The organism is Synechococcus sp. Minos11 (assembly GCF_014279855.1).
GTDB lineage: Bacteria > Cyanobacteriota > Cyanobacteriia > PCC-6307 > Cyanobiaceae > RCC307.
This window is the reverse complement of record NZ_CP047953.1, coordinates 1885583-1941451: the sequence shown is the minus strand read 5'-3', so window position 1 is coordinate 1941451 and position 55869 is coordinate 1885583. Positions and strand designations below refer to the sequence as shown.

Below are 55869 nucleotides of genomic sequence, written 5' to 3'. Positions count from 1 at the left end.
GTTGCTTGATAGTGGTGATCAGCTGTGCCATGCGCCTTGGTGTGACTTGGCTTTCAGCATTGACTGGCCAGAGATAGGCCTCCTCCAGGCCGTAATCGTGGGCCAAATAGGAGAACGCCCCTTCGCAACTGATCAGCAGCCGTTGCTGTGGAGGCAGCTCGGCGAGGCCGCTTCGCAGCTCTTGATCCAGTTGCTGCAGCTGTTGTTTGTAGTTTTCCCCGTTGCGGCGGAACTCCGGCGCGCCCTCAGGATCGAGCTGGCTGAAACCCGCCACCAAGCCATCGACATAGCCCATCGCCCGTTGAGGTGACATCCAGGCATGGGGGTTGGGCTTGCCGGCGTAGGCATCGCCTTCAATCAACAGGGGCTTCATCCCCTGGCTGAGAGTGAGACGGGGCACATCCCCTGCTGCTCGCAGAAAGCGGTCGGCCCACAGCTCCAGTCCGAGGCCGTTCTCCACCACCAGATCAGCACCGGCGGCCTGCTCCAGATCACTAGGGGTGGGCTCATAGCCATGGATTTCGGCGCCAGGTTTCACGATCGAGCGCACTTGAAGGCGATCTCCAGCCACTTGGCGGGCCATGTCGGCCAGCACGGTGAAGGTGGTGAGCACCACCGGCTTGTTGTTGCCTTGCTTGGTTTTTTCAAGCTCTGGGCTTGCAGTGCAGCCCGCCATCAGAGCTGAGCTCAGCAGCGCAATCAACAGCTGTTTGCCGCGTGCCAAGAGCTGCCTATGAGCCGTCAATCAAGTTAATTCGCCGCCTGAGCGATTGAAGTTGTATTCCAGCAGAGCTGCAGCAAAAAGAGATTTGAGCTTGATCAAGCCTTCTTGCTCGCTCGGGTCTGGCCCGCCGGGCCAGCGCTCGAGATAGAAGCTCACCGACTTCAGCATCAGCCCAATGGCTTCCTCATTCAATTCAAATTGAAGCGTCGGGTCCTCCTCTGGCATGGATTCTGTCGGCTCCTCTGGGTCTAGTTAAACGTGGCGTGAGGGCCTGCATCCGCACAACAAAAAGCCCCCTCCGAGGAGGGGGCTTTCCGATTCAGTTGATCTGAATCGTTTGTTGATTCCAGATCAACCGATGGCAGGAGCCTGGAGAGCCACAGGGGCGCTCTCGGCAGCAGCCAGGTCGAGGGGGAAGTTGTGAGCGTTGCGCTCGTGCATCACTTCCATGCCGAGGCCGGCACGGTTGAGGATGTCAGCCCAAGTGTTCAGCACACGACCCTGGGAATCCAGGATGGACTGGTTGAAGTTGAAGCCGTTCAGGTTGAAGGCCATCGTGCTCACGCCAAGGGCGGTGAACCAGATGCCAACCACAGGCCAGGCAGCCAGGAAGAAGTGAAGGCTGCGGCTGTTGTTGAACGAGGCGTATTGGAAGATCAGGCGACCGAAGTAACCGTGGGCAGCCACGATGTTGTAGGTCTCTTCCTCTTGGCCGAACTTGTAGCCGTAGTTCTGGGACTCGCTCTCGGTGGTTTCACGCACCAGGGAGGAGGTCACCAGGGAGCCGTGCATCGCGGAGAACAAGCTGCCGCCGAAGACGCCTGCCACACCCAGCATGTGGAAGGGGTGCATCAGGATGTTGTGCTCGGCCTGGAACACCAGCATGTAGTTGAAGGTGCCAGAGATGCCCAGGGGCATCGCGTCAGAGAAAGAACCCTGACCGAAGGGGTAAACCAGGAACACTGCAGAAGCAGCAGCCACAGGGGCGCTGTAAGCAATGCAGATCCAAGGGCGCATGCCCAAGCGGTAGGAGAGTTCCCACTCACGGCCCATGTAGGCGTAGATGCCGATGAGGAAGTGGAAGATCACCAGCTGGAAAGGACCGCCGTTGTACAGCCACTCATCGAGGGAAGCGGCTTCCCAGATGGGATAGAAGTGCAGGCCAATGGCGTTGCTGGAAGGAACAACAGCACCGGAGATGATGTTGTTGCCGTAAAGCAGGGAGCCGGCGACAGGCTCGCGGATGCCGTCGATATCAACCGGGGGAGCGGCGATGAAGGCAACGATGAAGCAGGTGGTGGCAGCCAGCAGAGTCGGGATCATCAGAACACCGAACCAACCCACATAGAGGCGGTTGTCGGTGCTGGTGACCCACTCGCAGAACTGCTGCCACGCAGAGGCGCCGGAGCGCTGCTGAATGGTGGTTTGCATGAGTGCGTTTGGGGTGTGCCCGGAGGCGGTATGGATTCCCGGAGCAATTTCCGGTCTCCGAATTGTAAAGCAACATTGCGGGATGTAAACCAACTTTTTCAGACTCCGGAGTGGCAATGGCCTTGTTAGGGTCCGATTCCTTGTGCTGGAGCGGTGTCTGAGAGTCCAACACCGACTTCGGCTGAGCGCGTCCTGTTGGTACGCCTTCCTTGCAACCCCATCTTTCCGATCGGCCCGATCTATTTGGCCGATCACCTTCACAAGCAATTCCCCCAGTTGCAGCAGCGGCTGCTTGATCTAGCGGCCGTCCCCCTGCTGGATGTTGACCGGGTGCTTCGGGCCACGGTTGATGCTTTCCGGCCCACCTTGCTGGTGTTCTCTTGGCGAGACATCCAGATCTATGCGCCCGTTGATGGGCGCGGCGGCAATCCGCTGCAGCACTCGTTTGAAGTCTTTTACGCCCGCAATCCACTGAGGCGCCTGCGTGGTGCCTTGGGCGGGGTGAAGTTAATGGGCTCGTTCTATGGCGAGCTTTGGCGCAACTTGCGTCTGATCCGGCGTGGCCTCAAGCGTGCCCGCCACCATTGCCCCCAGGCTCAAGCCGTTTTGGGTGGCGGTGCCACCAGTGTTTTTTACGAGCAATTGGCGCCGTTGTTGCCCAAAGGCACGGTGGTCTCTGTCGGCGAAGGCGAGCCGCTGCTTGAAAAGTTGCTGCGCGGGGAATCTCTCGCTGGTGAACGCTGTTTCCGCGCCGGGGAAGCGCCTCGCCCTGGCCTAATCCACGAGCAGCCCTCGGGTTTGATCAAAACCGCCTGCGATTACGACTACATCGAATCGATTTGGCCGCAGCTGAACTGGTATCTCGAAGCTGGCGACTTCTATGTCGGCGTTCAGACCAAACGAGGGTGTCCCCATAACTGCTGTTACTGCGTTTACACCGTTGTTGAAGGCAAGGCGGTGCGGGTCAACCCCGTGGATGAAGTCATCGCCGAGATGCGTCAGCTTTATGAGCGCGGGGTGCGCGGTTTTTGGTTCACCGATGCCCAGTTCATTCCAGCGCGGCGTTACATCGAAGACGCCAAGGAGCTCCTGAGAGCAGTGCAGCAGCAGGGCTGGAATGACATCCGTTGGGCGGCTTACATCCGCGCCGACAACCTTGATGCCGAACTGGCTGAGCTGATGGTGGCCACAGGGATGGAGTACTTCGAGATCGGCATTACCTCCGGGTCTCAGGAGCTCGTTCGCAAGATGCGCATGGGCTACAACCTGCGCACTGTGCTGGAGAACTGCCGCTTGCTGGCGCGAGCTGGCTTCCGCCATCACGTCTCAGTCAATTACTCGTTCAACGTGATCGACGAGCGCCCCGAGACGATCCGTCAAACCGTTGCCTATCACCGCGCACTCGAGGCGGCCTTTGGCGCCGACAAGGTTGAGCCCGCCATCTTCTTCATTGGGTTGCAGCCCCACACCCACCTGGAGCAGTACGGCTTCGATCAGGGCTTGATCAAGCCCGGTTACAACCCGATGAGCATGCTGCCTTGGACGGCTCGCCAATTGCTGTGGAACCCCGAGCCCATGGGCCAAACCTTTGGCCGTGTCTGTTTGGAAGCCTTTGAGCGCAATCCTGCAGATTTCGGCCGCATGGTGATGGATCTGCTGGAGCGCGATTACGGCTGTGCTCCCCTGGAAGAAGCACTGCATGCTCCAGTCGAAGGCCGTAAGGCCATGGCCACTGCAACCGCCTGACGCTATTTAGGAGCGTCTCAAGGCCAGCAGCAGAACCACCAAAGCGATCCAGCCCGCCACGCCGCCGATCGGGTTGTCCGGGCTTAAGAGCCAGGCTGGACCAGCGCTTTGCAAATCCAAAACTCCCTGGCTGAGCAGGAACCAGCCGCCAACGGCTCCTCCATGCAGGCCAATGGCACCCCACAGCACGCCTTGATCGCCATCGCGTTGTTCAGCGAGCAGAACCCCGAAGAGAGCGAGACCGCCGAGCAGCAGCAGCAGTTCCAGCCCAGGGAGGTGAAACCGGGTGTGCACAAGGCTGAAAATCGCGGCCTGCAGCCAGAGGGCGCGCTGGTGGCCCAGCAGCAGGCTGAGCTCACCGAACAACCAGCCGCGGAACAGCAACTCTTCGGCAAAGCCCACCCCTAGGCCCAACACCACGCCATTGAGCAGCAAGGCCGGCGTCAGACGCAGCTCGCTTTGAGCGCCACCCAGCAGCAAGGCCACCACGATGAACAGCAGCAGTGCCGCGGCCAGCAACACCCCACGGCCCAGTGTCTGTATGAGTTCTCCCCAGCGGCAGCGCACACCAAGGCGTTTCCAGGCCTGGGGTTCACCCCAGGCCCGCTGCAATCGCCAAGGCAGCGAGATCAGTAAGGCCGCAACGCTGGGAAGCGCTGCCAGGGAAGCCTGCTGAGCAACGGGAACACCCATCAACCCCAGTAGGCCTTGCAAACCCAGAAACAACGCCACCAAGGAGGCGGGGTAGAGGAGCGTGCCGCGCCAGTGGGGCCTCACTCCTCCGGCTCGATGGTGCTGGTGAGACCTTTGGCCTTGAGGCTCTCGCAATAGAACTCAGCCGGCTCGATATCGCAGACGATCACCAAGCCCACACCGCTGTTGTGGGCTTCCAACATCACGGCCATCGCATCCTGCTCGCTCAACGACGGCACCACCTCCCGCAGGGAGGTGACGACGTATTCCATGGAGTTGACCGGATCGTTGTGGAGCAGCACCCGGTAACGGGGCGATGGTTTTCGCACCGTTTCGGGCTGCCGCTCCATCACGGCGGCTCCCCCACCAGGGGAGCGCACCGGAGTTTCACTGGCGTGCGTCATGGCGGGGGCAGATCGCAGAACCGACGGCAATCTAAAGAGCGCGGATGCGGCGCATGGCTTCATCCACGTTGCTGCGGCTGTTGAAGGCCGAGAGGCGGAAGTAGCCCTCGCCCGCGGCACCAAAGCCACTGCCTGGTGTTCCAACCACATTGGCCTTGTTGAGCAGATGATCAAAGAAGCCCCAGGAATCCATGCCTTCGGGGGTTTTGATCCACACGTAGGGGGCATGCTCGCCGCCATAGATCGTGAGCCCAGCGGCGGAAAGCTCCCTGCGAATGATCGCGGCGTTCTCCATGTAGAAGCTGATGAGCGCCTTGACCTCGGCCTGGCCTTGCTCGGAGTACACCGCTTCAGCCCCACGCTGAACGATGTAGCTGACGCCATTGAACTTGGTGCTTTGGCGGCGGTTCCAGAGGCCCCAGAGCTCCACCTGCTCACCCGTGGCGCTGGTGCCCATCAGGCCTTTGGGGACCACGGTGAGTGCGCAGCGGGTGCCTGTGAAGCCGGCGTTCTTGGAGAAGGAGCGGAATTCGATCGCGCATTGGCGCGCCCCCTCAATTTCAAAGATCGAGTGGGGGATGGCCGGATCTTGGATGAAGGCCTCATAGGCCGCATCGAACAGGATCAGAGCCTTGTGCTCGAGGGCGTAATCCACCCAGTTCTTGAGTTGCTCGCGGCTGGCGACAGCTCCGGTGGGGTTGTTGGGGAAACAGAGATAGATCAGATCAACCGGGGTGCTGGGTAGCGGTGCGGTGAAATCGTTGGCAGCGGTGATGGGCAGGTAGCTCAGGCCGCCGTATTGCCCGCCCTCATTGGCATCACCGGTGCGGCCAGCCATCACGTTGCTGTCGACATACACCGGATAGACCGGATCGGTTACGGCGATGCGATTGCCCTCGCCAAGGATGTCGAGGATGTTGCTGCTATCGCATTTGGAGCCGTCGGAGACAAAGATCTCCTCGGCGCTGATGTCACAGCCGCGGCTTTGGAAATCGTGTTTGGCAATCGCTTCGCGCAGCCAGGCGTAGCCCTGCTCCGGCCCATAGCCATGGAAGCCTTCGCGAGTTCCCATCTCATCGATGGCGTTTTTCATGGCGTCCCGGCAAGCCTGCGGCAGGGGCTCGGTGACATCACCAATGCCCAGGCGGATCAGGGCGGCGTCGGGGTTGGCTTCGCTGAAGGCCTTCACCCGGCGGCCAATTTCAGGAAACAGGTAACCCGCTTTGAGCTTGAGGTAATTGCCGTTGACGAGGGCCATAAGGGAGTAGCGCGATGGCGGGATTGTCCTATGCGGAGCTCCATACTCAAGGCAGTGATGCCGCGCCGATGACCGCTTTCGCTGAGCTGGTCAATGCCGGAATCTCCCGCCCCGGCCGTTACCTCGGCAATGAACTGGGGGTGGAGCCAAGGGATTGGCAGGCGGCCTCGATCCGCTGGGCCCTCACCTACCCCGAGGTTTACGAGGTTGGCGCCAGCAATCTCGGCCACATCATTCTCTATTCGATCCTCAACGCCCAGCCGCGGCAGTTGTGCGATCGCGCTTACTTGCCGGCCACCGATCTCGCCGAGCGGCTGCGCAGCACGGGCTCGCCATTGTTTGCCGTTGAGAGCCGCCGGCCCCTCAACAGCTTCGACATCCTTGGCTTCAGCCTCAGCTACGAGCTCAGCGCTACCAACGTGCTGGAAATGCTCGATCTCATCGGGCTACCGATCTATGCCCGTGATCGCGGGGATGCGCCGCTTGGTTCCCCAGATGCACGGCCGTTGATCTTTGCCGGCGGGCAGACGGCCACCAGCAATCCGGAGCCCTATGCATCATTTTTCGATTTCATTGCCCTAGGCGATGGCGAAGAGCTATTGCCAGAGATTGGCTTGGTGTTGGAGGAGGCCAAGACCGCTGGCCTGCCGCGCTCAGAGCTACTGCGCGACCTGGCGGCGGTGCCCGGCGTCTACGTGCCGGCGTTGGGCCATCGCCGCGTTGTGCGCCGGGTGGCCACGCCCATGCCGCACTACGCCATGGGCTTGGTGCCCCATGTGGAGACGGTGCATGACCGGCTCACCGTGGAGATTCGTCGGGGCTGCACCCGCGGCTGCCGGTTCTGTCAGCCCGGCATGTTGACCCGCCCGGCTCGCGACGTGGATCCCGAAGAGGTGGTGGAAGCCGTTGAGACCGGCATGGTGCGCACCGGTTACAGCGACTTTTCATTGCTGTCGCTGAGTTGCAGCGACTACCTCGCGTTGCCCGCGGTTGGAGTGGAACTTCGCAACCGCCTGCAAGACCACAACGTCAGCCTCTCGCTGCCGAGTCAACGCATCGATCGCTTTGACAACAACATCGCCCACATCCTGGGTGGCACGCGCCAGGGCGGCCTCACGTTTGCGCCGGAAGCGGGCACCCAGCGCATGCGCGACATCGTCAACAAAGGGTTGACGGATCAGGAGCTCAGCGCGGGCATCGAGACGGCGATGCGCAATGGCTGGCGCAAGGTGAAGCTCTATTTCATGATCGGCCTGCCCGGTGAAACCGATGCCGATGTGCATGGCATCGCCGACACCGTTGAGCGGTTGCGCTTTGAAATGCGCGATATCGGCCGGCTGGAGCTGAATCTGACGATCAGCAACTTCACCCCCAAGCCCCACACGCCGTTTCAGTGGCACAGCGTCTCCACTGCAGAGTTCAAGCGGCGCCAGGGGATCTTGCGCCAGCGCTTTGCGGGCATGCGTTTTTTGAAGGTCAACTACACCGATGTGCGCCTCTCGGCGATGGAGGACTTCATTGGGCGTGGGGATCAGCGTCTCGCCCCGGTGATCGAAGCCGCTTGGCGCTCTGGCGCCGGCATGGATGCCTGGTTCGACAACATCGAGCGCACCCATGGCGCCTGGTGTGAGGCGATTGACGCAGCGGGCTTGGGCGGGCGTTATCGCGAGCTGGAACTCGGCAGTTGGGCTGAGCTGCAGGCCCTCACGCCTGAGCAACGCCGGCAGCGCTGCTCCGAACCCCTGCCCTGGGATCACATCGATTCCGGGGTGAGCAAGCAGTGGTTGCAGGAAGACCTTGAACGGGCCCTTGAGGCGGTGGTGGTTCCTGATTGCTCGTTCGATGGCTGCAGTCATTGCGGCGTGTGCGGAGACGGTCTGGGGCACAACGTGGTGGTGCCGCCGCCGCCGATCCCCGCCATTGATCCGCCGCGCAAGCCCCCCAGTGAGCAGGTGGGGCGTTTACGGGTTCGCTTTGCCAAAACCGGTGAGATGGCGCTGCTCAGCCATCTCGATTTGGTGCGGATGCTGGAGCGGGCGCTGCGCCGCAGTCAGCTGCCGGTGTCGTTCACCGGGGGGTTCCATCCGCTGCCCCGGCTGCAAGTGGCTCTGGCTTTGCCCCTGGGAGCTGAAGCCGATTCCGATTGGCTGGATTTGAGCTTCACCGAAGCGGTGCAGCCTGCGCAGTTGATGGATCGGTTGGCGCCCCTGCTGCCTGAGGGGTTTTCGCTGCTCGAGGCCCATGGGGTGCCGATGAAGTCGCCAGCCCTTTCGCAAATGCTGCATTCAGCCCATTGGCGCTTCTGTTTGCAGCCCAGTGGTGCTGATCCGTTGCCTGCTGAACGTCGCTGCCAAGAGGCGCTGGGCGAGTTGCTGGGTGCGGAGGCTCTTCTCTTGGAGGAGTTGGATCGTCAGGGTCGTCGCCGCCGCCGTGATTTGCGGCCGCTGCTGCTGGATTTGCATTGGCACCACTGGAGTCCCCAGCAGCTGGAGCTGGGATTGGAAACCCTGGTGCAGGCCAATGGCCGCAGTTTGAAACCCGATCAGTTGCGTCAGCTGCTTGGTCAACGCCTCGGCTGTGAGCTGCAGCAAACGCAGCTGCGGCGCGTGGCCTTGAAACTTGCGTGCTAATTTCAAAGCAAGGCGGTGGATCCGCCCGCGGGACGCGAGTCGTCCAAGGGCTTTGAACACTGTCCTTCCCCTGCGCCTGCAGCAGACCCAAGGGCTCTACAGCATGGTTTCCCCAGGGTGTGGCTTTCCACTGGAAGGCCAATGTCGTGATATCCCCGGGTGCATTCGTTGAAACGCCGCCTCAGCCCCCAACAGCTGATAGCTGCACAGCATTTTTGTTCCTTTCCCTGTCCTCTTCGGTGACCCCGTCAGGGGTGGCCTCAGCCCATGCCACAGCAGATCGTCATCGCTGAGCAGCTGCGCATTGCCGCAGTTCTCAACGACGAACGGGTTGATGAATTAATCGTTGCGCAAGGTCGTCACCAGATCGGTGATGTCTATCTGGGCACCGTTGAAAACGTCCTCCCAGGCATCGATGCCGCTTTCGTCAACATCGGCGAGAGCGAAAAAAACGGTTTCATTCACATCACCGACCTCGGTCCGTTGCGCCTGAAGAAAGGTGGCGCTGGGATCACCGAGCTGCTGGAACCGCGCCAGAAGGTGCTGGTTCAGGTGATGAAGGAGCCCACGGGCACCAAGGGCCCGCGGCTCACCGGCAACCTTTCGCTGCCAGGTCGTTTCCTGGTGCTGCAACCCCATGGCCAAGGGGTGAATGTGTCGCGGCGCATCGGTGCTGAAACCGAGCGCAACCGGCTGCGTGCTTTGGCCGTGTTGATCAAGCCCCCAGGCACGGGCCTACTGGTTCGCACCGAGGCCGATGGCGTCAGCGAAGAGCAGATCATTGATGATCTCGAATCCCTGCTGCGCCAGTGGGAAGCCATCCAACAGGCGGCTGAAACAGCCCATCCGCCGGTTCTGCTGAACCGCGACGAAGACTTCATCCATCGGGTCCTGCGTGACCTCTACAGCACTGATGTGCTGCGGGTTGTGGTGGATTCCGAGGACGCGGTGGCGCGCGTCAATCGCTTCCTGGGCCCCGATCAAGCCAACTTGATCGTTGAGCACCACGAGGATGCCAGCGAAATCCTTGAGCACTACAAGGTCAACGCGGCCATCCGCGATGCCCTCAAGCCTCGGGTGGATCTGCCCTCCGGCGGCTACGTGATCATCGAACCCACCGAGGCCCTCACGGTGGTGGATGTGAACTCCGGTTCCTTCACTCGCTCGGCTAATGCCCGCGAGACGGTGCTGTGGACCAATTGTGAAGCAGCCACCGAGATTGCCCGTCAGCTGAAGCTGCGCAACATCGGCGGCGTGGTGATAATCGACTTCATCGATATGGAGTCGCGCCGCGACCAGCTGATGTTGCTGGAGCATTTCACCCAGGCCATGCGGGATGACCAGGCCCGGCCACAGATCGCCCAGATCACTGAATTGGGCTTGGTGGAGCTCACCCGCAAGCGTCAGGGGCAAAACATCTATGAGCTGTTTGGGCGCGCCTGCCCCAGCTGCGGAGGCTTGGGTCATGTGGTGACCCTGCCTGGGAAAGACACCCTGCAGCCTTTGGCGTCCTTGCCCGGTTTGGTGCGTTCTGCCGCGTCAGCGCGAGCTGAGGTCTCCAGCCCCAGCAATGGCGACGGTGGCGGTGGCCGCCGCCGCCGCCGCGGGGGTGGACGGGCTGCCACCGAGCCGGTGGATCATGTGGATTCCGATCAGGACCTCAGTGGATCGGCCGCTCAGGCAGGCGCTGAACCGCGCCGCCAAGACCCCCAGGTGGTGGCTGTGCCGATGGATTCAAGCCAAGAGCTGGTCTTCGGTTGGCTCGGCCTTAATCCAGCGCTGCTGGCTGATCCCGCCCCAGACGATCTCGACAACGTCGTCTCCCGAGTTGTGCGTCCTGGCGATGACGCCGATGCGGTGCTGGAAGCCGCTAAGCAAGAGCTGGCCTCGAGTGGTGGACGCCGCCGCCGCCGTGGTGGCCGCGGCAATGGCAATGGCCAAGCGGCCGCTGCCGGAGAGACGAGTGAATCCATCCCCGTGGAGATCACACCGCTGCTAGATCCTGAACCCACCGCTTCTGAGCCGGCGTTGGTGGAGATTGCGCCGCTCGTCGTCAGCACCCCGCAGAGCGAGCCTGCCGAGGCTGCTGTCACCACGGACCCTGAGCCCACCGCTACTGAGCCCGCCGCGGCTGAGCCTGAGGCCGAATCAGAGGGAGAGGGCCGCCGCCGCCGCCGTCGCCGTTCGGCGGGGTGATTGTTGCTGGCGTCGATGAGGTGGGGCGGGGCTGCTTGTTTGGCCCTGTCTGGGCTGCTGCGGTGATTTTGAAAGCCGAGGCCTTTGACCGTTTACCGGCCCTCGGTGTCACCGACAGCAAGGCCCTCAGCGCCAAGCGACGGCAGGCGTTGTTGCCTGAGATTCACTCCCACTGCCTGAGTTATGGGCTGGGACAGGCCTCGGCGGCTTGCATTGATGCCGTGGGGATTCGTGCCGCCACCGAGCTGGCCATGTGCCGGGCCCTGCAGCGCCTGTGCCCCTCACCGGATCACGTGCTGGTGGATGGCTCGCTGCCCCTGCGGCCTTGGCCTGGTTCCCAGGAGACGGTGGTGGCCGGCGATAGCCATTGCTTAGCGATTGCCTGCGCCAGCATCCTGGCCAAAGAGGGCCGTGATGCGCTCCTGCAGCGACTCGATCAGCGCTGGCCTGGCTACGGGCTGGCCTCGCATAAGGGCTATGGCACCAAAGCGCACCGCACGGCGCTGCTGCAGTGGGGGCCCACCCCCTTGCACCGGCTTAGTTTTCTGGCGCCAGAACTGAAGGGCGGCTCACCTGCTGGCGCCAGCTCTGGAAATCTTGAATGAGCTGCTGGCCAACGCGGCCTTTGATGGTGAGCAGGATCCCGTTGAGCAGCGATTCCCCCGTGCTTTCCAGGAGGCGGGTTGGAATCAGGCGCAGCACGGCTGGCTGGGTCACTTGAACCCCCAATTTGGCCTCGCCCACCAGTCCATTGGCTGTGGCCTCTAGCCAGGAACTCAGCGAGAGCTTGAAATCGTCGTCAAGCCCGGGCACCCCATCGAGATTGCATTGCAGAGAGCGCATCTCCAGGCGGCTGGCCTGTTGCTCCACCTGAATTTCCACGGTGGGCATGATGCGCAACTGAAAGAGTTGCAAGGGGCTGACGCTGTAGCGGTAGCGCCCTTCTCCCAGCGGTTCCAGCTGTTCGGGGCTCAGCAATGCGCCCACCACACGCTGTTGTTCTTGCAAGTAAGCCGGCAGGTCGTCAGCGCCTTGCCGGACCGCCAGATTCAGGCTTTGCGTTGCACGGAAGGCCAGAACCATTCCCACTGACCTGGACGCGGTGGGATCCTATCGGTGTGTCCTGGTCCCGTCCCGCGATGTTGACTTCTATGGCCTTTTTAGGGCCGGCGGGTACCTACGGCGAACAGGCTTGCCGTCGCTTAGCAGCGCTGTGTGGTTCTCCAGAGGCTGAGCGCTGCCCGCAGGCCACGATTCGTGCGGTGGTGATGGCCCTGTTGGAGCAGCAGGTCGATGCCGCAGTGGTTCCGGTGGAGAACTCAGTTGAAGGCGGTGTGACGAGCTGTTCGGACTTGCTGTGGCAATCCGGCCAGCAGGGCCATGGTGCTCTGGTCATCGAGCATGCCTTGATCCTGCCGATTCGCCATGCCCTGCTGGCTGACGGCAGCCTCGAGCAGATCACCGAGGTGCTTTCCCATCCCCAAGCTTTGGCGCAGTGCAGCAGTTGGTTACAGCAGAACCTGCCCCAAGCCCTGCAGCTCCCCACCAGTTCCACCGCTGAAGCCGCCCGCTTGGTGCGGGGCTCGCGCTTCCGTGCTGCCGTGGCATCGCGGCAGGCGGGGCAAGAGCAGGGGGTCGCTGAATTGGCCTATCCCATCAACGATCAGCCGGGCAATTGCACCCGGTTTTTGCTGCTGCGGCGCGGCCCGCAGCCCAAGCCAGCCCAAGCCAGCCGCACCAGCCTGGCCTTTTCACTGCATGCCAACGCCCCTGGCGCGTTGTTGCAGGCCTTGGAGATATTTGCGGCCCGCGGTTTGAACATGAGCCGGATCGAATCACGCCCCTCCAAACGCGAGCTGGGCGAGTACGTGTTCTTTGTGGATCTCGAAGCAGCTGGTCCGCCTGTGGATGAAGTGTGCGCTGCGCTGCAACCATTGTGTGAACGGCTGAGCAGTTTTGGCTCCTATCCGATTACGGACGACACCGTTTCGCTCTAAAGAGGCCGAACTGCATCAGTCCGCAGCTGAAGGCCCATTGCATCAGCAGCAGGGTGGGCACTTCCCTGAGCCCTTTGAGCACAGCGCCCGGTCCAAGGCTGACCACCGCCATCGGACGGCGAATGCCCTCTTCGATGGAGGCCCACCAGGAGGGCAGGGTTTGGCGACTCCAATCCCCTGTTTGCAACTGCTCAAGGGGGACGCCGCTTTGTTCCAGATTGCGGCGGAAGGAGTTGATGCTGGAGAAGGCGGGGTGGGCCCATTGCACCCGTAGCTGCTCGAGAACCCAGTTTTCACCTTGGTTAAAGGGCCGCCCAACGTGATCGCGCTGGTTCCAATCAGCGGCGACCAGCTGCCCGCCAGGCTTGAGCACCCGCAGCAGTTCATTGGCAAAGCCCTGTTTGTCCGCGATGTGGGGAGCGCACTCCACGGTCCACACCACATCCATGCAGGCATCGGGTAAATCGAGCTTGAGGGCATCCATCACCGCAAAGCGGCAGGACAGATTGGGGTCTGTGAGCTGCCGGGCCCGCTCCACTTGTCCAGGGCTGATGCTGACGCCCAGCACATCAAAGCCATAGCGGCTGGCCAAGCGACGGCTGCTGCCGCCGATGCCGCAGCCCACATCCACCACTTTTGTGCCTGCGGGTAAACCTTCAAGGCCGCCCCATTGGGCCAGGGCATCCACGAAATCTTGCTTGGCAGCGCGAAAATCGCGCCCTTGCGGAGGATCTCCGTAGTAGCCGAGGTGGATATGCTCTCCCCAGAGGCGTTCCAGCAATTGATCTTGGGTCCAGTTGTCGTAGGCAGATGCCACGCTTTCGCTGCCGCGAAAGCGCCGAGGCAGCACATACCAAACCCCTAGTCCCACGCCCAGCAGGCCGGTGAGGAGCACCAGCCCTGTGAAAAGCAGGCTCATCCCTCCAGATCCTTGAAGGTGTCTTTGAGCACCGTGCGGGCAGCGAGTTGGCGGCGGGTGTGGTCCAACAGTTCAAATTCCAACTGCAGCCTCTCGCCAGTCGAGGTGAGTTCCAGCAGCTGCTGTTGATGGTCGGCGACAGCACCACCGAGATGGCCACCAACCCAGAAGGACAACTCCCTGGGTAGGTCGGGGAGGTCATCGGGGAGCACGGTCTTGTGACCCAGCAACTTGGCGGAAAGATCCACCACATCCTTTAAAGCCACTTGCACATCAGAGGCGAGCGGTTGGATGTCATCCACCGGAGGTTCGTCCTCCATCCAGCTCACCAACCCCACCATGAACGGGGCCTCTCTCACGATTTCCAATACGCGGAAGCGCTGCTGGCCCATGGTGACGATGTTGCTGCGGTCGTCGTCACTGGTTTCACATTTGAGCACCTCGGCGCAGCATCCGATCTGCGCCATTTGCTTGGATTCGGGATCCCAACGCACCACCCCAAAACGGCGGTCACTATCAAGCACCGTGCGCAACATCATGCGGTAACGGTGCTCAAAAATATGCAGTGGCAGCACTTCCTGGGGGAAGAGCACCACGTCTGGCAATGGGAAAAGAGGCAGCTCCCGTACGGCCAGCTCAGTCATGGCGTGGGGAGAACGGAAGCCATCCTAAGAAGCATTCAGGGCCATCGGGCCGGCTGAATCAGAGCTTCACTTCGATATCAACACCACTGGGAAGATCCAGCTTCATCAGGGCGTCGATGGTTTTCGACGAGGGGTTGAAGATGTCGATCAAGCGACGGTGGGTGCGGGTTTCGAAGTGCTCACGGGAATCCTTGTCGACGTGGGGCGAGCGCAGCACGCAATAGATCTTGCGCTTGGTGGGCAGAGGGATGGGGCCGATTGCAGTTGCAGCGGTGTGGTCGGCCGTTTCAATGATTTTGTCGCAGGACAGATCCAGCATGCGGCGGTCAAACGCCTTCAGGCGAATGCGGATCTTCTGCTGAGCAATAGCCGTGGACATGGTTCAGGAGCGTCGAAACGCTGAGGGGGATGGGTTGTCGAGGTGCAGCCGCTCTGGTGGCGGCAATGAAACAGGGGTTGAGCCCCCAGCCTGGAGAGGCTGAGGACCCAACCCAGTTTGATCACTCGATGATCTTGGTCACAACGCCGGCACCGATGGTGCGGCCGCCTTCGCGGATAGCGAAGCGCATGCCTTGCTCGATGGCGACGGGGCAGATCAGCTCACCGGTCATCTTGATGTTGTCACCAGGCATCACCATTTCCACGTTGCCGCCGTCGCGGTCGGTGAAAGCGGTGATTTGGCCGGTCACATCAGTTGTACGGATGTAGAACTGCGGGCGATAACCAGCGAAGAAGGGGGTGTGGCGGCCGCCTTCTTCCTTCTTGAGCACATACACCTCACCCTCGAACTTGGTGTGAGGAGTGATGGAGCCGGGCTTCACCAGCACCATGCCCCGCTCGATGTCTTCCTTCTGGATGCCGCGCAGCAGCAGACCAACGTTGTCGCCAGCCATGCCCTCATCGAGCAGCTTGCGGAACATTTCCACGCCGGTGACGGTGGACTTGCGGGTGTCCCTGATGCCGACGATCTCGATTTCTTCGCCGACTTTGACCATGCCGCGCTCAATACGGCCGGTGGCCACGGTGCCGCGGCCGGTGATGGAGAACACGTCCTCCACAGCCATCAGGAAGGGCTTGTCAACCTCGCGCTCGGGCTCGGGGATGTTGGCGTCAACCGCCGCCATCAGCTCATCGATCTTGGCTTCCCACTCGGCTTCGCCTTCGATGGCCTTGAGGCCAGAGACTTGGACAACAGGGATGTCATCACCGGGGAAGTCGTAGCTCGAGAGCAGCTCGCGGATTTCCATTTCCACCAGCTCGATGAGCTCTTCGTCGTCGACCATGTCGCACTTGTTGAGGGCCACCACCAGGGCGGGCACGCCCACCTGCTTGGCCAGCAGGATGTGTTCCTTGGTTTGGGCCATGGGGCCGTCAGTGGCGGCGCAAACCAGGATGGCGCCGTCCATCTGGGCAGCACCGGTGATCATGTTTTTTACGTAGTCCGCGTGGCCGGGGCAGTCCACGTGGGCGTAGTGACGAGTGTCGGTCTCGTACTCAACGTGAGCGGTGTTGATGGTGATGCCGCGCTCACGCTCCTCTGGAGCGCCGTCGATATCGGCATAGTTCTGAACTTGTGCCTGACCCTTCTTGGCCAGAACGTTGGTGATCGCGGCGGTCAGGGTTGTTTTGCCGTGGTCAACGTGGCCGATGGTGCCGATGTTGACGTGAGGTTTGTTCCTCTCAAACTTCTCGCGGGCCATTGTTAAGGAAGAATCGGGGGGTAAATGAAGAGGGGGGAAGGATCAGGAATTTCCCTGATTCTTGGAAATAATGGCTTCGGCCACGTTGCGAGGAACCTCCTCGTAACGGCTGAATTCCATTGAAAATATACCCCTCCCCTGGGTCATGGAGCGGAGCTGCGTGGCGTAGCCGAACATCTCGGCCAGAGGCACTTTTGCAGAGACCTTTGAGATGCCATCGTCGATGGACTGACCCTCGACTTGGCCTCTCCGGGAGGAGAGATCGCCGATGATGGAACCGAGGAAATCCTCGGGCACCTCGACTTCCACCTTCATCATCGGCTCAAGCAGTACGGGATTGCACTTCTTGACGCCGTCTTTGAAGGCCATGGAGCCGGCGATCTTGAACGCCATCTCCGAAGAGTCGACGTCGTGATAAGAACCGTCGACCATCGTGCATTTCACGTCGATCAACGGGAAACCGGCAATCACGCCGGATTCGCAGGTCTCCTTCATGCCCATTTCAGCGGGCTTGATGAATTCCTTGGGAACGGCGCCACCAACGATTTTGTTGATGAATTCGAAGCCGGTGCCTGGCTCACCAGGCTCCATTTCGATCACCACGTGGCCGTATTGGCCCTTACCACCGGTTTGGCGAGCGAACTTGCCTTCCCCTTTTGAGGAGGAGCGGATGGTTTCCCGATACGACACCTGCGGGGCGCCGATGTTGGCTTCCACCTTGAACTCCCGCAGCATGCGGTCCACCAGGATTTCCAGGTGAAGCTCGCCCATGCCGGCGATCACGGTCTGGCCGGTTTCCTCATCTGTGGAGACGCGGAAGGTGGGGTCTTCCTCGGATAGGGACGTCAGCGCTTTGGAGAGCTTCTCCATGTCGCCCTTGGTCTTGGGCTCCACCGCCACGGAGATCACCGGTTCGGGGATGAACAGGGTCTCTAGAACGATGCTGTTGTCGGGATCGCAGAGGGTGTCGCCGGTGGTGGTGTTCTTCAGGCCCAACACAGCGCCCAGGTCACCAGCACGTAGTTGGTCCACCTCTTCACGGTCATCAGCCTTGAGCACCACCAGACGGGAGATGCGCTCTTTGACGTCTTTGGTGGAGTTCATCACGTAGCTGCCCTTGGAGAGCACACCGGAATACATCCGCACGAAGGTGAGCTTTCCGTAGGGGTCAGCCATGACCTTGAAGGCCAAGGCGCTGAACGGTGCGTTGTCGTCGGAAGGACGAACGGCTTCGCTGCCATCGGCCAACACACCCTGGATCGGGGGCACATCGATGGGAGCGGGCAGGTAATCGACCACAGCGTCGAGCACCAGCTGCACACCTTTGTTCTTGAAAGCAGAACCGCAGAGCATTGGAACAAGGCCGTGCTTCAACACGCCGTCACGAATGCCTTTTTTGAGTTCAGCTTCTGTAAGTTCACCGGTTTCGAGGAACTTTTCAATCAGTTCTTCGTCGTTTTCGGCAACACTCTCCATGAGCTTTGCTCGCCATTCAGCTGCTTCGTCTGCCATGTCAGCAGGAATCTCAGCTTCTTCGATATCTGTGCCCAGATCGTTCTTATAGATGTAGGCCTTGTTGCCCACCAAATCGATAATTCCGCTCAGGTCACCTTCAGCACCAATCGGAAGCTGAATGGGGGCAGCTTTGGCTTTCAGGCGATCAACGATTTGTCCATAGACCTTGAGGAAGTCAGCCCCGGTTCGATCCATCTTGTTGACGAACACCATGCGGGGAACGCTGTAACGATCCGCCTGACGCCAAACAGTTTCCGACTGAGGTTGAACACCGCCCACGGCGCAGAAGACGGCAATCACGCCATCGAGCACACGCATGGAACGCTCCACCTCAATGGTGAAGTCCACGTGACCGGGGGTATCAATGATGTTGATGCGGTGGTCATTCCACGCAGTGGATATAGCCGCAGCAGTAATGGTGATGCCGCGCTCGCGCTCCTGGGCCATCCAGTCAGTCACGGCGGCGCCATCGTGCACCTCGCCAATCTTGTGCACCACGCCTGAATAAAACAGGATGCGTTCCGTGGTCGTGGTTTTGCCAGCGTCGATATGAGCGGCAATGCCGATATTCCTGACGCGATCGAGGGGGAAGTCGCGAGGCACGTGATGCTCCTAAGGGGAATGTTGCTAAAAAGCGGGCGCAACTCTACAGGCTGACCTCAGGCAGCCGTTGACCCGCAAAAGGGAGGTTTGGATTAGTAGCGGTAGTGGGCGAAAGCCTTGTTGGCTTCAGCCATCTTGTGGGTTTCTTCGCGCTTACGAACAGCGCTGCCTGCCTCGTTGGCAGCATCCATCAGTTCGCCAGCCAGTTTCTGGGCCATGCTGCGGCCGCCGCGGGAACGGGAGAAGTTCACCAGCCAGCGCAGGGCCATGGCGGTGCCTCGCTCCTGGCGCACTTCCATGGGCACCTGATAGGTGGCGCCACCCACCCGGCGGGCACGCACTTCCACCAGCGGGGTGGAATTGCGAACAGCGGTTTCAAACACTTCCAGGGGGTCAGCGCCGGTGCGCTCGCCAATCAGACCGAAGGCGTCAGACAAGATCCGCTGTGCCGTGGATTTTTTGCCGTGCTTCATCAGCCGGGCCACCATCATCGATGCCAGACGACTGTTGAACTGGGGGTCGGGCAGGATCGGACGCTTTACGGCGGCGTTACGGCGTGACATGGAGAGTGGGGATCAGCGGATGGGAGTAATGGAACGGAGTGGAGATCACTCTTTCGGCGCTTTGGCGCCGTACTTCGAGCGGCTCTGACGGCGGTCTTTCACGCCAGCTGTGTCGAGCGTGCCGCGAATGATGTGGTAGCGGACACCGGGCAGGTCCTTAACGCGACCACCGCGGATCAGCACCACGGAGTGCTCCTGCAGGTTGTGGCCAATGCCTGGGATGTAGGCGGTGACCTCGAAGCCAGAGGTGAGGCGCACACGAGCCACTTTCCGCAGAGCCGAGTTCGGCTTTTTGGGGGTGGAGGTGTACACGCGAGTGCAGACCCCTCGGCGCTCCGGGCAGGACCGCAGAGCAGGCGACTTGGTCTTGCGGGAGAGGGTCTGCCGCTCGGTACGGATCAGTTGCTGGATGGTGGGCATCTAAGACCGGGGGCGGGCCGCTGGGCCAACCGGATTCGACAATCGACCAGAGTACCTGAGCACTCGTCAGCTCTCCAAACGGCTGAACGCACTGCCGCAGGCGCAACTGCGGATCTCATCGCCGCCTCGCAGCAGGAACCCGCCGCCGCTGAGATCCCCCTGGTAGTCGAGCTGCATGTCTTTCAGCAGCGCCAGCTGCTCGCGCCGTCCATAGAGAGTGATGCCATCGGCTCGCGCCAGCGCCACACCAGAGCCCGTGCCACCGCGTAATTGCAGCGCCCAGGTTTCACAGCTGCCTTCCACCAAGTTGAGATAGGCCAAACCAGGCTGGCCAGCCCGCAGCGAAAGGCGGCAGAGCTCAGCTGCAGCGCGGGGAGTGATCAAAAAGCCGGCCTTGGGCTCCATGGGACTTAGCGATTGGGGCTGAGCACGATGCCCAAACCATTGTGAATGGCAGCGCCAAAGCCGCGTCCACTGGATTGCCCTCTATTTCTGACCATCAGGCGTGTTGAGCTGCCGCCATCGAGGTTGAGCGCTTGCTTGAGGCCAAGCTTTTGCATCAGTTCAGCGGTTTCACGCAGGGTGGGGCCGGCATTGCCTTGGCCTTCCACGGCGAGCAGCCAAATCAGCTCGCCATCACTGCCCACCACGCTGCGTGGTGCTTTTTGGCGCATAAAAGCAGAACTGAATCGTTCGGCTTTGCCATTGAGAACCACCTTCCCTTGGTTGAGCAGCAAGGGCCCCCCTTGGATCAAGTTGGGTAGCTCAGCAAAGGCTTTGGGCACCATCGACCGCTCCAGGCTGACGCCATCGCCTGCCTGGAGCGGCAAGGGGGCTTCGCCCCTTGCCACGACGAGGGTTTCGCCGCGCCGCAAACCAACTCCGCGGCTGAGTTCTGCGTGGTTAAAGCGGCGCGCCACTTGTTGGCCCTGCACCAACACCGCCTCTTCTCTCCCCGTAATCGCTTTGTAGCGGGGCCCCCAAAGACTGTTGTATTGGGCCACGCCCTTGCTGACCCAGCCGCTATTGATGGCGTTGAGCTCAATGCGCTTGCCGGCATCGCTTATCAAGGTTTCGTTGAGCCGAACCCGGCTGAAGCGGGGTAGTTCCTGCGGTGCCCAAGCGATGGCGCCGCGATCAAGGATGGGGCCCGAGAGCCAGTCGCCGTCATCGCGCAAGCCGCCAAGGGGCAGGGCCTGGATGCGGTTAAAAAATCCGCCGTTGATCGCTGCCACGGCGCCTTGGGAGCGGGCGAGTCCCAGCAGTGACCCCAGTCCGACCATGTTTTGACGACTCAGGGGCACCAAATTGAAGGTTTCGGCGGTGGGATCAAACCGCACAAAGCTCACTAAATAGTTTTGGCGGCGGATTCCCAAACGCCGCTGCTCCATCTGCAAGCCGCCACTACCAGCCGGCAGGAACGGTTGCGGCCGTTTGGCCATGGGTGCCAGCCCGTTGCTGCGCTCATCGAGCACCAGCCTGGCGGGCTTTCCGAGGCTGAATTGGCTCCAGCCTTCAATCGGCAACAGCACCCGCCTGCCATCAATGCCAGCCTCCAGGCCGCGCTCCCGTAGAGCGCGGGCAGCCGCACTGGGGTTGCTCAGCGGCAGTTGGAGTTGCCCATCGCTTCGAGGCAGCAGGGTTGGCCCACTGAGATCGAGGACCAGACGCTGGCTGCCATCACGGATCGATTCCCGCAGCTGCAGAAAACGCGGAGCCGGCAATTGCAGAGCCAGCTGTTCGTTGCCGTCGCTGCCTGGCTCTAGCTGCAGGCGTATGCCGCCACCGCGCAACAGGGCAGCCACCTCAATGGCCACCTCGTCGTCGAGGCTGATCTGCTCGTCAGGGCTGACGGTTTGCTCTTGACCAAACCAGCTCAGTTCGAGGGTGCCGCCGGCAATCCGCTTGGCTTCCACGCCGAGCTCGGCTTCGAGTAGGTCGAGCGGCAGCCACAACCGGCCTGGAGTGCCGGGTTCAAAGCGCCAGCGCACCGGCAGTGGCTGGCCATTGATTAAGAGTCGATCGCCCTCGCTGACTGGGTTTTCAACCAGTTGCAGCAGGGCAGGTGGGCTGGGTGGTGGGGGCGGACTGACTGGCAGCACCTCAAACGACCCGGCATGTTCGAAGCAACTTAGCCAGGGCTCGAACTTTTAGGATCTTTCTTCGGTGTGCTTTTTCGTGCCGTTGGGCCTGAGCCAGCAAACCAAGCCGTGAATTTCCGTACATGTCTACCCAGCTCTCTGCTTCTTGGCCCCATCTCGACAGCCCGGCTCCGGCGGCTGTTGCTGGGGAAAAGGATGCCTGTGGAGTTGGTTTCCTGGCTCAGCTTCAGGGGCAGGAGTCCCATTGGCTGATGCAGCAGGCCCTGCGCGGCCTCGGTTGCATGGAACACCGCGGAGGCTGCGGTGGTGATGGTGATTCCGGTGATGGCGCTGGAGTTCTCAGCGGTATCCCTTGGACCTATTTAGAGGCCGTTTGGCCGCAGGCTGCCGACTCAGCTGGCCAAGCCCGAGGTTTGGGCATGGTGTTTTTGCCCAGGGAGCCTGAGCGTGCGGCCCAAGCCCGGGCGTTTTGCGATGAGTCGGCCACCAAGCTCGGGCTGCGTCCGCTCGGCTGGCGGGTTGTGCCCGCCAATCACGAGGTGCTCGGCCCACTGGCGCGCAGCAATGCCCCTCAGATTGAGCAGTGGCTGCTGGGGGCTGATGTCGACGGCGATGAGCTCGAAGCGTTGCTGTTCCGCCTGCGCCGGCGTTGTGGCGACCGGGCCCGCGTCAGCTTTGGTGCCAAGGCCAGCGACTTGTACTTCTGCTCGTTGAGCAGTCGCACCGTTGTTTACAAGGGAATGGTGCGCTCCGAGGTGCTGGCGCCCTTCTACGGCGATCTGAGCGATGAGCGTTTCGCTGTCAGTTTTGCGGTGTATCACCGCCGCTTCAGCACCAACACCCTGCCCCGCTGGCCCCTGGCTCAGCCCATGCGTCTGCTGGGGCACAACGGTGAAATCAACACGTTGTTGGGCAACCTCAACTGGGCCAAAGCGGCGGAGAGCAACCTCGATGCGGTTTGGGGCGCCGATGCCGCTGACCTCAAGCCCGTGGTCAATCCAGCCTTCAGTGATTCCGCCAACCTCGACGCAACCCTTGAGCTGCTGGTGCGCAGCGGTCGCCCGATCACCGAAAGCTTGCTGACCTTGGTTCCCGAGGCCTTCCGCAATCAGCCCGAGCTGGAGGACAAGCCAGAAGTTCAGGCCTTCTATGAGTACGCCGCTTGCACCCAGGAGCCCTGGGATGGCCCGGCGCTGTTGGTGTTCGCCGATGGCCGCAGCGTGGGCGCCACCTTGGATCGCAATGGCTTGCGTCCGGCTCGCTACTGCCTCACCAACGATGGCTTTGTGGTGATGGGCTCAGAGACCGGTGTGGTGGAGCTCGATGAAAGCCGCATCATCGAAAAGGGCCGGCTTGGCCCCGGCCAGATGCTGGCGGTTGATTTGGAAAACGGCCGCTTGCTGCGCAACTGGGATGTCAAGCGTGAGGTGGCGAGCCGCTATCCCTATGCCCAGTGGCTGAACGATCACCGCCGCAACCTTGAACCCCAGCCCTGGACCACCAGCAAGCAGCTGGGCGATCTGGAGTTGCTGCAGCAGCAGACCGCCTTTGGCTTCACCGCTGAAGACTTTGAGCTGGTCATTGAGGACATGGCCTCAGCGGGCAAAGAGCCCACCTACTGCATGGGCGATGACATCCCCTTGGCTGTGCTCTCCGACAAGCCTCACCTCCTCTACGACTACTTCAAGCAACGCTTCGCCCAAGTCACCAACCCGCCGATCGATCCGCTGCGGGAAAAACTGGTGATGAGCCTGGAGATGCATCTGGGCCGCCGGGGTTCTTCTCTGAAACCGGAGGCCAGCGCGGCTGGGATGTTGCATCTGCCCAGCCCGATTCTCAACGAAGCGGAACTCGCAGCTGCCACCTCCCAAGGCTTGCCAGCAACCACCCTCTCCACCTTGGTTGGTGTGGCCGATGGCCCCGCTGGCTTGCAGCAGGCGGTGACGCGCTTGCAGAGCGCGGCTGAAGCCGCCGTGCGCGAGGGCAAAACGATCCTGGTGCTCTCCGATCGCGGGGTCACTGCGAGCCACACCACCATCCCCGCCCTGCTCGCTGTGGGGGCTGTGCACCACCACCTGCTGCGGCTGGGGTTGCGCTTGCAAACCTCCATCGTTGTGGACACGGCTCAGTGCTGGAGCACCCACCACCTGGCCTGTCTGATTGGTTTTGGCGCCAGTGCCGTTTGCCCCTGGCTCACCTGGGAAACCAGCCGCCATTGGCTCGACCAACCCAAGGTGCGCAAGGCCATCGAGCTGGGCAAGCTGCCTGCCCTCACCGTGGATCAGGTTCAGGCCAACGTGCGCGTGGCGCTGGAAAACGGGCTGCGCAAGATCCTCTCCAAGATTGGCATTTCCTTGCTGGCCAGCTATCACGGCGCTCAGATCTTTGAGGCCATTGGCATTGGCGCCGATCTGATCGATTTGGCCTTCGCTGGCACCACCAGCCGGGTGGCTGGACTCTCGATCACCGATCTGGCCAGTGAAACCCTCAGCCTGCACGCCAAGGCGTTCCCCGAACTCAACCGCACCAAGCTCGAGTTCATGGGCTTTGTGCAGTACCGCACCGGTGGCGAATACCACCTCAACAGCCCTGAGATGGCCAAGGCTCTTCACGCCGCAGTGAAGGCCGGACCCGGTTACGACCACTTCTCCACCTACAAGACGCTGCTGGAAAACCGGCCCGTCACCACCCTGCGCGACCTGCTCGAGCTGAAGCCGGCCCCAACGCCGTTGCCGATGGATCAAGTCGAGAGCGTTGAAAGCATCTGCGCCCGCTTCTGCACCGGTGGCATGAGCCTTGGAGCGCTCTCCCGCGAAGCCCATGAAGTGTTGGCCGTTGCCATGAACCGCATCGGCGGCAAGAGCAACAGCGGTGAAGGCGGGGAAGATCCCGCCCGCTTCAACATGCTCAACGATGTGGATGGTGAGGGCCGCTCCAAGGTGCTCCCCAGCATTGGCGGCCTGCGCAATGGCGACACCGCCTGCTCTGCGATCAAGCAGATCGCTTCAGGTCGTTTCGGTGTGACCCCGGAATACCTGCGCAGCGGCAAGCAGCTTGAGATCAAAGTGGCTCAGGGCGCCAAGCCAGGTGAAGGCGGTCAGTTGCCCGGCCCCAAGGTGGACCCATATATCGCTTGGCTGCGCAACAGCAAGCCGGGTGTGGCTCTGATCTCGCCGCCGCCGCACCACGACATCTATTCGATTGAGGATCTGGCGCAGCTGATTCACGACCTGCACCAGGTGCACCCAGCGGCTCGCGTCAGCGTCAAGTTGGTGGCTGAGATCGGCATCGGCACCATCGCCGCTGGTGTTGCCAAGGCCAATGCCGATGTGATCCAGATCTCCGGCCATGACGGCGGCACGGGCGCTTCTCCATTGAGCTCGATCAAGCACGCCGGTGGTCCCTGGGAAATGGGTCTGACCGAGGTGCACCGCTCACTGCTGGAAAACGGTTTGCGCAATCGCGTGCTGCTGCGCGCCGATGGCGGCCTCAAGACCGGTTGGGATGTGGTGATTGCCGCTTTGCTGGGCGCAGAGGAGTACGGCTTCGGCTCGGTTGCGATGATCGCTGAGGGCTGCATCATGGCCCGCGTTTGTCACACCAATAACTGCCCGGTCGGCGTGGCAACGCAGAAGGAAAACCTGCGCAAGCGTTTCCCCGGTCTGCCAGAACAGGTGGTCAACTTCTTCCTGTTTGTCGCTGAAGAGGTGCGCCAGCTGCTCAGCGTGCTGGGTGTCGCCAGCCTGCAGGAGTTGATCGGCCGCACGGAGCTCCTGAAGGCTCGTCAGGTGCAGTTGGCCAAGACCCGGGCCCTGGATTTGTCCTGCCTGTTGGCTCCGATTGCTGGCGCTGAAGACCGCTCCTGGTTGCAGCACGCCAGTGAGGCCCATAGCAATGGGCCGATCCTTGAAGATCAGCTACTCGCCGATGCCGAACTAATGGCGGCCATCGAGGGCCATGGTCAGTTGGCTCGCACCGTGCCGATCATCAACACCGATCGCAGCGTCTGCGCTCGCCTGGCCGGCGAGATCGCTGCACGTCATGGCAACACCGGGTTCAAGGGTCAGCTCAACCTCACCTTCGAGGGGTTTGCAGGTCAGAGCTTCGGTGCCTTCAACGTGCAGGGCATGAATGTGCGCCTGGTCGGCGAGGCCAACGACTACGTCGGCAAAGGTCTTTGCGGTGGACGTCTCACTGTGGTGCCCCCCAGCAGTGGCAATGACCCTGGTAGTCAGGTGATCCTCGGCAACACTTGCCTCTATGGCGCAACCGGCGGTGAGCTCTTTGCCTACGGCCGCGCCGGTGAACGCTTTGGCGTCCGCAATAGCGGTGCACGCACAGTTGTTGAAGGTGCTGGTGATCACTGCTGTGAATACATGACTGGTGGCGTTGTGGTGGTGCTGGGCAGCACCGGCCGCAACGTGGCTGCTGGCATGACTGGTGGTGTGGCCTTCTTGCTCGATGAAGACGATCGCCTCACCGCTCGGGTGAACCCAGAGATCGTGGCAATCTGTCCGCTAACGACTCCGGAGCAGGAGGCGTTGCTCAAACCACTGCTTGAGGCCTATGTCGCCGAAACCGGCAGTACCAAAGCCTCGGCAATCCTTGCCGATTGGAACAGCTGGAAAGACCGCTTCAAGCTGCTGGTTCCCCCCAGCGAGCGCGGCAACGTTGGCCTGGCTGAGAAGGAGGCGGTGGCTGCCTGATCGACTCAGGCAATCCCCGCTACGGCGGTCCGCAGCGCCTCGCGCCGGTCGATTTCAGTGCGCTCTGCTGGCAGCTTGCTGAAGAGACCGAGCTTTTCCAAGCGCCGGCGTGTGGTGCCGCTGGCACCAACGACAAACACCTGCCGGCCTACTTCAATCGCTTCTTCCACCGCGTTTTCCACGGCGAGCGCTGCGGTCACACCCAGGTGCGACACCTTGGAGAGGTCAAACACCACGGCCCTGCAGTCGCTGATGGCGTTGTGCTCGCGGTTAATCGCCTTGGCAACGCCGAAAATCATGGCGCCATTGAGCTGGAACAGCAGAACCTTGCCGTGGCCCTGATTCAGTAGCTCGCGCTCGTCGTCGCTGATCTCCAGGTCGCCATCGCCTGTGCTCACCGACTGGATCGCCTCGCTTTGCAGCTCGCTCATCTTGTCGATCGTGAGGATGTTGGCGATGAAAACGCCTACAAACACCGCGGTGATCAGATCCACCAGAACGGTGAGGGCGATCACCAAATACATGATCAGCGCCCCATTGAGGGAGATGCGGTGGGCGCGCTTGATGAAATCCCAGTCGACGATGTCGACACCCACCTTCAGGGCAATGCCAGCCAGCACCGCTTGAGGAATCTCGGCTGCCAGTGGAGCTCCCACCAGGATCACCAGCATCAGGATCACCGCGCGGAAGATGCCGGAGAGGGCGCTGCGGCCGCCGCTTTGGATGTTCACCACCGTGCCCATCGTGGCGCCAGCGCCGGGCAGGCCACCGAACAGGCCACTGACGAGGTTGCCCAGGCCTTGGCCAATCAGTTCTTTGTTGGAGTTGTGCTCTGTCCGGGTGAGGCTGTCGGCCACCACTGAGGTGAGCAGAGCATCAATGCAGCCGAGCATGCCGAGCACAGCGGCATCCACCACCATCAGTTGCAGTTCAGCGCCGCTGAACATCGGCAGCTGCAGCTGCGGAAAGCCGGAGGCAATTTCGCCAATGCGGCGAATGTCCTCAGAGCCAAAGCCACTGATCAGTGGCAGCGACACCAGGGTTCCCACCAGCAGCGCAATCAACTGCGGCGGGGCAATTTTTTTGAGTTGCTTGGGGGTGAACCAGAGGATGGCCAGGGTGATCAGCGCCAGGGACACCTCCAAAGGGCGTGCTCCGGCCAGCAGTTGAGGCAACGCCTGCAAGGTGCCAATCACGCCTCCCTTGGGGCTGGCCTGACCCAGGAAGGGTCCCAGCTGCAGGATGATCAAGATCAGGCCGATCCCGCTCATGAAGCCGGAGATCACCGTGTAAGGCATCTGGGTGACGTATCGCCCCAGACGCAACAGGCCAAAGCCGATCTGGAACACCCCGGCCAGCATCACCACCGTGAAGGCCATGGCCAGGCCGTGCTCGGGGTTACGGGCTGTCAGGCCAGCGATGACTGCTGTCATCACCACCGTCATCGGGCCCGTGGGCTCGGAGATCAACGTGGGAGTGCCGCCAAAGAGCGCGGCGAAGAGACCCACCAGCACCGCACCCCAGAGGCCTGCCGTGGCGCCAGCTCCGCTGGCTACACCGAAAGCCAGGGCCATCGGCAGGGCGATCACGGCGGCGGTCAGGCCGCCAAACAGGTCACCGCGCAGATTGTTGGCGCTGATTCGGTTGAACACCGTCGTGGCCGCAGGCATTTAGTACGTCGGACTGGGCCGAAATCCTAAGCGGTTGACCAAAAGAAATTGATCAGCGTGGGTGTTCCTGCATCAGCCGCTGCACCTCACCGGCGTGGTAGCTGCTGCGCGTGAGCGGCGTGCTCACCACCTGCAAAAAGCCCAGCTCCGATTCGCCTTGGCTGCGGAACTGCTCGAATTGCTCAGGGCTGACAAAGCGATCCACTGGCAGATGTTTGGGGCCCGGTGAGAGGTATTGGCCAATGGTCACGATGTCGACGGCATGGCGGCGCAGATCAGCCAGCACCTCCATGACTTCGGCATCGGTTTCACCCAGCCCCACCATCAGGCCGGATTTGCTGTAGCAGCGCGGCCAGCCTTGGCGAACGCGCTGGAGCAACTCCAGCGAGCGCTCATAGATGGCCTGGGGGCGAGCCTTCTTGTAGAGCCGCGGCACGGTTTCGATGTTGTGGTTGAGCACATCGGGTGCCCCTGCCATCACAGCGGCCAAGGCATCCCAGTCGCCGCAGAAGTCGGGCACCAACAGCTCAATAGTGGTGCCCGGTGAGCGCCGGCGAATCTGCTCAATGCAGGCCACAAATTGGCTGGCCCCGCCATCGGCCAGGTCATCGCGGTTCACCGAGGTGATCACCACATGCTTAAGGCCCAAACGCTGGGTGGCTTCCCCGAGCCGTTCGGGCTCGGTGGGATCCAGTTCGCGCACGCTCTTATCGAAGTCGATGTCGCAATAGGGGCAGGCGCGCGTGCAGCCCGGGCCCATGATCAAAAAGGTGGCCGTGCCGCCGGCAAAGCATTCGCCGATGTTGGGGCAGCTCGCCTCTTGGCAGACCGTGTTGAGCTTGAGATCCAGCAGCAGATCGGCCACCGCGCCGATCCGCTCACGCTGGGGGGCTTTCACACGCAGCCAATCAGGCTTTTGCAAGTTGGTCTCCTAAACTGGGTCCATCGGGATGTAGCGCAGCTTGGTAGCGCACTTCGTTCGGGACGAAGGGGCCGCAGGTTCGAATCCTGTCATCCCGACTTGATTATTGATGGCCCGCTACCTCCCCGGACTGCTGGCTGCTCTTCTGTTTGGGTGTAGCGCCCCTCTGATCACCCTGCTTGCGGGCCAGGGGGGAGCTCTTGCTGTCGCCGCTCTGCTCTATCTCGGAGCCAGTCTCGCCCTCTTAGTAGTGCGCGCTTTAGCCGGTGGATCGGGCGCTGAAACGCCGATCCAATGGCGCGTTGACCTGCCGGCACTAGCAGGCCTCACCTTGCTGGGAGGCGTGCTTGGTCCCTGGTTGCTGGTGCTGGGGCTGGAGCGCCTGCCCGCCGCCGCCGGGGCCTTGATGCTCAACCTTGAAGCGGTTTTCACGCTGCTGATCGCGGTCCTGGTGGGCAAAGAACATTTGGGCCGGCGCGGTGTGCTCGCCGCATCACTGACGCTGGCTGGTGCGGTTGTGCTGTCGCGCGGATCCCTTGGTGGGGCGTCCACAAGCGGCGCGCTGCTGATTGCTGCAGCCACCCTGGCCTGGGGCATCGATAACAACCTCAGTCAGCGCCTGAGCTTGCGGGATCCGCTGCAACTGGCTGGCTTTAAGGCCACCTGTGCCTCGTTGCCGATGCTGCTGCTGGCCTGGGGGCTCGGGCAACCCTTCCCTCCTTGGCACGTCAGCTTGCAGCTGCTGCTGGTGGGGGCCCTGGGCTATGGCATCTCGATTTGGTTGGACTTTCTGGCTTTGCGCCGCCTTGGGGCGGCCAGGGAAGCGGTCGTCTTCTCAACAGCCCCCTTTGTTGGAGCGATCTTTGCTGTTGTGGTGCTGCGTAGTCCCCTGAGCACCGCGTTGCTAGGGGCTGCAGCCCTGATGGCCTTTGGGGTTGTGTTGTTGATCGGCGAGGAACACAGCCACTGGCATCGGCACCGATCCCAGCATCACGACCATCGCCATCAGCACAGTCCTGATGGCGCAGACCCCCACCACGACCACAGCCACAGCGCCGAGCAGTTGGCAGGCCACGACCCAGCTCAGACCTTTTGGCATGCCCATCCCCATGAGCATGCGCCCATTGAGCACAGCCATTCCCACGTCAGCGATGCCCATCACCGCCATCCCCATACGGAGGACTGACTCACCTCAATTCAGCCCCGGGGTAGCCGCGGGGCGTCACCATCTGCCCGTGCTCAAAGCGGGTCGTGCTGTTGCCGATCAGCACCAGGCTGAACATGTCGACGGCTTCGAGTGGCAGCTCAGCCAATGGATGGATCTGCAGGGCCTCATCGCTGCGGCTGAGTTGGCGGCAGATGGCTGCTGGCGTGTTGGCGGGCCTGTGTTCCAGCAGCAATTCCACGGCGCGCCCCAGTTGCCAATGGCGATCTCGGGAGCGGGGGTTGTAGAGGGCCACAACAAAATCTCCTTGAGCGGCCGCTTTGAGCCGCTGTTCGATCAACTCCCATGGCGTCAGCCGGTCGCTGAGGCTGATGGTGCAGAGGTCGTGCATCAAAGGGGCTCCCAGCCGTGCGGCGGCCATCTGGAAGGCGGAGATGCCTGGGTGAACGCTGAAGTTGGGTTGCTCTTGGCTGGCTAAGGCCAGCCATTGCTCAAGGGCCAGGCCGGCCATGCCGTACATCCCGCTCTCTCCACTGGAGATCAGAGCCACCACAACCCCTTGGCGGGCGAGTTCAAGGGCTTGCTGGCAGCGCTCTTTCTCTTTGGTGAGCTGGCCGTCAAAGCGCACTTGATCCGCCCGGCGCAACGGCTCCAAAAGATCGAGATAAAGGCCATAACCCACCCAGGCGCTGCTGCTGGCTAATGCTTGCTGGGCAGCTGGAGTGAGTTGATTGAGGGCTCCAGGCCCAGCGCCAATCAGATGTAAATGTCCCCGTTGCGGTGCCCAGGGTTGTGGGGCGGCCGCAATCGCTGTGGTGACGGCGCCTTCGCCCGGTTGCCCCCGGCTGATTTGTTTCTCCAAGCGCAGCTCAGCGCCGGATCCTGCGGCGCTGAGGGCGGCGGCTTCCGCCACGCTCGGGCACCCCACCTCGGCAGCCACCACGGCCGATGGGTTGGGCACGGATTGGGCTTTGAGCTCATCGGCGCTGAAGAACTTCAGCGGCCAGTTGCGCTCGCTCGCCAGGGCCAGCAGGGCGGGCTCATCGTTTTTCACATCGATGCTTGCCAGTCCGGCCACGGCTTCTGCTGCTAGCACCGCGGTTTGCAGGGCGCCATCCACGGCCTGGCGCAACAACTCCAGGCTGCTGCCGCGTTCACATCCCACCCCCAGCCAAAGCACCGGTGGGTGCCAGCGGCAACCAGCGCCAGTGCTGCTGCTAATGCAGAGATCAGCCGCGCTGCTGCTGGCACGCGTTAGCGGCAAGTCACTGGCCAGCAGCCAATCGCTCAGGGTTGGTTGTCCTGCCCCAACCTCCAGGCTCAACGGTTCACTACGGGCTGCCCGATGCATCAGGGCATCCCAGTTGCCACTGCCGCGGCGCCAGCCCCAGGCTTCGCCCAATGAATCGAGGGCTGGCAGTCCCTGACTACTGCTGAAGCCGCTTTGGATCACGTTGGCTTGCAGGAGGGGCGCCAATTGCTCGGCCAGGGTGTCGGCCTGCTGGCTATGGCCCCCCAGTAGGGGCAGCAGTGTTGGTCCCTCCGCTGCCAGTAGCAGCACCGCTGGGTCGTGCAGCTTGTGTTGCAGCAGTGGCGCCACCAGTCGCACCAGGGCTCCTGCGGCCAGTGCCCCCACCAGCAGCTCCAACTCGCCCCAGTGCTCTTGCAGCAGTCCTTTTGGGCCGTCTGTATGGCGAATCAACTCAGGCCGCTGGGCATTGAGCAGGCCAGCAGGAACAGCAATGGCGTCGAGTTCACCCGCTTGCAGCAGCGGTTCGAGCAGCTTGAGGCCGGCCTGGCTGGCGCAAAGACCAAGGCGTTTCAAGAAGGATCTCCGCTCAGGTCGGTAGCTGTTGCGGCCTGGCCCTCAGCTTCGGGTTCGGCGTCCTGGTTCATCGGGGCTTCTGGCTCGCTGGAGTCCGCCTGAGGTTCGGCTGCCGGCTCAGTTTTTGTTTCCGCTTCCGGTTCTGGTGCTGGCTCAGGGGTTGGCTCCGGCTCCGGCTCCGGTTCTGGGGTGGGTTGGTAGTTGGGGTCGCTGAGCTCAGCCAATTGATCGGCGCTGAGGCGGCTGCTGAAGAGGGCCGGTGCTCCCGCTCTGGAGACGGGGACACGTAGCTCTTGCACAAGGCTGTTGAAGGCTGGCTGCAGCGGGTTGCCATCGCCATCGAGCAACTCGAGCTTGAGGAAGTGTTCGCCTGCTTTGAGCGGTTTGAGCCAAAGCGATTGGGCCCGATCGAGCACCACACTGCTGCCATCGAGGCTTAGCCGTAGCCGCCACTGCTCATCGCCATCGCGCAGGTGCTGCAGGGGCGCATTGAACAAAAACCAGTTGATGGGAACAGCTGCGCCAGCGGCTAGCTGCGGCGGCGGGACCGCCACCAGTTGCGGCGCGTCCAGATCAGGAAGGGCTTCTGGGGTGGCTAGGCCTCGATAGAGCTGCCATTGAATACGCGCGTTTTTGCCGGCGGCCGCTTCGCCCCAGGGCAGAGCGGCGAAGGCGCTGAGGTGATGGCTGCCTGGCGTCAGAGCCGGCATGGAGACGCTGATCAGCCCCTTGCTGTCTGTGGCAAAAATCCGCTGGGGTTCCTGGTGATCCAGTTGCACCACCACGTGGGGGCCAGCTCCTAGCTCGCTGGACTCCAGCACAGGCCAGTCGTCAAGCCGCAATTGCAGGGTCCAGTCCCCGGCAGCGACTTGGCTTCCAGGCTTGGGGCTCACCACGCTGAGCTGAGGCTGCTTGCCGCGCAGTTGATCACTGAGTTGCTGCGCGGCACCTGGTGGTGCCACCTCTTGCAACAGGCTCGCGGCTCCGCTGGGGCTGTTGGGTTCAGCGCGCTGCTTGCCCCAAGGAGCCGCAAGGCTTGGCGAGACAGGGGCAACGAGTAGAGCAAGGCCAAGCAGCACGGCCATGCCAGGCCGCAACAGACGACGGAATAAAACGCGGAGCATCAGGGCGGCAGGCCGCACGGGATGACCCCAGTGAAGCGCAAAGCTGTGCACTCAGCATCGCCATCTGTCAAGCCTCGGTATCATTTTTCTGATGAAATAATTGTTTTTTAGTTGTTACTTAGGGTTGCTAAGAGCCCTGTCCAGCACAGGGATTGAACCTTTGTAACTCAGCTGGGAACCTGCCATTTCTGGCCCCTATACTCCGTCCAGCGGTCCCCCTAGCTGGGGTCCGTGGCCTAGTGCTGGCAAGGCTTTTCGCCTGGCCGGTAGGCGGCCCAGCACCCCAGCGGTCTTCGCCATTGCCTTCGGGTTTTGACAAAGGCCACGACCCAAACCCTCGAGGAACGTCTCGAATGACCATCAGCCCACCAGAACGTGGGGGCAAGGCCAAGGTCTCGGTTGACCGGAACCCGGTGCCAGTCGATGTCGATGTGCTCGGAAAGCCCGGGCATTTCGATCGCGCTTTGGCCAAGGGTCCCAAGACCACAACCTGGATCTGGAACCTGCACTCCCGCGCTCATGACTTCGACAGTCACACCAGTGACTTGGAAGAGGTCTCGCGCAAGATCTTCAGCGCTCACTTCGGCCACTTGGCCGTCATCTTCATTTGGCTGAGCGGCGCCTTCTATCACGGTGCTCGCTTCTCCAACTACTCCGGTTGGCTCGCCGACCCCACCCACGTGAAGCCCAGTGCTCAGGTGGTTTGGCCCGTGTTTGGCCAAGAAATTCTCAACGGTGATGTCGGTGCCGGCTTCCACGGCATTCAGATCACCTCAGGTTTGTTCCACATGTGGCGCTCCTGGGGTTACACCAACGAGACCCAGCTGCTCGCCACCGCCATCGGCGCCCTCGTCATGGCTGGCTTGATGCTCAATGCTGGCGTCTTCCATTACCACAAGGCGGCTCCAAAGCTGGAGTGGTTCCAGAACGTTGAGTCGATGCTCAACCACCACCTGGCTGGTCTGTTTGGTCTGGGCTCACTCGCCTGGGCTGGCCACCTGATTCACATCTCCTTGCCCACAACAGCGCTGATGGATGCCATCGACGCTGGCAAGCCCCTGAGTCTGGATGGCAAGGCCATTGCCTCTGTGGCGGACATCCCTCTGCCCCATGCCTTTTTCAATCAGGATCTGGTTGGACAGCTCTATCCCGGCATCAAAGAAGGCATCGGTGCTTTCTTCTCCGGTAACTGGGCTGCCTACAGCGACTTCCTGACCTTCAAAGGTGGTCTGAACCCGATCACGGGCAGCCTCTGGATGACCGACATCGCTCACCACCACGTGGCGATCGCGATCATGTTCCTGGTGGCTGGTCACATGTACCGCACCAACTGGGGTATTGGTCACTCCATCAAGGAGATCCTTGAGGGTCAAAAGGGTGATCCCCTGCTGTTCCCTGCCACTCGCGGTCACGACGGTCTCTACGAGTTCATGACCAACTCCTGGCATGCCCAGTTGGCTGTGAACCTTGCCCTCGGTGGCTCCGTCACGATCATCGTGGCCCAGCACATGTACGCGATGCCTCCGTATCCGTACATCGCGATCGACTACCCAACCCAGCTGTCGCTGTTTACCCACCACATGTGGATCGGCGGTTTCTTGGTTGTGGGTGCTGGTGCTCACGCCTCAATCGCGATGGTTCGCGATTACATCCCTGCTCAGAACATCGACAACGTTCTGGACCGAGTGCTCAAGGCACGCGACGCCATCATCAGTCACCTCAACTGGGTCTGCATCTGGCTCGGCGCCCACAGCTTCGGTCTCTACATCCACAACGACACCATGCGTGCCCTGGGTCGTCCCCAGGACATGTTCAGTGACTCGGCGATTTCGATTCAGCCGATCTTTGCCCAGTGGATCCAAGGTCTGCACGCTGCAGCCTCCGGCTCCACCGCTCCCAATGCCCTCTCGGGTGTGAGCGAGGTCTTTGGTGGTCAGGTTGTGGCTGTTGCCGGCAAGGTTGCTGTTGCCCCGATGACCCTGGGTACGGCGGACTTCATGGTCCACCACATCCATGCCTTCACGATCCACGTCACCGTGCTGATCCTGCTGAAGGGTGTCCTCTACAGCCGCAACTCACGTCTGATCCCCGACAAGGCCAACCTCGGTTTCGCCTTCCCTTGCGACGGCCCCGGCCGTGGCGGCACCTGCCAGGTGTCGGGTTGGGACCACGTGTTCCTAGGCCTGTTCTGGATGTACAACTCCCTGTCGGTTGTCATCTTCCACTTCTCTTGGAAGATGCAGAGCGACATCTGGGGGACCGTCAACGCTGACGGCACCGTCCAGCACATCACCAACGGCAACTTCGCCACCAGTGCACTCACCATCAATGGCTGGCTGCGTGACTTCCTGTGGGCTCAGGCTTCACAGGTAATCAACAGCTATGGCTCTGCTACCAGCGCCTACGGCCTGATGTTCCTGGGTGCCCACTTCATCTGGGCGTTCAGCCTGATGTTCCTGTTCAGCGGCCGCGGCTACTGGCAGGAGCTGATTGAGTCCATCGTCTGGGCTCACAACAAGCTCAAGGTTGCTCCGGCTATCCAGCCGCGCGCCCTGAGCATCACGCAAGGTCGTGCTGTCGGCGTTGCCCACTATCTGTTGGGTGGCATCGCGACGACCTGGTCCTTCTTCTTGGCCCGCATCATCGCGGTGGGCTGATCTCAACCCTCTGACCTCTCTCATGGCAACGAAATTCCCTTCGTTCAGCCAGGGTCTGGCCCAGGACCCGACCACCCGCCGCATCTGGTACGGCATCGCCACGGCTCACGATTTCGAGAGCCACGACGGCATGACCGAGGAGAAGCTTTACCAAAAGCTGTTCTCCACCCATTTCGGACATTTGGCCATCATTGGCCTGTGGGTGTCGGGAAACCTGTTCCACATCGCCTGGCAAGGAAACTTCGAGCAGTGGGTTGCTGACCCTCTGCACATTCGTCCCATCGCTCACGCGATCTGGGACCCTCACTTCGGTCAAGGCGCTATTGACGCCTTCACCCAAGCGGGCGCTTCTTCACCGGTGAACATTGCGTATTCCGGCCTGTACCACTGGTGGTACACGATCGGCATGCGCACCAACGCCGAGCTGTATCAGGGCTCCATCTTCATGATGATCCTGTCGGCTTGGGCCTTGTTCGCCGGCTGGCTGCACCTGCAGCCCAAGTTCCGTCCCTCCCTGGCTTGGTTTAAGAACGCTGAATCGCGTCTGAACCACCACCTGGCTGTGCTGTTCGGTTTCAGCTCCATCGCTTGGACCGGTCACCTTGTTCACGTCGCCATTCCTGAGGCACGTGGCCAGCACGTCGGCTGGGACAACTTCCTGACGACCCTGCCCCACCCGGCAGGTTTGGCTCCCTTCTTCACTGGTAACTGGGGCGTTTATGCCCAGAACCCCGACAGCCTCAGCCAGGCTTTCGGCAGTGCAGATGGCGCGGGCACCGCGATCCTCACCTTCCTCGGTGGTTTCCACCCCCAGAGCGAAGCCCTGTGGCTGACCGACATTGCCCACCACCACCTGGCCATCGGTTGCATCTTTGTGATCGCCGGCCACATGTACCGGACCAACTTCGGTATTGGTCACTCCATTCGCGAGATCCTCGACACCCACAACCCCCCCAGCAACACCCCTGGTGATCTGGGCAGTGGTCACAAGGGTCTGTACGACACCATCAACAACTCGCTGCACTTCCAGCTGGGTCTGGCTCTCGCCTCTCTGGGCGTGGTCACCAGCCTGGTGGCACAGCACATGTATTCGATGCCGTCGTACGCCTTCATCGCGAAGGACTACACCACCCAGGCCGCCCTCTACACCCACCACCAGTACATCGCCATCGCTCTGATGTGCGGTGCCTTCGCCCACGGTGCGATCTTCTTCATCCGTGACTACGACCCCGAAGCCAACAAGGACAACGTCCTGGCTCGGATGCTCGAGCACAAAGAAGCGATCATCAGCCACCTGAGCTGGGTGTCACTGTTCCTCGGTTTCCACACCTTGGGCCTCTACGTCCACAACGATGTGGTCGTTGCCTTCGGTACTCCCGAGAAGCAAATCCTGGTTGAGCCTGTGTTCGCCCAGTTCGTGCAGGCCGCCTCTGGTAAGGCCATGTACGGCATGGACGTGCTGCTCTCCAACCCGGCGAGCTCCGCCAGCCTGGCTTCCGCCAACATCGCTGGTGAGCACTACTGGCTGGATGCCATTAACGGCAACACCGATCTGTTCCTGCCGATCGGCCCTGGTGACTTCCTGGTTCACCACGCCATCGCTCTGGGTCTGCACACCACCACCTTGATCCTGGTCAAAGGTGCTCTGGATGCCCGTGGCTCCAAGCTGATGCCCGACAAGAAGGACTTTGGTTACTCCTTCCCCTGCGACGGCCCCGGCCGTGGCGGTACCTGCGACATCTCTGCCTGGGACGCCTTCTATCTGGCTGTCTTCTGGGCCCTGAATACCGTGGGCTGGCTCACCTTCTACTGGCACTGGAAGCACCTCGCCATCTGGCAGGGCAACGTGGCTCAGTTCAACGAATCCAGCACCTATCTGATGGGCTGGTTCCGTGACTACCTGTGGCTGAACAGCTCTCAGCTGATCAACGGCTACAACCCGATGGGTACCAACAACCTCGCTGTTTGGGCGTGGATGTTCCTCTTCGGTCACCTGGTGTGGGCCACCGGTTTCATGTTCCTCATCTCCTGGCGTGGTTACTGGCAGGAGCTGATTGAAACCATCGTTTGGGCTCACCAGCGCAGCCCCATCGCCAACATGATGGGTTGGCGCGATAAGCCGGTGGCTCTGTCCATCGTTCAGGCCCGCGTGGTTGGTCTGGCTCACTTCTCAGTGGGTTATGTCCTTACCTACGCCGCCTTCTTGATCGCTTCGACTTCCGGCAAGTTCGGTTGATCCAACGATCAATGGGTTGATTTCACTTCGACGTTCCACTGACCCCCGCCTCGGCGGGGGTTTTTTTATGGCGGCGGGATCACTGGATTGGGCCCATGAAGAAAGCCCCCAATTGGGGGCTGGATTCGATGGTTTGCGGCAGGGCGCTAGCTGCCGGCAAGGCACTCCAAATCGCTGCTGTGCTCGGCAAGGAGATTGGCAGCCAGTTCGCTGGTCAGCATGTCGGCGGCAGCTTGAGGGCTGAGGCCTTGGCCAATGAGGCGGCGATGCAACACCGCCGCTGCGGCCCGCAGGGTCGACTCTTCAAACTTCAGAGTGGGTGGTATTTCGGTGAGGGCTTTCATGCCGGCAGACCGATGGGATATCGCCTCAGAATCCTGACTAGACAAACCGGCATGCAATCCGCTCTTAACCAAGTTTTTGTGTCCGCTTCTGTTCCCAGGTTTTGACGATCTCGTAAACCACAGGCAAGACCAACAGGCTCAAGGCTGTTGAGGCCAGTAGGCCACTGAAAGCCACGGTGCCGATGCTGATGCTGCGGGCCGCTCCAGCACCGCTTGCCAGCACCAGAGGTAGAAAGCCAGCCAGCGACGAGACCCCGGTGAGCAAGATCGGGCGCAGCCGCAGACTGGCGGCTTCTCGGATCGCAGCCGATACGGCAATGCCGCGTTTGACGCGCTGGTTGGCAAATTCCACGATCAAGATGCCGTTCTTCGCCGCCAGGCTGATCAACACCAAAATCCCGACCTGGCCATAGACATCGAGAAACAAACCACGCGCCGCTAGCCCCAGCACGACACCAAGTAAGGCCAACGGCACCGTGATCAAGATGATCACAGGATCAATGGCGCTTTCGTAGAGGGCAGCCAGCAGCAGATAGACCACCAGCAGCCCCAAGCCAAACAGTTTCCAGGTGCCGCCGCCTGCCCGCTGCTCTTCGAGGCTCAGGCCTGTGAATTGCAGCTCGGTGGTGGGAGTGTTGCGTTGCTGTTGCACCCGCTCGAGGGTGGCCATGGCTTGGCCGCTGCTGATGCCCCGTTTGGGCTTGGCACGGATGCTGATGGCGCGGCTGAGTTCGCTGTGATTGATGCTGGTTGGTCCGGTGGTCGGCTCTAGCCGCACCAAGTTGCTCAGGGGAATCAGCCTGCCGTCGCGATTGCGCACCAGCAGGCGCAACACATCGCCTGGGCTGCTGCGATCACTCCCTTGCAGTTGAACGATCACGCGCCGGACGCGGGCATCGCTGAAGGTGTCGTTGACGTAGGTGCTGCCAAAGCTGTCGCCAATCACGGCCACCACCTCCTCCAAACTGACGCCAACGGCGGCGAGCTGTTGGCGATCAGGAATCACCTCCAGCGAGGGGGCATTGGCACTAAAGCGGGTGCCGACCCGTTCAAACCGTCCGCTGGCCTTGGCCGCAGCGATGAAGTCATCGGCTTCATCCCCAAACTGTTGCAGGCTCAAGCGCCCGCCACTGACATCGAGCAGATTCAGGCTGATGCCTCCTTCTGAGCCAAAGCCGCGCACCGGTTGCGGTTGGCTCAAGATCACGCGGCCATCACCGGCCATGGCCCGCTGCAGGGCTGGATTCAACCGTTCCACCACCTCGCTGGTGCTTGTGGATCGCTGCTGCAGCGGCTTGAGCCTGAGAAAAAAGATGCCTTTGTTGGGGGCGCTATCGCCAAAGGAACGGCCCGCATAAAAGTTGCCGTAGCGAACCAAGGGTTCGGTGGCGACCGCCTGCTGCACCCGTTGCATGGCGCTTTGTGTGCGCTCCAGTGAGGCCCCTTCCGGCAGCACCACAACACCACGGATCTGGCCGCCATCCTCTTGGGGCACAAAGCCGGTGGGCAGTGCTCGCAGCCCGATGGCGGTGATGAGTAGTCCTGCCCCCAGCAGGCTCAACACCAGCCGCCGCCGCCTCAGGGCTCGCTCCAGCAGTCGTTGGTAGGGCTGTTGCAGGGCGTCGAGCCATTGCGAGCTTCTCGCTAGCCCTCGCCGCAGCCGTTCCACTTGCTTCGGTGCGGGCCGAAACGATTTGCCGAGCAATACCGCTGAGGCCACCGGTGTGAAGCTCAAGGCATTGATGGTGGAGAACAGGATCGTGCTGCTGATCACCACGGCCAGGGGTTGATAGAGCCTCCCCAATGAGCCAGGCATCACCAAGACCGGCAGGAACACCACGATCAGCACCAGAGAGGTGGCGATCACCGCCCCACTGAGCTCATCCATGGCCTCGCGGGCGGCTCGGAAGGGTTTGGCCCCTCCACTGATCCGCCGGCCGATGTCTTCGCTGACGACGATGGCGTCATCCACCACCACCCCGGTGGCCAGCACCAGGCCAAACAAGGTGAAAGCATTGAGGGTGCCGCCGCTGAGCTTCAGCAATGTGAAGCTCCCCACCAGGGCCACGGGGATGGCGACCGCTGTGATCAGTGCCAGGCGCCAGTTGCCGAGTCCCAGCAGCAGCACGGCAAACACCAGCAGCACGGCATCACGCAGGGCGGCAATCGCCTGATTGATGCTCTCTTGCACATTGCTGGCGTAATCAACAATCGTCTCCACCTCCAGTCCTGGTGGGAAGTCGAGACTGGCTTGATTCAGCAGCTCTTCCACTGAGCGGCTCACTGCCAAGGCATTGCTGCCATCGCGCTGAAAGATCCCCACTGCGACGGCAGCTTGGCCATCGAGATTGCGAGCAATCGAGCCGTACCGCTCTTCGCCAAGGCGCACCGTGCCGAGATCCTGCAGTCGCACGCTGTTGCCGCCGCCCAACGGTTTGACGATCAGGTTCTCGAGTTCTTGTTGGTTGCGTAGCCGCCCTTCCATCCGTAAGGGAAGGGTGTATTGCTGGCCTTCGGGCGCTGGGCTATCACCCACCTGGCCGAGGGCTGCCAGCACGTTCTCCCTCCGTAGGGCGGTTTTGACATCCTCAATCGTGAGTTCAAAGCGGCTGAGCTTGGTGGCATCCAGCCACAGCCGGTAGGCCAAATCGCTGCTGCCAAACAGCACCACATCGCCAACGCCATTGATCCGCAGCAGCGGTTCGCGCACCTGCCGGTCCACCCAGCTGCTGATGAAGGCACGCGTGTAAGTGTTGCTGCTGTCGCTGAAGCTCAGCACCATCAACAGATCGCTGCTGCTGCGCCTCACCCGCAGACCCTGACGGCTCACCGGTTGCGGCAATTGCCGGCTGATTAACGACGCCTCGTTCTGGACATTGATTTGATCCAGCTCACCCTGGTTGCCGCGAAAGCTGAGCTGCACGCTGGCGCCGTTGGCACTGCTGCTGGAGGTGATGGTCTCCAGCCGCTCCAGGCTGTTGAGCTGCCGCTCCATCAAGTTGGTCACACCTTGCTCAACCACTTCGGCGCTGGCGCCGGGGTAGTTGGCACTCACGCTCACCCGACTGGGAGCGATCGGCGGCAAATTTTCGACGTCGAGGCTGGCCAAGCTCAGCAAGCCCGCCAACAAAATCAGCAAGCTGACCACCAGCGTCAGCAGCGGTCGTTTGAGAAACGGATCGCTTACCGACATCGAGCGCTGTTCTGGCCCCTGGTGTGAGGGATCTTGCCATTAAAAAAGCCCCCGCCGAGGCAGGGGCTTGGGATGTCAGAGAAAGCAGTTGGCTTCAGCCAACGCTCCAAACGCCACCGGCAAGATTCAGCAGGGTGTTGACGTGCAGGGTGCCGCAGAGGAACCAAGCAAAGACAGCGCCGCCGCAACCACCAAGCCAGAAGCCGCTGGTGAAGTCAGCCCAGCCGGTGCGGGTGAACAGATCAGCGGGAGGATTGTCGATGGTCACATCCGCCATGGGGATGTGGGGCTGCTTGCCGGGCTGGTTGTAGAGCAGGAACAGCAGCGTGAGGATGTGCACCGCTCCGATTGCAGCCAGCAGGCCAGCGGTTGCTGAGAACTCGCTGTTGCGCAGGGGGCCGCAGATGGTGAAGGGGCCGTAGAGCAGGTAGCCGAAGGCGGCACCGGTCTCAAGACCACGGAAGTTCGGTGAGATGCCAGCCCGATAGAAGGGCAGGTTGTTGATCAGGGCTTTGATGAAGTAGCCGCTGTTCACCGGTGTGGCGAGGTTGCCAACGCAGGGGTCGGCGGCGGGAGTCACAGTCATGAGTGGAAAGGAATGTTCAGTTGGCGGTCAAAGGCCAGGGGCCGTCACTCGCTGGCGGTGATTTGGCTTCCAACCAGAACGATGAACACCGCAGGGAAAACGATTCCGACGATGGGCACGAAAACCGCGGGCAACCAGGCGGCGGCAAATTCTCCAGTCATGGCGGTGCCAAAAGGTCCGCCAGTACTGTAGGTAGCGCTGATCGGACCCTCAGATCTGAGGCCCATCGGTGACATAAAAATTCAATCCAGCTGGCTTCATGGGCGCCCCGATCGCAGCCTTTCTCACCCTGGTTTTGTCGCTTTTTCTCTTGCGGCGACTGGTGTTTCGCCCCGTGGTGCCAGGGATGGACGCCAATTTGCTTGATGGGGCAGCGATTGCAGCTTTGAACCGCGATCGCAAGCAGACGTTGGAGCAGCGCCGCAGCTCAGAGGCCGCCATGGCGCTGGTGGCGTTGCCCAGCACACCGCAACAGGCCAGAGAGCACCTCAAATGGCTCGAGCAACTCAGCCGTGGCTCCGCGGCTGAACGCCTGCAGGCCATGGAAGAAGCTCAGCGCTGGGGAGATCGCCGTTGTTTGCCGCTGCTGCGCCGCGGTCAGCGCGATGCCACCGTTGCTGTCGCTCGCCAAGCAGCTTGCGCTTTGGAAGCGTTTCGGGGTGAACCTCTCGGTGGTTATCGCAATGCAGCAACCGCGGGCTCAGGCAAGGCTTCGCTACCTCGCAACGTGGCGCGGATGCGGTAGATCGGCCGCCCTTGGCTTTCGTGATAGGTGCGCATCATCACTTCAGCCAGCAGTCCGAAGCAGAACAGTTGAACCCCGGTGAGCAGCAGCAGCACGCAGAGGGTGAGGAGCGGCCGTGTGCCGATATCAGCGCCCAGCAGCTTTTGAACCACCAACACGCTGCCCATCAGGCCGCCAGCCACGAGGGCCATCAGGCCCCAGAAGCCAAACACGTGCATGGGACGGGTCAGGAAGCGCTTCATGAACCACACGGTGAGCAGATCCATCAGCACCCGGAAGGTGCGGTCGATGCCGTATTTGCTTTCGCCAAACTGGCGCGCTTTGTGGTTCACCTTCACTTCACTGATGCGGGCGCCCTCGATGTAGGCCAGTGCTGGCAGGAAGCGATGCAGCTCTCCGTAGAGGTTCATGTCGGTCACCAACTCGCGGCGGTAGGCCTTGAGTGAGCAGCCGTAGTCGTGCAGCCGCACACCGGTGACCCGGGCAATCAACTTGTTGGCCAGCTTCGATGGCAGCAAACGGCTGATGGCCGCGTCTTGGCGCTGGTGGCGCCAGCCACTCACCAGGTCGTAGCCCTGGCGCAGCTTCTCCACGATCATGGGGATGTCCGCTGGATCGTTCTGCAGATCCCCATCAAGGGTGACGATCTCATCGCCGCGGCAGGCATCAAAACCAGCGGCCATGGCGGCGGTTTGGCCGTAGTTTCGGCGCAGCAATACAGCCACCAGTTCGGGTGTGGTGCGGCTTAGCTCTTGCAGTAATTCAGCGGTGCGGTCGCTAGAGCCGTCATCCACCAAGACCAATTCAAAGGGTTCCCCCAAAGGCCTCAGGCTGCCGAGCAGCTGAGCCACGAGCATCGAGAGGCTCTCCTCTTCGTTGTAGAGGGGGATCACCACAGAAAGGGTCACGGCCGTCTGGACTCAGGGAAGGTGGCTGCCATCGTGGCAGCGCTGCACTCTGCCAGCACCCCGCAATTCCATGCGGTAGTGGGTGGCCACTGGGCTTTTGTCCCAGCTGTGCAACGTGTCAATGGCGATGCGGTTATGGCCATGCTCTTGGCCGGAGCTGTGCAAATAGCGGCCACCGCCGAGATAGAGGCCCACATGGGTGCAGCGTTGGGGCCGGCCAAAAAAGACCAGATCGGCCGGACGCAGCAGTTGCTGTTGATCAGCGCTGATCGCCACCTTCTGGCAGAACCGTTCCTGCTGATAAGCATCTCGGGGAATCCAGATTCCTTCGCTGGCAAAGGCCCGTTGCATCAGGCCTGAGCAGTCGTAATTGGGGCCGAGGCTGCCTCCCCACAGGTAAGTGTTGTCTTGCTCAGCAGCGCTTTGGCAGAAGCGCAACACCGCCGGTAAGCGTTGTTGGATGAGCTCAGCGCTCAGCAAGCGCGGCTGATAGGGGCGGCAACGCCAGGCATGACCCAGCAAGTCCTGCGGTTCAACCCACGCCCTGTAGCCATCTTCAGCCAGTTCAACCTGCCGGCGTCCATAGCGGGCGGGTTGATCCAGCAGCTGCAGCTCGCGCCCGGCCCAGGCTTGGGTGGCCAGACCCGAACCCAGGGGGCTGCTGTAGAGATCGAGCCCATGGCTCAAGCGCCAGTGGCTGAGGGGGTGCAACAACTCCAGGGCCGCTGGGGTTGCTTCGTTTAGCTCGTTTAGGGTCGCCACGCTTGTTGGCCTGCTTGATGGCGTTCTACCGCCCCGACTCGGACCTGACCCAGGCCCTTCATGCGGTGCTTGACGACTTAAAGGCCACGCGGCCCGGCTTGGAGGAGCAGCTGAGCATCACCTGGCTGCTGTACGACTCCTCCCCCATCGATCTGGCCGCAGGCCTGGAGTCCAAAGATGTGTGGTCGCTGCCGATTCGCGGCGCTGCGCACCGCAGTGATCAGCAGCGCTACCCCGCCAGTGTGGTGAAACTGGCCTATGCCATGGCCATTGAGCAGTGGCTGTCGAGGGATTTGTTGCTGGAGAGCCCTGAGTTGCGGCGAGCCATGCAGGACATGATTGGCGACTCGAGCAATGACGCCACCTCCCTGGTGATGGACCTGCTGAGCGGCACCACCAGTGGCCCTGAGTTGCCGCCGGATCCTTTTTCTAGTTGGGCGCGACAGCGCCAGTTGGTGAATCAGTGGTTTGCCTCCCTCGGCTGGCCTGAATGGGAGGGCTCGAACGCCTGCCAAAAAACCTGGGGCGAAGGCCCCTATGGCCGCGAGCGGCAGTTTTATGGCGCTGACTTGGAGAACCGCAACCGGCTCAGCACCGACATCACGGCGCGCATGCTGCATGCAGTGCTGACAGGTGCTTGGGTGTCGCCCCTGGCGTCAGCTCGCCTGCGGGATCTGTTGAGCCGCAGCCTTGATCTGGAGGAGCGAAAGGCGGATCCTGAAAATCAGGTGGATGGCTTTTTAGGTGGAGGCTTGCCCGTGGAGAGTCGCCTCTGGAGCAAGGCCGGCTGGATGAGCCAGGCCCGCCACGATGCGGCTTATATCGAAACCCCAGGCTGCAGGCCCTTTTTGGTGGTGGCTTTCAGTGAAGGGCCCGAGCGGGCTGCCGATGAATCGTTGCTTCCTGATTTGACCCAGCGACTGATTCAGGCTTCAGCGCTCTCGTAGGACTGCTGCAACAACGAGCGGAACAGCTGATCTTTTTTCCAGATCAAAAACTCCTGTTCGGTGGGATCTCCCCCGCGCCAGTGCTCCAGGGCATCGCAGGTGGTTTTGTATTCCAGCCGCAAGGCGTGGATGTCGTACGAAAACGTGGCGACGATGTCGTCCATGGCGACTTGGGCGATCTAGCCGCAATTGTTGCGGTCTGTCACAGCCTCTTGACGTGTCATTGGTAACCGACTCGGCGGCCTGTTAGCAGCCGGACACCAAGAGCCTCAAAGGTTGGAACGGAGAGGGAGGGATTCGAACCCTCGACAGAAGTTGCCTCCTGTAACTCCTTAGCAGGGAGCCGCTTTCAACCGCTCAGCCACCTCTCCAGCGGTCGGCCAAGCCTATCAGTGCTCCGGTCGGCGGGGCAGGCGGGGCAGGCGGTGTTTGAAGCTGCAGAGCACCTCCCATGGAATGCTCTGGCAGACATCGCTCCAGGCCTGCGGGCCAATGGTTTCACTGCCGCTGCTGCCCAGCAGCGTCACCGAATCGCCAATGTCCAACTCCGGCAGATCCGTGGCGTCGATCACGATTTGGTCCATGGTGATGGCTCCGACTTGAGGCAGGCGGAGCCCCTCGGCTAGCACCTCCATCTGCCCGGAGAGGCGGCGGCTGACGCCATCGGCATAGCCAATGCCGAGCACGGCCAGTCGGCTCGGTCGTGTGGTGTGGAACTGATGGCCGTAACTCACCCCAGCGCCGGCGGGCACATCGCGAAGCAGGGTGACCTTGGCGTGCACGCTCATGGCGGGCCGCAGCGGCAGTTGTTTTAGGTGCGCAGCTGGCGTGTGGCCATAGAGCGACAACCCCACCCGCACCATGTCGTAGTGCAGCTCAGGGCTGCTGAGGGTGCCGGCGCTGTTGGCCAGATGCCGCAGGCCAGGTTGCAGTTCCAGTTCATGGAAGCGGCGCAGGACTGCTTCAAAACGCTCCTGCTGGGTGGCGTTGAGCAAGCCGTCGGGATTATCAGCATCGGCGAGATGGGAATACACCCCGGCGATGCTTAAGCCATCGAGCTGTTGCAGCTCCTCCAGCAGTTTGGGGCCCTGTTGCCAGTCGATGCCCAGCCGGGCCATGCCGGTGTCGAGCTTGAGGTGGGCCAGCAATGGCTTGCCCCCGGCAACGCCCACATTGCTACCGATCAACCCCTGCCTGAGGCTGCTGATCGTGGGGCTGAGTTGCCAGTGCAGGCAGCAGCGGAATTCTTCGGGCTGCTGCAGGTTCCCCAGCACCAGGATCGGGGCCTCGATTCCGGCTTGCCGAAGTTCGATGCCTTCAGCGAGGGTGGCCACCCCAAAGCTGCTGGCACCGCCATCGAGCGCAGCTTCAGCAACGGTCACGGCGCCATGGCCATAGCCATCGGCCTTGACCACAGCCATCAAGGCGCAACCGGGACTCAGCGAGCCCTTCAGCTGTGCTGTGTTGTGGCGAATGGCGTCGCGATCAATCTCCAGCCAAGCCCGCTGCTGTGGTTGCACCGACGGGATCATCTCCCGCGTCAGCCCTGGCAGGGACTCATGCTGCATCAGAGACGACGTCGGGGCACTTGTTGACCCAGATAGCATGCCTGCAATACGGGAAGCTGGCATGGGCCACGTCCTCGTTCTCAATGCGTCTTACGAGCCGCTCAATATCACCAGTTGGCGGCGTGCCGTCGTCATGGTGTTGAAGGGAAAAGCGGAAGGCCTTGAGCACGAAGAACGCAATCTCCGTCAAGACTTTCTAGCTCCCTCCGTGATCCGGTTGCGGCAGTTTGTTCGCATTCCATTCAAGGAATTGCCGCTCACCCGCCGCAACGTGTTCCAGCGCGATCACCACACCTGCCAATACTGCGGCTACCGCGGCGACAAACTCTCGCTTGACCATGTGATTCCCCGCAGTCGTGGTGGCCAAGACACCTGGGAGAACGTGACTACGGCTTGCATTCGCTGCAATGTCCGCAAGGGCAATCGCACCCCGAAAGAAGCGGACATGCCCTTGAACTCGGTGCCAAGACGCCCGGTGAGCACCTTGTATTTCGAAGCCACCCGCCAGATTCGCAGCGGCCGGGAAGAGTGGCGCAAATACGTGATTGGCGCCTAGCTCTCGCTGGCTGCGAGCTCTTCCAGTTTTCGTTGCTGATCAGCGTGGGTGCAGGCCTCGATTAGATCGCTGAGTTGGCCGTTGAGCACGGTTTCCAATGGGAAGTTTTTGCCCAGGCGGTGATCGGTGGTGCGGTTGTCTTTGTAGTTGTAGGTGCGAATTTTTTCGCTGCGATCACCGCTGCCCACTTGGGCGCGGCGCGCCGAGCTCTCGGCTGCTGCCGCTTCTTCTTCCTCTTTGGCCAGCAGCTTGGCCCGCAGAATCTCCATGGCACGCTCGCGGTTTTGCAGCTGGGAGCGTTCCTGGGTGCAGAACACCCGAATCCCGGTGGGCTTGTGCAGCAGATCGACGGCTGTTTCCACCTTGTTGACGTTTTGCCCGCCAGCACCGCCAGAGCGGGCCGTGCTGATGTCGAGATCCTTGGGATCGATTTGCACATCAACCGGATCGGCTTCTGGCATCACCGCCACCGTGGCTGTTGAGGTGTGAACACGACCCTGTGATTCCGTGGCGGGTACCCGCTGCACCCGATGCACACCGGCTTCGTATTTGAGTTGGCTGAACACCGCATCCCCGCGGATCGCCAGGATTAATTCCTTGAAGCCACCGAGCTCGGCTTCTGAAGCGCTGACGGGATTCACTTGCCAGCCGCAGGTTTGGGCGTGGCGTTCATACATGCGGGCGAGATCGCCAGCCCACAGGCAGGCTTCATCACCGCCGGCTCCGGCGCGAATTTCCAGCATCACGCTGCGCTCATCGCGGGGGTCGCTGGGCAGCAGAGCCACTTTCAGGCGTTGGTTGAGCTGCTCCTGCTCTGAGCTCAGTTGCTGCAGCTCCTCTTGGGCCAACGCCTCCAGTTCCGCGTCGCCCTTGCTCTCTTTGAGCAATTGCTGGGCCTGCTGATGCTCGGCGTGGAGTTGTTGCAGCCGTTGGTAATCGAGCACCAGGGGCTCAAGCCTCGAGCGCTCTTTGGCCAGGGTCAGCAGTTGTTCAGGGTCAGCCGCCACGCTGGGGTCAGCCAGCTGACGCTCGAGGGCGTTGAAGGTGCGGCAGGTGGCTTCTAGCCGCTCGGTGACAAAGGACTGATCCACAGATTCAGCGGGTTGAGCAGCGCCGATAGAAAAGCCGGATGCCCCGTTGGGAGCACCCGGCCATCTCAGACGTCATTGCAGCTGCGTAGTTCAGCTGTCGGCTTCGGCGTCGGATTTCTTGGCGGCCTTCTTGGGCGCGGGTGCATCGGCGTCGGGATTGGCACTGCCCATGCCGTACTTGCGCATGAAGCGGTCCACGCGGCCCTCGGTGTCGAGGATCTTCTGGGTACCCGTGAAGAAGGGGTGGTTGCCGCTCCACACATCGACGTGCAGCTCGGGGGTAGTGGAGCCAGTGGTCATGACCACTTCTCCATTGCAGATCACCTTGGCGTCGGGATACCAGGTGGGGTGAATGTCGGGCTTGGCCATGACGAAAATCAGCGCTTGGAGAACTGAGGAGCTTTACGAGCTTTCTTGAGGCCGTACTTACGGCGTTCCTTGGCGCGAGGGTCGCGGCTCAGGTGACCTTCGCTCTTGAGCGGTTTGCGGTTGTCGGGGGACAGCTCACACAGGGCGCGTGCCGCACCTTGCTTGATGGCATCGGCCTGGCCGGTGAGCCCGCCACCCCTGACATTCACAAGGATGTCGTACTCCTTGGAGAGCCCCAGGGTGTCGAGCGGTGCACGCACCGCGTTGAGGTAGCTGGGGTTGTAGTTCAGGTAGTTATCGCCAGGGCGGTCATTGATGGTGATCGTGCCATCACCAGGAACCACACGAACCCGTGCCACGGAGGTCTTACGACGACCGGTGCCCCAGTAGACGACGCGCTTGCTGCTGCTGGTCATTTGATGCTGGCGGAGGGGTTGAGCTGGTAAGGCTGGGGCTGCTGGGCGCCATGGGGGTGCTCGGCACCCTTGTAAACCTTCAGCTTGCGGAACAACTGCCGACCGAGGGCGTTGTGGGGAAGCATGCCCTTGATGGCCTTCTCCACGATGCGCTCAGGAATGCGCTGTTGCAGGGCGGCGAAGGTTTCCACCTTCATCCCGCCCGGGCGCCCGGAGTGACGGCGGTAGAGCTTGTCGCTGGCCTTGTTGCCGGTGACTTTCACCTTGTCGGCGTTGATCACCACCACAAAGTCACCCGTGTCCAGGTGAGGGGTGTAGGTCGGCTTGTTCTTGCCGCGCAGAACCGAGGCCACTTCAGTCGCGAGGCGACCGAGGCACTGGTTTTCCGCATCCACCACGTACCAGTGGCGTTCAACGGTATTGAGAGAGGGGACGACTGTTTTGTTCATCGCGCCGGCAGGCCGGAATCACGGGACGGGCCCTGCGTGTGCAGGGACTGGACTTGGCTGGAGCTGGAATCCAGATCAAAAAGTCTGAAATCTCCACCAATTCCGAAGCTAGTTCAGAGAACTTCGCCTGTCGGATTGCTGGTGATCTCAGGGGGCGGATCGGAAGTCTCCAGCCGATACCGCGGTAGGCAATCGTACCACGCACCCCTTGGGAACACGGGCTCTGGGTAGCCCACACGCAGTAGGCAAAGTCCCTGTGGTGGAGCGGCTTCTTTGACCTCGTCACGGCGTTGCTCACGCCAGCGTTGGCGGAATTGCTCAGGGCTGATGCGGCCCTCTCCAGCGGCCACCAGTTGCCCCACCAGCAATCGCACCATGCCGTAGAGAAATCCACTCGCTTGGATCTCCAGCGTGAGGATGTCGCCTTCCCGCTGCAGGCTCACCTCCTGGACGGTGGTGCGGGCGTGGGCACGCTGGCTGCCCGCCCGCTGAAAGGCCGAAAAGTCGTGGTGTCCGAGTAGCTCCTGCAGCAGCTCCTGCATCAAGTGGTCTTGCAGGCGCCATTGGTAGCGGTGCCAGCTGAAGGGGGACAAAAACAGATTCGGCCGCCGCGCGTTGTAGATGCAGTAGCGGTAGCGCCGGTATGTGGCGCTGAAGCAGGCATGCCAATCGGCTGCCACGGCTGCACTGGCCCTCACCCGCATGCTGCCGGGCAGCCGCCCATTGAGGGCTGGGGCCCAGCGGGCCGCTGGGATGGGGCCATGGCAATCAAAGTGCACCACCTGGGCGGCGGCATGGACGCCGGTGTCGGTGCGGCCGGCGGCAATGGTGCGACTCAGTTTGGCTGCAATGCCAGCGGGGAGCGGGTCGAGGGCCTCAATCGCTTCATCGAGGCTCTGTTGAACACTGCGGTGCTGGGGCTGCCGCTGCCAGCCACAAAAAGGCCCCCCGTCGTATTGCAGACAGAGGGCGATGCGCTGGCCGGTCATTGGGCTGAAGCTCAGACCAGCTCGATGATGGCCATTTCGGCGTTGTCACCGCGGCGGGGGACTGTGCGAATGATGCGGGTGTAGCCACCGTTGCGGTCGCCGTAGCGTTCGCTGGCTTTGTCAAACAGGGCATGCACCAGCTGCTTGTCGTAGATGTAGCCCAGGGCCCGGCGGCGGGCGGCCAGGCTGCCGTCCTTGGCCAAGCTGATCATCCGCTCAGTTTCATCGCGGAGTGCTTTGGCACGGGCCTTGGTGGTGGTCACCCGGCCTTCGCGGATGAGCTGGGTGGTAAGGCCACGGAGCATGGCCTTGCGTTGGTCGGCGGGACGTCCCAGCTGGGGGACTCGGCACTGGTGGCGCATGGGTCGAAAGGAGGTGTGGGGATGGAGGCCGTCAGGCGGTGGTGCGGCTCTGGGGCAAGGAGATGCCGATGCGCTCAAGCGCTTCGATCACTTCATCCGCCGACTTGGCACCGAAGTTTTTGATCTCCAGCAGATCCTCGTAGCTGAAGCCCATCAGATCCGAAACGGAGTTGAACTGGGCCCGCTTGAGGCAGTTGTAAGCCCGCACCGAGAGGTTGAGCTCTTCCAGGGGGATCTGGCTCTCAGCGCTGGGCTCTGGTTCCTGGCCGGGCTCTTCCGCCAAGGTCACTGTGGCCAGAGGCTGGAACAGAGCGATCAGCTGGTTGGCCGCATAAGCCAGGGCATCATCGGGGGTGATGGAGCCGTTGGTGTTGATCTCCAGGCGCAGACGCTCACGGGCGGAGCCGCCTTCACCCACAGCGGTTTCATCCACGGTGAAGTTCACGCGACGCACGGGCATGAACACCGCGTCGATTTGGAGCAAATCAAGGGCGGCAGCATCTTCGCTGGTGCGCTCGACGGGGCGGTAGCCCACGCCACGCTCCACATGGACTTCGAGTTCCAGGGCATGTCCATCGGCCACGGTGGCGATGGGGCAGTCGGCGTTGACCACCGACACCTGGGAGGAGAACTGCAGATCGCCAGCGGTTACCGAGGCGGGGCCATTGACCACGAGGCGGCCAATTTCGGTGTCGCGGGAGCGGCTGCTGAGAACCAGTTCTTTGCAGTTCAGCAGGATGTCGAGGACGTCTTCACGCACGCCGGGAACGGTGGCGTACTCATGGTTGACGCCAGCGATGCGGACAGCCGTGACGGCGGTGCCCTCAAGGCCACTCATCAGGACGCGCCGAAGGGCGGTGCCAAGAGTGGTGGCCTGGCCTCGATCGAGAGGGCCGATGACGAAAACGCCTGACTGGGACTGATCGTCAGCGATCTGATAGTCGACGCGGTCAATTTGGTACTGCAGCACGGCCGGAAGAGCTGTAAAGGGAAGAAGCCCGAAGGCGGAAGGTGAAAGAGGCGATCAGACGCGGCGCCGCTTGGCGCGACGACAGCCGTTGTGGGGCAGGGGGGTCACATCGCGGATCAAAGTGATTTCCAGGCCGGCCACCTGCAGAGCGCGGATGGCGGTTTCCCGGCCGGAGCCAGGACCACGGACCAGAACTTCGATCTGACGCATGCCCTGCTCGAGCGCGCGGCGGGCTGCTGCTTCAGCAGCGGTTTGGGCGGCAAATGGAGTGCCCTTGCGAGCGCCTTTGAAGCCACTGGCACCAGCGGAAGACCAAGCGATGACTTCACCGGCGGTGTCGGTGATCGAGACGATGGTGTTGTTGAAGGTGCTCTGGATGTGAGCAACGCCGTTGGGGACGTTGCGTTTGGCCTTTTTGGGCCCTTTTTTTGCTGTCTTCGCCATGGAGAAGGTGCCGCAGGTGCAGCGAGGTGATCAAAGAACGGAATGGGGGTCTGCCTTGGTGACGCCGGCGATGGCCAGCGGCAAAGCAGAGGGAAGGCAAGTCAGGACTTACTTCTTCTTGCCGGCCACGGTCTTACGGGCGCCGCGACGGGTGCGGGCATTGGTGCGGGTGCGCTGTCCGCGCACGGGCAAGCCCATGCGGTGACGGCGACCACGCAGGCAGCCGATGTCTTGCAGGCGCTTCATGGCCATGCCTTCCTGACGGCGCAGGTCCCCTTCGAGGGTGAAGGTTTCAGCGGCCGCCCGCAGTTTCTGAACATCAGCGTCGCTGAGGTCCTTGACGCGGGTGTCGGGACTCACGCCTGTGGAGGCAAGAATCTTTTGGGAACGGGTCAGGCCGACGCCATAGATGTAGGTGAGTGCGATCTCCACACGCTTTTCGCGGGGGATATCAACACCGGAAATCCGAGCCACTGAGGGAAAGGTTGTTGGGACGAGTGGTGAAGAGAAACTTCACCGGAAATGAGGTTGCAGGGCACGAATGTGCCCGCCAAGATCAGAACCGAAGTCGGCTCAGCCCTGGCGTTGCTTGTGCTTTGGGTTGGCGCAGATGACCATGACGCGGCCGTGGCGACGAATCACCCGGCACTTGTCGCACATGCGCTTCACTGAGGCGCGCACCTTCATGGGTGGGCTCTCCTATTGACAAACAAACAACTTATCACGGCGCCTTAAGCCAAGGCCGCTGTGATCTGCCCGGCGACGGCTTCGATCGTGCCAGTGCTGACCACCCTTTTGAGCTGTCCCCGCTGCTCGTAGTGGTTAATCAAAGGCGCGGTTTGCTCCCGGTAAACGCTGAGCCGATGGCGAATCACCTCTTCGTTGTCATCGGCGCGGCCACGGGCCAGCAAACGTTGCACGAGCTCGTCGTCGTCCAGCTCCATCAACAGCACGCTTTGCAGCGGTTGGTTGAGCTCGCTCAGCAGGGCATCGAGGGCTTCGGCCTGGGCCAGGTTGCGGGGGAAGCCATCCAGGAGCCAGCCGCCGCTGTGGCTTTGCAAGCGCGAGCGCACGATCGCCAGCACCAGCGCATCGCTCACCAGTTCACCGCGGTTCATCACCGCTTCGGCTTCTTTGCCCAATTCGCTCCCCGCTTTGACTTCTGCGCGCAGCAGGTCGCCTGTGGAGAGATGAAGCAGCCCATGGTTCGCGGCCAGGCGTTCTGCTTGGGTTCCTTTGCCGGCACCAGGTGGGCCGACAAACAGCAGTCGATGACTCATTGACGCACCATTCCTTCGTAACGCTGGGAGATCACATAGGTCTGAACCTGCTTGGCGGTGTCAATGGCAACGCCCACCAGGATCAGCAGAGAGGTGGCACCAAGACCCTGGAAGGTCTTGACGTTGGTGGCCCCTTCTACGGCAGCCGGAATGATGGCGACGGCGCCCAAAAAGATGCCACCGAGCAGGGTGAGCCTGTTTTGCACACCGCCGAGGTATTTCGCCGTCGCCGTGCCTGGCCTGACTCCGGGCACCGCGACGCCACCTTTTTTGAGGTTGGAGGCGATGTCCTGGGGGTTGATCGTCAAGGTGGCGTAGAAGAACGAGAACCCGCAGATCAAGCCAAAAAACACCAGGGCATAGAGCCACGGGGTGCTGCTGTTGGGGTTGAGGTAACCAGCCACCCTGACCAGGAGCTCACTCTTGGTGAGGTTGGCAATGGTGAGGGGCAGGAAGATCACCGCCGAGGCAAAGATGATCGGCATCACGCCCCCGGCATTGAGCTTCAAGGGCAAATAGCTTTGTCGCTCAGGCAGCATTGCTCCAGCGCCCACCTGGCGTTTGGCGCTCACAATCGGGATGCGACGACTGCCTTCCTGCACGCAAACGATCCCCAGGATCGTGATCAGGAAAACGAGCACCAGCACGATGATGCCGGCAATGGTGCCGCGATCGCCGCTCTGGGCCAATTCGACTGTGGAGCCCAGGGCTCGCGGCAAGGTCGCCACGATGTTCAAAAAGATCACCAGGGAGGCGCCTTGGCCAATGCCCCGTTCGGTGATCACCTCTGAGATCCACATCACCACCATCGAACCGGTCACCAGGGCCAAGGCGGTTTGGGCCACAAACACCACCTGGGGGACCGATTCCAAGGCGTAAGGGCGCAGGATCATCGCGAAGACGATGCTCTGCAGCACACCCCAGCCCAGGGCGACATAGCGGGTGATTTGGGCGATCTTGCGACGCCCCGCTTCTCCCTCGTTTTTCTGGAGATCCTCCAGGCTCGGGAGGGCTGCAGTCAGCAGCTGCAGGATGATCGAGGCGTTAATGAACGGCAGGATCCCAAGGGCAAAGATGCCCAAGGCCGAGATGCCGCCGCCGGTAAAGATGTCGAGGAAGCCAATCAGCTGGCCGCCTTGCTGAATGAATTGTTGGAAGGCTTCGCGGTCAATCCCTGGAATGGGGATGTAGATGCCGAGCCTCACCAACACCAAGAGGCCCAGGGTCGTGAGAACACGATCCCTGAGCCCTTTGGCTTGAAACAGTTGCGTGACGACTTCGCCGGCGCTTGGGGTGCGCCCCCGACTGACAAGCATGACTCGCGAAGTTGAAAGTGGACCGGGGGGATCAGTCGATCAGTTCGCAGCTGCCGCCGGCGGCTTCGATCTTCTCGCGGGCCGAGGCGGTGAACGCCGCAGCATGAACGGTGAGCTTCACCTTCAGCTCCCCATCGCCAAGCACCTTAAGCGCATGCTTTGGAGAAGTGAGGATGCCAGCTTCAGTCAGTGAATCGCGGGTGACGACCGTGCCGGCTTTGAGCTCGGCAAGTTCGCCCACGTTCACGACGGTGAAGCGCTTGGGGTTCACCAAGGTGAAGTGCTTCAGCTTGGGAACGCGGCGATACAAAGGCATCTGACCGCCTTCAAAGCCAGGCCGGGTGGGACGGCCAGAGCGGGACTTCTGACCGCGCATGCCGAAGCCGCAGCTGGCGCCTTGGCCAGCGGCGATGCCGCGGCCCTTGCGCATCTTGCGACGACGGGCCCCCTTCTGGGGCTTGAGGGATTGCAGGGTGAGGCTCATGACAGGGCTCAGGAGTAGATCTGCTCGAGGGTGATACCCCGTTCCTTGGCGGTGTCCTGGTGGGTGCGCAGGTCCCGCAGGGCCACCATGGCAGCCCGAGCGTTGTTCAGGGGAGTTTTACTGCCCAGGCGCTTGGCCAGGACATTCTTGATGCCAGCCAGCTCAAGGACTGTGCGGATCGAACCGCCGGCAATCACCCCGGTACCGGGGGCAGCTGGGCGCATCAGCACGCTGGCAGCG

54 protein-coding genes and 2 tRNA genes (2 of these 56 only partly in view) are annotated in these 55869 nt (G+C 61.7%); 13 read left to right on the top strand and 43 right to left on the bottom strand.

The genetic code is table 11. From position 1 onward, the window contains the following. The 3 genes from SynMINOS11_RS10985 to psbA form a co-directional block, all read right to left on the bottom strand. Window positions 1-676: the 5' portion of a metal ABC transporter substrate-binding protein gene (locus tag SynMINOS11_RS10985; protein WP_255445553.1), read on the bottom strand. Its footprint begins 209 nt before the window's first position; the window shows 676 of its 885 coding nt (coding positions 1-676); it begins with the start codon at window positions 674-676; the stop codon falls past the left edge of the window. Between the two features lie 69 nt (window positions 677-745). Then, window positions 746-892, bottom strand: coding sequence for a hypothetical protein (locus SynMINOS11_RS10980; RefSeq protein WP_255445401.1), 147 nt, complete (start codon window positions 890-892; stop codon window positions 746-748). 183 nt (window positions 893-1075) lie between these two features. Continuing rightward, window positions 1076-2155 (bottom strand): photosystem II q(b) protein, encoded by a 1080-nt coding sequence (gene psbA, locus SynMINOS11_RS10975; RefSeq protein ID WP_011935857.1) that lies wholly within the window; start codon window positions 2153-2155, stop codon window positions 1076-1078. 153 nt (window positions 2156-2308) lie between these two features. Here psbA and SynMINOS11_RS10970 point away from each other — a divergent pair, with 153 nt between their 5' ends. Further along, on the top strand, window positions 2309-3901 hold the full coding sequence (locus tag SynMINOS11_RS10970; RefSeq protein ID WP_186548506.1) for a photosystem II high light acclimation radical SAM protein: 1593 nt from the start codon (window positions 2309-2311) through the stop codon (window positions 3899-3901). Between the two features lie 6 nt (window positions 3902-3907). Here SynMINOS11_RS10970 and SynMINOS11_RS10965 read toward each other — a convergent pair whose 3' ends face one another. The 3 genes from SynMINOS11_RS10965 to SynMINOS11_RS10955 are packed head-to-tail and all read right to left on the bottom strand — an operon-like array spanning window position 3908 to window position 6256. After that, window positions 3908-4678, bottom strand: a complete 771-nt coding sequence (locus SynMINOS11_RS10965) for a CPBP family intramembrane glutamic endopeptidase (protein ID WP_186548504.1) — start codon at window positions 4676-4678, stop codon at window positions 3908-3910. Continuing rightward, window positions 4675-4998 (bottom strand): ATP-dependent Clp protease adapter ClpS, encoded by a 324-nt coding sequence (clpS, locus tag SynMINOS11_RS10960; protein ID WP_186548502.1) that lies wholly within the window; start codon window positions 4996-4998, stop codon window positions 4675-4677. Before clpS ends, SynMINOS11_RS10965 begins: the two co-directional genes overlap by 4 nt. A gap of 31 nt (window positions 4999-5029) precedes the next feature. Beyond that, a complete protein-coding gene (locus SynMINOS11_RS10955) occupies window positions 5030-6256 on the bottom strand; it encodes an LL-diaminopimelate aminotransferase (protein ID WP_186548500.1) in 1227 nt (408 codons plus the stop codon). Between the two features lie 68 nt (window positions 6257-6324). Between SynMINOS11_RS10955 and SynMINOS11_RS10950 the strand changes: the two genes are divergently transcribed. From SynMINOS11_RS10950 to SynMINOS11_RS10940, 3 genes are all read left to right on the top strand, one after another. Next, complete coding sequence (locus tag SynMINOS11_RS10950; protein WP_186548498.1) at window positions 6325-8886, top strand: TIGR03936 family radical SAM-associated protein; 2562 nt, start codon at window positions 6325-6327, stop codon at window positions 8884-8886. Window positions 8887-9153: 267 nt separating this feature from the next. Further along, window positions 9154-11082, top strand: coding sequence for an Rne/Rng family ribonuclease (locus SynMINOS11_RS10945; RefSeq protein ID WP_011936591.1), 1929 nt, complete (start codon window positions 9154-9156; stop codon window positions 11080-11082). Beyond that, window positions 11034-11687, top strand: a complete 654-nt coding sequence (locus SynMINOS11_RS10940; protein ID WP_370586204.1) for a ribonuclease HII — start codon at window positions 11034-11036, stop codon at window positions 11685-11687. The genes SynMINOS11_RS10945 and SynMINOS11_RS10940 overlap by 49 nt, the downstream gene beginning before the upstream one ends. Here SynMINOS11_RS10940 and SynMINOS11_RS10935 read toward each other — a convergent pair. Next, window positions 11620-12165, bottom strand: coding sequence for a DUF1997 domain-containing protein (locus tag SynMINOS11_RS10935; RefSeq protein WP_043737372.1), 546 nt, complete (start codon window positions 12163-12165; stop codon window positions 11620-11622). The two genes, SynMINOS11_RS10940 and SynMINOS11_RS10935, sit on opposite strands and share 68 nt — an antisense overlap. A gap of 56 nt (window positions 12166-12221) precedes the next feature. On the opposite strand from SynMINOS11_RS10935, the gene pheA reads away from it, so the two are divergent. Next, the gene (gene pheA / locus SynMINOS11_RS10930) at window positions 12222-13079 is read left to right on the top strand and encodes a prephenate dehydratase (RefSeq protein WP_186548494.1); all 858 of its coding nucleotides are present in this window, start codon (window positions 12222-12224) and stop codon (window positions 13077-13079) included. Here the strand turns inward: pheA and SynMINOS11_RS10925 are convergent. The 9 genes from SynMINOS11_RS10925 to SynMINOS11_RS10885 all read right to left on the bottom strand — a co-directional run bounded on the left by SynMINOS11_RS10925 (window position 13054) and on the right by SynMINOS11_RS10885 (window position 21545). Then, a complete protein-coding gene (locus SynMINOS11_RS10925) occupies window positions 13054-13998 on the bottom strand; it encodes a methyltransferase domain-containing protein (RefSeq protein ID WP_186548492.1) in 945 nt (314 codons plus the stop codon). The genes pheA and SynMINOS11_RS10925 overlap by 26 nt on opposite strands. Then, a complete protein-coding gene (locus SynMINOS11_RS10920; RefSeq protein WP_186548490.1) occupies window positions 13995-14642 on the bottom strand; it encodes an LON peptidase substrate-binding domain-containing protein in 648 nt (215 codons plus the stop codon). The genes SynMINOS11_RS10925 and SynMINOS11_RS10920 overlap by 4 nt, the downstream gene beginning before the upstream one ends. A 58-nt stretch (window positions 14643-14700) precedes the next feature. Next, on the bottom strand, window positions 14701-15021 hold the full coding sequence (gene rpsJ, locus SynMINOS11_RS10915) for a 30S ribosomal protein S10 (RefSeq protein WP_011936585.1): 321 nt from the start codon (window positions 15019-15021) through the stop codon (window positions 14701-14703). A 121-nt stretch (window positions 15022-15142) separates the two neighbouring features. Continuing rightward, window positions 15143-16342, bottom strand: coding sequence for an elongation factor Tu (gene tuf / locus SynMINOS11_RS10910; RefSeq protein ID WP_186548488.1), 1200 nt, complete (start codon window positions 16340-16342; stop codon window positions 15143-15145). A gap of 42 nt (window positions 16343-16384) precedes the next feature. Continuing rightward, a complete protein-coding gene (fusA, locus tag SynMINOS11_RS10905) occupies window positions 16385-18460 on the bottom strand; it encodes an elongation factor G (RefSeq protein WP_186548486.1) in 2076 nt (691 codons plus the stop codon). A gap of 92 nt (window positions 18461-18552) precedes the next feature. Further along, window positions 18553-19023 carry a 30S ribosomal protein S7 gene (gene rpsG / locus SynMINOS11_RS10900; protein ID WP_011936582.1) on the bottom strand — a complete coding sequence of 157 codons (471 nt, stop codon included), beginning with the start codon at window positions 19021-19023 and terminating at the stop codon, window positions 18553-18555. A gap of 45 nt (window positions 19024-19068) precedes the next feature. Next, on the bottom strand, window positions 19069-19443 hold the full coding sequence (gene rpsL / locus SynMINOS11_RS10895; protein WP_011936581.1) for a 30S ribosomal protein S12: 375 nt from the start codon (window positions 19441-19443) through the stop codon (window positions 19069-19071). A 66-nt stretch (window positions 19444-19509) separates the two neighbouring features. After that, on the bottom strand, window positions 19510-19848 hold the full coding sequence (locus SynMINOS11_RS10890) for an AIR synthase (protein ID WP_011936580.1): 339 nt from the start codon (window positions 19846-19848) through the stop codon (window positions 19510-19512). A 5-nt stretch (window positions 19849-19853) separates the two neighbouring features. Further along, on the bottom strand, window positions 19854-21545 hold the full coding sequence (locus SynMINOS11_RS10885) for a phosphodiester glycosidase family protein (RefSeq protein WP_186548484.1): 1692 nt from the start codon (window positions 21543-21545) through the stop codon (window positions 19854-19856). Window positions 21546-21667: 122 nt separating this feature from the next. Between SynMINOS11_RS10885 and gltB the strand changes: the two genes are divergently transcribed. Then, window positions 21668-26251 carry a glutamate synthase large subunit gene (gene gltB, locus SynMINOS11_RS10880; protein ID WP_186548482.1) on the top strand — a complete coding sequence of 1528 codons (4584 nt, stop codon included), beginning with the start codon at window positions 21668-21670 and terminating at the stop codon, window positions 26249-26251. 5 nt (window positions 26252-26256) lie between these two features. Here the strand turns inward: gltB and bicA are convergent, their stop codons facing one another. After that, window positions 26257-27921: a bicarbonate transporter BicA gene (gene bicA / locus SynMINOS11_RS10875; protein WP_186548480.1), complete on the bottom strand. Its 1665-nt coding sequence runs from the start codon at window positions 27919-27921 to the stop codon at window positions 26257-26259. A 52-nt stretch (window positions 27922-27973) separates the two neighbouring features. Continuing rightward, window positions 27974-28843, bottom strand: coding sequence for a lipoyl synthase (lipA, locus tag SynMINOS11_RS10870; protein ID WP_186548478.1), 870 nt, complete (start codon window positions 28841-28843; stop codon window positions 27974-27976). 24 nt (window positions 28844-28867) lie between these two features. Here lipA and SynMINOS11_RS10865 point away from each other — a divergent pair. Together SynMINOS11_RS10865 and SynMINOS11_RS10860 are read left to right on the top strand one after the other, a co-directional pair. After that, window positions 28868-28941: transfer RNA gene (locus SynMINOS11_RS10865), tRNA-Pro, on the top strand. 11 nt (window positions 28942-28952) lie between these two features. Continuing rightward, complete coding sequence (locus SynMINOS11_RS10860) at window positions 28953-30029, top strand: DMT family transporter (protein WP_186548476.1); 1077 nt, start codon at window positions 28953-28955, stop codon at window positions 30027-30029. Window position 30030: 1 nt separating this feature from the next. Here the strand turns inward: SynMINOS11_RS10860 and cobJ are convergent, their stop codons facing one another. Both cobJ and SynMINOS11_RS10850 read right to left on the bottom strand, forming a co-directional pair. Continuing rightward, window positions 30031-31833, bottom strand: coding sequence for a precorrin-3B C(17)-methyltransferase (gene cobJ, locus SynMINOS11_RS10855; protein WP_186548474.1), 1803 nt, complete (start codon window positions 31831-31833; stop codon window positions 30031-30033). Beyond that, window positions 31830-32957 carry a hypothetical protein gene (locus SynMINOS11_RS10850; RefSeq protein ID WP_186548472.1) on the bottom strand — a complete coding sequence of 376 codons (1128 nt, stop codon included), beginning with the start codon at window positions 32955-32957 and terminating at the stop codon, window positions 31830-31832. The genes cobJ and SynMINOS11_RS10850 overlap by 4 nt, the downstream gene beginning before the upstream one ends. A gap of 353 nt (window positions 32958-33310) precedes the next feature. On the opposite strand from SynMINOS11_RS10850, the gene psaA reads away from it, so the two are divergent. Next, window positions 33311-35614, top strand: coding sequence for a photosystem I core protein PsaA (gene psaA / locus SynMINOS11_RS10845; RefSeq protein WP_011936572.1), 2304 nt, complete (start codon window positions 33311-33313; stop codon window positions 35612-35614). Between the two features lie 22 nt (window positions 35615-35636). Then, complete coding sequence (gene psaB, locus SynMINOS11_RS10840; protein ID WP_011936571.1) at window positions 35637-37850, top strand: photosystem I core protein PsaB; 2214 nt, start codon at window positions 35637-35639, stop codon at window positions 37848-37850. A gap of 146 nt (window positions 37851-37996) precedes the next feature. Here the strand turns inward: psaB and SynMINOS11_RS10835 are convergent, their stop codons facing one another. From SynMINOS11_RS10835 to SynMINOS11_RS10820, 4 genes are all read right to left on the bottom strand, one after another. Beyond that, entirely contained in the window at window positions 37997-38194 is a 198-nt protein-coding gene (locus SynMINOS11_RS10835; RefSeq protein WP_043737369.1) for a hypothetical protein, read from the bottom strand. A gap of 64 nt (window positions 38195-38258) precedes the next feature. Continuing rightward, window positions 38259-41387 (bottom strand): efflux RND transporter permease subunit, encoded by a 3129-nt coding sequence (locus SynMINOS11_RS10830; protein WP_186548470.1) that lies wholly within the window; start codon window positions 41385-41387, stop codon window positions 38259-38261. A 94-nt stretch (window positions 41388-41481) separates the two neighbouring features. After that, entirely contained in the window at window positions 41482-41973 is a 492-nt protein-coding gene (locus SynMINOS11_RS10825) for a photosystem I reaction center protein subunit XI (RefSeq protein WP_011936568.1), read from the bottom strand. A 44-nt stretch (window positions 41974-42017) separates the two neighbouring features. After that, window positions 42018-42134: a photosystem I reaction center subunit VIII gene (locus SynMINOS11_RS10820; protein WP_011936567.1), complete on the bottom strand. Its 117-nt coding sequence runs from the start codon at window positions 42132-42134 to the stop codon at window positions 42018-42020. 98 nt (window positions 42135-42232) lie between these two features. Between SynMINOS11_RS10820 and SynMINOS11_RS10815 the strand changes: the two genes are divergently transcribed. After that, the gene (locus tag SynMINOS11_RS10815; RefSeq protein WP_186548468.1) at window positions 42233-42718 is read left to right on the top strand and encodes a hypothetical protein; all 486 of its coding nucleotides are present in this window, start codon (window positions 42233-42235) and stop codon (window positions 42716-42718) included. On the opposite strand, the gene SynMINOS11_RS10810 is transcribed toward SynMINOS11_RS10815, so the two are convergent. Together SynMINOS11_RS10810 and SynMINOS11_RS10805 are read right to left on the bottom strand one after the other, a co-directional pair. Then, on the bottom strand, window positions 42649-43626 hold the full coding sequence (locus tag SynMINOS11_RS10810) for a glycosyltransferase family 2 protein (protein WP_011936565.1): 978 nt from the start codon (window positions 43624-43626) through the stop codon (window positions 42649-42651). The two genes, SynMINOS11_RS10815 and SynMINOS11_RS10810, sit on opposite strands and share 70 nt — an antisense overlap. A gap of 12 nt (window positions 43627-43638) precedes the next feature. Beyond that, complete coding sequence (locus SynMINOS11_RS10805; RefSeq protein ID WP_186548466.1) at window positions 43639-44388, bottom strand: C40 family peptidase; 750 nt, start codon at window positions 44386-44388, stop codon at window positions 43639-43641. A gap of 17 nt (window positions 44389-44405) precedes the next feature. Here SynMINOS11_RS10805 and SynMINOS11_RS10800 point away from each other — a divergent pair, with 17 nt between their 5' ends. Beyond that, entirely contained in the window at window positions 44406-45335 is a 930-nt protein-coding gene (locus SynMINOS11_RS10800) for a serine hydrolase (protein WP_043738349.1), read from the top strand. On the opposite strand, the gene SynMINOS11_RS10795 is transcribed toward SynMINOS11_RS10800, so the two are convergent. The 3 genes from SynMINOS11_RS10795 to alr form a co-directional block, all read right to left on the bottom strand. After that, window positions 45314-45499, bottom strand: a complete 186-nt coding sequence (locus tag SynMINOS11_RS10795; RefSeq protein ID WP_011936562.1) for a hypothetical protein — start codon at window positions 45497-45499, stop codon at window positions 45314-45316. The genes SynMINOS11_RS10800 and SynMINOS11_RS10795 overlap by 22 nt on opposite strands. Window positions 45500-45617: 118 nt before the next feature. Continuing rightward, window positions 45618-45706, bottom strand: a tRNA-Ser gene (locus tag SynMINOS11_RS10790). 18 nt (window positions 45707-45724) lie between these two features. Continuing rightward, window positions 45725-46903 (bottom strand): alanine racemase, encoded by a 1179-nt coding sequence (alr, locus tag SynMINOS11_RS10785; protein WP_186548464.1) that lies wholly within the window; start codon window positions 46901-46903, stop codon window positions 45725-45727. Window positions 46904-46964: 61 nt separating this feature from the next. Between alr and SynMINOS11_RS10780 the strand changes: the two genes are divergently transcribed. After that, a complete protein-coding gene (locus SynMINOS11_RS10780) occupies window positions 46965-47459 on the top strand; it encodes an HNH endonuclease (protein WP_043737363.1) in 495 nt (164 codons plus the stop codon). On the opposite strand, the gene prfA is transcribed toward SynMINOS11_RS10780, so the two are convergent. The 14 genes from prfA to rpsE all read right to left on the bottom strand — a co-directional run. After that, entirely contained in the window at window positions 47456-48550 is a 1095-nt protein-coding gene (gene prfA / locus SynMINOS11_RS10775) for a peptide chain release factor 1 (protein WP_186548462.1), read from the bottom strand. The genes SynMINOS11_RS10780 and prfA overlap by 4 nt on opposite strands. A 90-nt stretch (window positions 48551-48640) precedes the next feature. Further along, window positions 48641-48919 (bottom strand): 50S ribosomal protein L31, encoded by a 279-nt coding sequence (gene rpmE / locus SynMINOS11_RS10770; RefSeq protein WP_186548460.1) that lies wholly within the window; start codon window positions 48917-48919, stop codon window positions 48641-48643. An 8-nt stretch (window positions 48920-48927) separates the two neighbouring features. Next, window positions 48928-49335, bottom strand: coding sequence for a 30S ribosomal protein S9 (rpsI, locus tag SynMINOS11_RS10765; protein ID WP_186548458.1), 408 nt, complete (start codon window positions 49333-49335; stop codon window positions 48928-48930). After that, window positions 49332-49784, bottom strand: coding sequence for a 50S ribosomal protein L13 (gene rplM, locus SynMINOS11_RS10760; RefSeq protein WP_011936556.1), 453 nt, complete (start codon window positions 49782-49784; stop codon window positions 49332-49334). The genes rpsI and rplM overlap by 4 nt, the downstream gene beginning before the upstream one ends. A gap of 113 nt (window positions 49785-49897) precedes the next feature. Next, window positions 49898-50773: a tRNA pseudouridine(38-40) synthase TruA gene (truA, locus tag SynMINOS11_RS10755; RefSeq protein ID WP_186548456.1), complete on the bottom strand. Its 876-nt coding sequence runs from the start codon at window positions 50771-50773 to the stop codon at window positions 49898-49900. A gap of 11 nt (window positions 50774-50784) precedes the next feature. After that, a complete protein-coding gene (gene rplQ / locus SynMINOS11_RS10750) occupies window positions 50785-51135 on the bottom strand; it encodes a 50S ribosomal protein L17 (RefSeq protein ID WP_011936554.1) in 351 nt (116 codons plus the stop codon). Between the two features lie 31 nt (window positions 51136-51166). Beyond that, the gene (locus SynMINOS11_RS10745; RefSeq protein ID WP_186548454.1) at window positions 51167-52105 is read right to left on the bottom strand and encodes a DNA-directed RNA polymerase subunit alpha; all 939 of its coding nucleotides are present in this window, start codon (window positions 52103-52105) and stop codon (window positions 51167-51169) included. 54 nt (window positions 52106-52159) lie between these two features. Then, on the bottom strand, window positions 52160-52549 hold the full coding sequence (gene rpsK, locus SynMINOS11_RS10740) for a 30S ribosomal protein S11 (protein ID WP_011936552.1): 390 nt from the start codon (window positions 52547-52549) through the stop codon (window positions 52160-52162). A gap of 108 nt (window positions 52550-52657) precedes the next feature. After that, window positions 52658-53023, bottom strand: coding sequence for a 30S ribosomal protein S13 (gene rpsM / locus SynMINOS11_RS10735; protein WP_011936551.1), 366 nt, complete (start codon window positions 53021-53023; stop codon window positions 52658-52660). Window positions 53024-53122: 99 nt separating this feature from the next. Next, a complete protein-coding gene (rpmJ, locus tag SynMINOS11_RS10730; protein WP_011936550.1) occupies window positions 53123-53236 on the bottom strand; it encodes a 50S ribosomal protein L36 in 114 nt (37 codons plus the stop codon). 44 nt (window positions 53237-53280) lie between these two features. After that, on the bottom strand, window positions 53281-53829 hold the full coding sequence (locus SynMINOS11_RS10725; protein ID WP_186548452.1) for an adenylate kinase: 549 nt from the start codon (window positions 53827-53829) through the stop codon (window positions 53281-53283). Next, window positions 53826-55145, bottom strand: a complete 1320-nt coding sequence (gene secY / locus SynMINOS11_RS10720; protein ID WP_011936548.1) for a preprotein translocase subunit SecY — start codon at window positions 55143-55145, stop codon at window positions 53826-53828. The genes SynMINOS11_RS10725 and secY overlap by 4 nt, the downstream gene beginning before the upstream one ends. Before the next feature lie 31 nt (window positions 55146-55176). Next, window positions 55177-55629, bottom strand: coding sequence for a 50S ribosomal protein L15 (rplO, locus tag SynMINOS11_RS10715; protein WP_011936547.1), 453 nt, complete (start codon window positions 55627-55629; stop codon window positions 55177-55179). 8 nt (window positions 55630-55637) lie between these two features. Beyond that, window positions 55638-55869, bottom strand: the end of a protein-coding gene (gene rpsE / locus SynMINOS11_RS10710) for a 30S ribosomal protein S5 (protein WP_011936546.1). 425 nt of this gene lie beyond the right edge of the window; only the last 232 of its 657 coding nucleotides appear in the window; its start codon lies off the right edge, out of view; the stop codon is at window positions 55638-55640.

Excerpts from the sequence above, each read along its gene's own strand:
- SynMINOS11_RS10980 (WP_255445401.1), bottom strand. The coding sequence starts at position 892 with ATGCTGAAGTCGGTGAGCTTCTATCTCGAGCGCTGGCCCGGCGGGCCA.
- psbA (WP_011935857.1), bottom strand. The coding sequence starts at position 2,155 with ATGCAAACCACCATTCAGCAGCGCTCCGGCGCCTCTGCGTGGCAGCAG.
- clpS (WP_186548502.1), bottom strand. The coding sequence starts at position 4,998 with ATGACGCACGCCAGTGAAACTCCGGTGCGCTCCCCTGGTGGGGGAGCC.
- SynMINOS11_RS10955 (WP_186548500.1), bottom strand. The coding sequence starts at position 6,256 with ATGGCCCTCGTCAACGGCAATTACCTCAAGCTCAAAGCGGGTTACCTG.
- SynMINOS11_RS10950 (WP_186548498.1), top strand. The coding sequence starts at position 6,325 with ATGACCGCTTTCGCTGAGCTGGTCAATGCCGGAATCTCCCGCCCCGGC.
- SynMINOS11_RS10945 (WP_011936591.1), top strand. The coding sequence starts at position 9,154 with ATGCCACAGCAGATCGTCATCGCTGAGCAGCTGCGCATTGCCGCAGTT.
- SynMINOS11_RS10935 (WP_043737372.1), bottom strand. The coding sequence starts at position 12,165 with ATGGTTCTGGCCTTCCGTGCAACGCAAAGCCTGAATCTGGCGGTCCGG.
- pheA (WP_186548494.1), top strand. The coding sequence starts at position 12,222 with ATGTTGACTTCTATGGCCTTTTTAGGGCCGGCGGGTACCTACGGCGAA.
- SynMINOS11_RS10925 (WP_186548492.1), bottom strand. The coding sequence starts at position 13,998 with ATGAGCCTGCTTTTCACAGGGCTGGTGCTCCTCACCGGCCTGCTGGGC.
- SynMINOS11_RS10920 (WP_186548490.1), bottom strand. The coding sequence starts at position 14,642 with ATGACTGAGCTGGCCGTACGGGAGCTGCCTCTTTTCCCATTGCCAGAC.
- rpsJ (WP_011936585.1), bottom strand. The coding sequence starts at position 15,021 with ATGTCCACGGCTATTGCTCAGCAGAAGATCCGCATTCGCCTGAAGGCG.
- tuf (WP_186548488.1), bottom strand. The coding sequence starts at position 16,342 with ATGGCCCGCGAGAAGTTTGAGAGGAACAAACCTCACGTCAACATCGGC.
- rpsG (WP_011936582.1), bottom strand. The coding sequence starts at position 19,023 with ATGTCACGCCGTAACGCCGCCGTAAAGCGTCCGATCCTGCCCGACCCC.
- rpsL (WP_011936581.1), bottom strand. The coding sequence starts at position 19,443 with ATGCCCACCATCCAGCAACTGATCCGTACCGAGCGGCAGACCCTCTCC.
- SynMINOS11_RS10890 (WP_011936580.1), bottom strand. The coding sequence starts at position 19,848 with ATGGAGCCCAAGGCCGGCTTTTTGATCACTCCCCGCGCTGCAGCTGAG.
- gltB (WP_186548482.1), top strand. The coding sequence starts at position 21,668 with ATGTCTACCCAGCTCTCTGCTTCTTGGCCCCATCTCGACAGCCCGGCT.
- bicA (WP_186548480.1), bottom strand. The coding sequence starts at position 27,921 with ATGCCTGCGGCCACGACGGTGTTCAACCGAATCAGCGCCAACAATCTG.
- SynMINOS11_RS10860 (WP_186548476.1), top strand. The coding sequence starts at position 28,953 with ATGGCCCGCTACCTCCCCGGACTGCTGGCTGCTCTTCTGTTTGGGTGT.
- SynMINOS11_RS10850 (WP_186548472.1), bottom strand. The coding sequence starts at position 32,957 with ATGCTCCGCGTTTTATTCCGTCGTCTGTTGCGGCCTGGCATGGCCGTG.
- psaA (WP_011936572.1), top strand. The coding sequence starts at position 33,311 with ATGACCATCAGCCCACCAGAACGTGGGGGCAAGGCCAAGGTCTCGGTT.
- psaB (WP_011936571.1), top strand. The coding sequence starts at position 35,637 with ATGGCAACGAAATTCCCTTCGTTCAGCCAGGGTCTGGCCCAGGACCCG.
- SynMINOS11_RS10835 (WP_043737369.1), bottom strand. The coding sequence starts at position 38,194 with ATGAAAGCCCTCACCGAAATACCACCCACTCTGAAGTTTGAAGAGTCG.
- SynMINOS11_RS10830 (WP_186548470.1), bottom strand. The coding sequence starts at position 41,387 with ATGTCGGTAAGCGATCCGTTTCTCAAACGACCGCTGCTGACGCTGGTG.
- SynMINOS11_RS10825 (WP_011936568.1), bottom strand. The coding sequence starts at position 41,973 with ATGACTGTGACTCCCGCCGCCGACCCCTGCGTTGGCAACCTCGCCACA.
- SynMINOS11_RS10820 (WP_011936567.1), bottom strand. The coding sequence starts at position 42,134 with ATGACTGGAGAATTTGCCGCCGCCTGGTTGCCCGCGGTTTTCGTGCCC.
- SynMINOS11_RS10815 (WP_186548468.1), top strand. The coding sequence starts at position 42,233 with ATGGGCGCCCCGATCGCAGCCTTTCTCACCCTGGTTTTGTCGCTTTTT.
- SynMINOS11_RS10800 (WP_043738349.1), top strand. The coding sequence starts at position 44,406 with ATGGCGTTCTACCGCCCCGACTCGGACCTGACCCAGGCCCTTCATGCG.
- SynMINOS11_RS10795 (WP_011936562.1), bottom strand. The coding sequence starts at position 45,499 with ATGGACGACATCGTCGCCACGTTTTCGTACGACATCCACGCCTTGCGG.
- alr (WP_186548464.1), bottom strand. The coding sequence starts at position 46,903 with ATGCAGCATGAGTCCCTGCCAGGGCTGACGCGGGAGATGATCCCGTCG.
- SynMINOS11_RS10780 (WP_043737363.1), top strand. The coding sequence starts at position 46,965 with ATGGGCCACGTCCTCGTTCTCAATGCGTCTTACGAGCCGCTCAATATC.
- rpmE (WP_186548460.1), bottom strand. The coding sequence starts at position 48,919 with ATGGCCAAGCCCGACATTCACCCCACCTGGTATCCCGACGCCAAGGTG.
- rpsI (WP_186548458.1), bottom strand. The coding sequence starts at position 49,335 with ATGACCAGCAGCAGCAAGCGCGTCGTCTACTGGGGCACCGGTCGTCGT.
- rplM (WP_011936556.1), bottom strand. The coding sequence starts at position 49,784 with ATGAACAAAACAGTCGTCCCCTCTCTCAATACCGTTGAACGCCACTGG.
- truA (WP_186548456.1), bottom strand. The coding sequence starts at position 50,773 with ATGACCGGCCAGCGCATCGCCCTCTGTCTGCAATACGACGGGGGGCCT.
- rplQ (WP_011936554.1), bottom strand. The coding sequence starts at position 51,135 with ATGCGCCACCAGTGCCGAGTCCCCCAGCTGGGACGTCCCGCCGACCAA.
- rpsK (WP_011936552.1), bottom strand. The coding sequence starts at position 52,549 with ATGGCGAAGACAGCAAAAAAAGGGCCCAAAAAGGCCAAACGCAACGTC.
- rpmJ (WP_011936550.1), bottom strand. The coding sequence starts at position 53,236 with ATGAAGGTGCGCGCCTCAGTGAAGCGCATGTGCGACAAGTGCCGGGTG.
- SynMINOS11_RS10725 (WP_186548452.1), bottom strand. The coding sequence starts at position 53,829 with ATGAGTCATCGACTGCTGTTTGTCGGCCCACCTGGTGCCGGCAAAGGA.
- secY (WP_011936548.1), bottom strand. The coding sequence starts at position 55,145 with ATGCTTGTCAGTCGGGGGCGCACCCCAAGCGCCGGCGAAGTCGTCACG.
- rplO (WP_011936547.1), bottom strand. The coding sequence starts at position 55,629 with ATGAGCCTCACCCTGCAATCCCTCAAGCCCCAGAAGGGGGCCCGTCGT.